The sequence below is a fragment of the Streptomyces sp. Ru72 genome, assembly GCF_002920635.1.
In the GTDB taxonomy this organism is placed as follows: domain Bacteria; phylum Actinomycetota; class Actinomycetes; order Streptomycetales; family Streptomycetaceae; genus Streptomyces.
Map to the genome: position 1 here is coordinate 1 of NZ_PQSR01000051.1, position 53219 is coordinate 53219.

Genomic DNA, 53219 nt, shown 5'->3' on the forward strand with positions numbered 1-53219 from the left:
GAGCCGTTGCTCCCGAAGCCGGCGCCGAAGCTGGTCTCGGGCCGGCCGCGTGTGCCGGATCGCCAGGCGTTGTGCGGGATCCTGTTCGTGCTGCATACCGGGATCCAGTGGGAGTACCTGCCCCAGGAACTGGGCTTCGGCTCGGGCATGACCTGCTGGCGGCGCCTGGCGGAGTGGAACGAGGCCGGTGTGTGGGACCAGTTGCATGTGGTGCTGCTGAAGAAGCTGCGGTCGGCGAAGAAGCTCGACTGGTCGAGGGCGGTGATCGACTCCTCCCACGTGCGGGCGGCCCGCCGGGGCCCAAAAGCGGTCCCAGCCCGGTCGACGGAGCGCGTCCGGGCAGCAAGCATCACGTCCTCACCGATGGACAGGGCATCCCGCTCGTGGTGTCGCTGACCGGCGGCAACCGCAACGACGTCACCCAACTGCTACCGCTACTGGACAAGGTCCCAGCTGTCGGCGGCCTCGTCGGCCGACCCAGGCGACGGCCGGACATGCTGTTCGCGGACCGCGGCTACGATCACGACAAGTACCGGCGGCTGCTCCGGCAACACGGCATCCGCCCCGTGATCGCCGAACGGGGCCAGCCTCACGGTTCTGGCCTGGGCATCTTCCGTTGGGTGGTCGAGAGGACGATCGCCTGGCTGCACGGCTTCCGTCGTCTGCGCATCCGCTGGGAACGACGCGACGACATCCACGAAGCCTTCCTCGGCCTCGCCACCTGCCTGATCACCTACCGCCACGTCCAACGCCTTTGTTAGGACCTCTAACTGGCTGCGGTACCGCACGGTCGGGTGCCCTTGTCGTCCCTTCCCGATGACCCCGCTGCGGTCAGGCGAGCTGCTGACGGTCAGTGCCTCCCGGGCTGCGCCCTGCTGGCCTTCGTTATGAACATCCAGACGCACGGCGGCCACCGTCGCGCCTCCCGAAGCGCCGCGCGTTGTCGCGTGCAGAGGTCAGATGGTGCGAGCGGCGCGGTAAATCCCTGCAGGAGTCGCGCGGGTGGCGTACGGTGGTGTCACCGACGCGGGGTGGAGCAGCTCGGTAGCTCGCTGGGCTCATAACCCAGAGGTCGCGTGGTTCAAATCCCGCCCCCGCTACGAGCGAAGGGTCCGGCAGCAGCCGGGCCCTTCTCCCGTTTTCATCGGCTGCTGGCACCCTGCGGCTGGGCGAGGGCTGCGCAGGTATACCCATTCGACGCCCAGCTCTTGCAGCGCGTCCAGCTGCTCCTGGGCGAGCTTCTCCCGCCTCGATTTAGTGTTGGAGATCCATACGCCCAGCTTGACGACCACCGGCTGCGATGTGCCGGTTTGGTGTCAGTGGGTGGGTGTCAGTGACGGCATATCAGAGCTGGGTGTTTTCGATGGTCGGGCGTTGAGGAAGGGTGTGGTCACTGTCGTGGGGCGGTTTCTGTAGCGGTGCGGCTGTCATAGGGCGGTACACCCCACTCCGCTCCACTGTCTTGATAACGGCACTTCTGATCCTTCCGAGGGCTGCGCGGCGGCACGGTGGTCGGTGACGGTGTCCGCTGTGATTCCGAAGTTCGTAGTTGGTGTGGTGTGGTGGCTTGAGCTGTGGTGTTGTGACTTCCTTGAGAAAGGAGTGGGCGCTTGCGGGATGCTCTGGCGGTATCGCCCTTGCCCACGGCGTCATCGCCGCCACGGGCACCAAGTAGAGGGGCGAGCCCATGGCGCGCCCCGAAAGCCCTCTGGACTGCCCCCCCCCGGCGTCGGCGCGCCCTTGATCTCCCGCGGCCGCTCCCGCCACACACGCGTGAGCAGACCCGAGGTGAACACACGAAGTCAGGAACGCCGACGACACTGCGACCTGGTATCGCATCGCCGCTCGCCTAATGTCGCGCCGTCGCGCACGTTCGGTGAGCTGCGGGCCCGCGGCGTGGTCAACGGGCCCGGTCGGGCGCTCCGCCGTCCCCTACGCCGGGCTCTGCCGTCCCGTCGGACGGGGCCCGGCCACCGCTGCCTCGTACCGCCGGGGGCTGCGGGCCACGGCGCCTGGCGGGACGGTCTACGGGGTTAGTTCGGAGGAAGGCTCCTGTGCCGGGGCCATGGGGCCAGCCTGCGGACCAGGCGGTTGCACCGGCGCAGGCCGGAAGTCTAGTCCGAGGGCCTACCGGCGGGCGGCCGGGAGTCGGATGGACTCGTTCAAGGCGGTCACGTGGCGCCGCAGGGGGTGTCGTTGTTGCGCAGGCTGTGAGTGGTGTCGTTGAGCTGGTAGGAACGCAGGTCGCTGATGGTACCGCCCTCGCGTCCGACGCAGACGTGCCGGCCGAAGTAGTTGTCCTTCTGGTAGACGCGTGCGGTGCGACTGCTGTTGTTGATGATGGAGCTGCCCTTGCTGCGGATGTAGTCGGGCAGGTGCCGCACCGACCCGTCGACGGCGCGTTTGACGTAGGGCTGGCCGTTGAAGTCGATGTCGGGGTAGATGTAGACGAACCCGCGCGGGCACGTGATCTGGTCCCGGGCCACGGCGGGGGGCCCGCAGTGGTTGTGGCGTGGGCGGGCGCGAGGGCGGTCAGTGATGCGGCCAGGACAGCCGGGACGGCGGCGAGCAGCGCAGTCCTGCCGGTGCGGGGCCGTCGTGTAGGCAGAAGTCTCAGGCATCCGCCTGTCCTGGCGGAACGGTTCGCCATTCCGCTTCGCGCCGATGTTCATTCAGATGAGCGAGTCGGCGCCGGCCGGCTCTCGACGGCGCCGTCCGTCCGAGCACCTCATCGTCCAGCTCGGCCTCCAGCCGCGCCGTCGCGGCCAGGGCGCCCGGGCGTTGCGGCCCGGATGCGTGCGCGGAGTCCAGCCGGAGCGCGCGGGCGGTCTGCCGGGCAGCTGACTGGCTTCGTAACTGACGGGCGACACCGCTTATCACCGAGTTTGGACAGCACTTGGTGATCGCAGGGCGAGAAAATGTCGATGAGAACTGACACCGGTCGTGGGGGCACTGCGGCGTGACGCTGCGAGGATCTCCGAAACCTCCACCGCAGCTCGGTTGATCCACCAGAGTTGTCCCAACGGAGAAGGGACGGCAAGCATGGCGAACAGCGCACTTCTGGTGATGGACGTCCAACGGGACGTCGTGGCCATCGCCGATGACGGTTCCGGATATCTGCCACGCTTGCGCAGGGCGATCGACGGTGCCCGGGCTGCAGGTATCACCGTGATCTACGTGGTGCTCGGGTTACGGCCGGGCGATCCAGAAGTCAGCCCCCGCAACAGGGTGATGACAAACGCAGTGCGGGCCGGCCTGTTCACCGAGGGGGCCCCTGGCACCGAGATCCATGACGACGTCGCGCCCCAGCAGGGCGACGTCGTGGTCACCAAGAGGCGGGGGAGCGCGTTCTCGGGCAGCGACCTCGACTTGGTACTCAGGGCTCGCGATATCGACAGCCTTGTTCTCACCGGCATCGCCACCAGCGCTGTGGTGCTGTCCACCCTGTGGCACGCCATCGACCTGGACTTCGGCCTCACCGTGCTGGCGGATGCCTGCCTTGACACCGACCCCGAGGTGCACCGGATGCTCACCGAAAAGCTGTTCCCGCAGTGGGCAGATGTGGTCGCCGTCGAGGACTGGATCAAAGCCATCGCACCGCTATAGCGGGGAGGCCGTCTGGGTCCTCACCTGCGTGCGATCTCTCGGTTTGGGGACAGTGGGTCACGCTCCTCGTCGGTGAGGAGGTGCCAGACCTTCTTCTGACCGCCGCCCGCACCAGCCTGCGCCGAATGATCCGCACCGAGAACACGGCCCGGTGAAAACGAGATCACCAGCACAGGTCGGCCTCATGCCTCGGTCTGGCCTCCAAGCGGGTGAACCGCGACGGCATGGACCGGTGAGCGGCTGGAGTCGCATCATGTGTGTCCTGTGTCATCGAAGTTTGAGCGTGTGCCATCGAAGCTTGAATGGCGTGGATCACTAGGGATCAGACGCGTCGTGCGAGGAAGACGAACTCCGTGCCTGGCCGGTCGGGCGCATCACGAACGTCTTCCACCACGTAGCCGTGGGCGACCAAGTCCGTCTCGATCTCTTCGCGCTCTCGGAAGCGCAGGGTCGAGTCCGAGGTCAGCACATTTCCATCCGCTGCGAAGATATAGGTCCAGCGGAAGGTCACCAGGGGCCAGCTCATTTCGATCAGCTGGACCCAGCTCTCGACGGAGCCGACGCCCGGGATCTCCGTCACGCGGTAGGAGTTCTCGCGGGTCCACTCTTCCCAGGCGCGTCTGGCCGGATCGCGGGTCTCGAAGACCAGGTGCCCGCCGGGCCGTAGTGCCTCATAGGCTCCCCGCAGAGTCTTCTGCCAGGTGTCCGGATCAGCGATGGCCTGGGCGACATTCGCTGTCATCGTCGCGAGATCGACCTGCAGTGGCGGGAGGGCTGTGGCGTCACCACAGATCCAGCGCACTCGGTCACTGCCCGGTTTGGCCCGGGCGACGTCGATGGATGCAGGGGCGGGGTCGATGCCGACGACCTCGATCCCGCAGTCGGCCAGGAGCAGTGCGAACACCCCTGTGCCGCAGCCGATGTCGAGAACTTGGTGCGCCCCGAACCCTTCCGCCATCCGGAGGTAGGCGTCGAGATCGCTGCGGTCGGGGTCGAGCGGATCGTAGATCGCGGCGAGTCGTCGGTGCCCGAAGCAGTCATCAGCCATGCGGTCGAACGTATGCAGAGCCAGCCCCCAAGGGCGACTGACTTTCGCCTGCTCTGATGGCCAGCACCCCGTGCCCATCAAACTTCGGTGGCACGAACTTGCTGATGATCAACCTTCCCTACCTTGCTGACGGGGACAGGGCGAGCCCTTCGTATGGTTCTCCCACCCAGGGCGTCGGGTGTGGCTTTCAACCTTCTGCCGCTTGAGGCTTGCATTGATTGGCCGCCCGGCGCCCAACGACGACTCGGCTGCCAATTAGGAATTGCGAATGATCGCTCCGTAGGGAATCGACAGCGAGGTCGTCCGTCGGGAGGAACCGCAGCACACCGCACTGAGGCACAACTTGGCCGCGATCTGGGCCGGCATCGACGCAGGCAAGTCCCACCACCACTGCGTCGCGATCGACGAGAGCGGCCGCCGGCTGCTGTCGCGACGCGTCGCCAACGACGAGACGGAACTGCTTGACCTCCTGGCCGATGTCGTGGACTTGGGCGACAAGGTGACCTGGGGCATCGACCTGGCCGACGGCGGAGCCGCCCTGCCCATCGCGATCCTCCTCAACCACGACCAGCCCGTGCACTACATCTCCGGCCGGGCCATCCACCGTTACCGCGGTGAGGGCAAGACCGATGCCAGAGACGCTGCGGTCATCGCCGACCAGGTACGCGTCAGGCGGACCTGCAGCCCATACGCTCCGAGGACGAGACCGTCACCGACCTCAAGATCCTCACCGGCCGCCGCATGGACCTGGTCGCCGACCGCACCCGCACCGTCAACCGGCTCCGCGCCCAGCTCACCGGCATCTTTCCCGGTTTGGAACGCGTGCTGGACCTCACCAACACTGGCCCGCTCACCCTCCTGACGGGCTACCAGACTCCGGCCGCCATTCGCAGGCTCGGTGCCAAGCGACTGGAGACCTGGCTGCGCAACCGCAAGGTCCGAGGCGCCGACCAGCTCGCTGAGACGGCTATCCAGGCCGCCGACCGCCAGCACACCAGCCTGCCCGGAGAGAAGCTGACTGCCCAGCTGGTCCACACTCTGGCCAGGGAGGTGATGGCCCTCAACCAGCAGGTCGCCGAAGCCGGCGGTGCGCAGCATCGCCTGCGCAGGCAGGCCGCCTTGCTGCGAAAGGTGGCCGGTGTGCTGACCGCCCTTGCTCAGTGGTCGGCTGAGGACGGTCGGCGTTCTGCGGACAGTGGCTGCCCGAGCAGGACCCGTCTGCCTGCCGTCGGCGATGACGGTGCCCGCCCGGCCGCTGCGCAAGCCCTGCCAGGCGGTCCCGCCGGCCGGGGAGGCCGGCGGGACCGCCTGGCAGGGGCGAGGCGCTGTAGGTGGTGTTCTTGCAGCTGGGCTGTGCCGCCGTTCAGGAGTGCACGGAGGCGGCGAACACCTTCAGACGGCCGTCGGTGGGCAGGGTGATGGAGGTGATGGTCTTGCTGTTCGATGCTCCGGTGTCGATGGTCAGGCCGTAGAGGCTGACGCTGTGGGGTGTGTTGTTGCCGGGCTTCTGGTTCCACACGGTGGTGGCCACCAGGCTGCCCCCAGCCGCCGGCATGTTGCTGTACCAGTCGGCCACGTCGATCGGGAACAGGTCGCTGGTGCCGTCGGTGTAGTTGACCTGGAGGAAGGCCGGGACGTCTCCGTTGTCGGCGGCAGTGATCAGAGTGATCTTGTGTCCGGTGCCGCCCACGGTGAGCGTCTGGCCTCCTGCCGCGACCGCGTCGGGCTGGCCCGGCGCCTGGGGCGGGAAGGTGAGTTGCGTGCCGTCGACGGTGACCGGGCCGCCGGGGGTGATGCCGGTGGCGGCGAGGGCCTGGGCGGAGAAGCTGTTGCCGGAGCCGTCGAAGTCGCCTGCCGCCGGGTCGGAGTCGTCGGAGACCGCGACGTTGTTCGCCGCCGAGGCGAAGGACTGGCCGGCAGGAGCGGTCGGCAGCGGGCCGGGGTTGTCGGTACTGACGGAGAACAGGTTCATGTTCCCGACGGTCGGCATGGTGATGTAGGCGAGCGTCTTGCCGGCGGGCAGGGGGTAGACCTCGCCGTAGAGGCTGACGTCGTGCTGCCAGGTGCCGCCGTTGGGCTGGTTCCACTGGCCGGTCGCCACGATGGAACTGAGGCCGGTGGGTGTGTTGTTGAACCAGTCGGAGAAGTCGATCGGTACGTCGGCCGACGTGCCGTCGGTGAAGGTGGCCTTGAGGGTGCCGCGTGCTGATCCGTTGTGGGCCGAGCCGAGGACGACCAGGGCTTTGCCGGTGCCGCTGACCTTGATGACCTGTCCGGACGCGCTGACCGCGTCCGCGGTGCCGGGGGCCTGTGAGGGGAAGACGGTCTGCGCGGTGCCCACCTTCACGGTGCCGCCGGGGAGCACGCCGTCGGCCGCGAGGCTCTGTGCGGAGTAGCTGTAGCCGCCGCCGTCGAAGTTGCCCGCCCCCGGGTTGGTGTCGTCGCTGACGCCGACCGTGTCGGCGGCGGCCGCCATCGAGGCGAATGGCACGTTCGGACGCTGGGTCTGCGTGACCGACCTGCTCTTGCCGTTCATCATCCCGCTGAGGGTGACGGAGAAGGTCGCCTGTCCGGGCTTGGCGTCAGCCGGCACGGTGACCTTGAAGGTCTGGCTGGCCGCCTGCTGCCCGGCCCGGACGGTCCCGATGCTGCGCGTCTGCGGGGTGACCGACCAGCCGGCCGGGGCGGAGACCTTGAGCGCGGCCGTGGTGAAGGTGTAGTCGGACAGGTTGCTGACCTTGGTCGTCACCGTGTAGGTGGTCCCGGGGCTGACGATGCCCGGCAGCGCCGAGACATCGGCACGGACCGGCCCGTCGGTCTTGCCGACCCGGTAGGTGGCGTGCAGCGGCAGCGACGCGGAGGAGCCGCCGACCGCGATCGTGTAGGAACCGTCCTGGACGGTGAAGGCCTGCGCGCCGCTGTCCCAGTAGGACAGCTCCCGCGGGTTCACGGTGAGCGTGACCGTCTTGGTCTGGTGCGGGGCGAGCTGCACCTTGGTGAAGGCGCCCAGTTCCCTCGGCGGCGTCGGCGCCAGGGTGTCCGGCTTGCTGACGTACAGCTGAGGCGCCTCGGCGCCCGCCCGGTCGCCGGTGTTGGTGACCTTGAACGACACGGTCACCGGGTCACCGGAGGTGCCCGAGGAGTGCTGCAGCGTCAGGTCGCTGTAGCGGAAGCCGGTGTAGGACAGGCCGTAGCCGAACGGGAACAGCGGGGTCTGGTTGTTCTTGTCGTACCACCGGTACCCGACGTAGATGCCTTCGGAGTAGTCGCCCTCGTCGTTGATGCCGGGGTACTGCGCCTGGGTGCCGGCCGGGGTCTGCTTGTTGCTCGCGGGCCAGGTCTGCGGCAGCTTGCCGGACGGGTTGGCATCACCCCACAGCAGCTGCGCGGTGGCCGCACCGCCCCGGGCGCCCGGGTACCAGGTCTGCAGCACACCGCTGACCTTGTCCAGCCAGGGCATCAGCACCGCCGAGCCAGTCTGGAGCACGACCACGGTGTGCGGGTTGGCCGCTGCCACCGCGCTGATCAGGGCGTCCTGCTTGCCCGGCAGGCGCAGGTCGGGGCGGTCGCCGCCCTCGGACTCGTCGTCCTTGACGAACACCAGGGCGACGTCGGCCGACTTCGCGGCCGCCGCGGCCTGGTCCGTGTCGGACCCGTCGGCGTAGGAGACGGTGGCCGACGAACCGGCGCGGGAGACGATGGCGTCGTAGGCGTTGTCCGTCGACAGCGGGTCGACCTGGCTGCTGCCGCCGCCTTGCGCCGAGGTCTTCGCCGGGGCTCCGATGACCGCGATCTTCTGTGTCGAGGAGCCCAGGGGCAGGACGTTGCCCTGGTTCTTCAGCAGCACCGCGCTCTGGGTCTCGATCCGCTGGGCGGCCGCGTTGTCGGCGCTCTGGTCGATGGTGCCGCGGGCGGTGCTGTCGCGGTCGAACAGCCCGAACTTGAAGAGCACGGTGAGGGTCTCGCGCACCCGGTCATCGATGTCGGCGACCGTGATCGAGCCCCTGTCCAGCGCGGCCTGCACGTTGGCCTGGGTGTTGAACACCCCGGTCGGCAGCTCGACGTTCAGTCCGTCCTTGATCGAGCTGGTGGCGTGAGTGGCGGGGTAGTCGGAGACCACGAAGCCGGTGAAGCCAAGCTGCGAGCGCAGCGACCCGAGGGTCTCGCTGTTGTCGCAGGCGTAGACGTCGTTGATCTTGTTGTACGAGCACATGACCGAGCCGGGGTTGCCGTCGGCTATGGCCACGTCGAAGTTCTTCTCGTAGATCTCGTGGAGCGTGCGGTCGTCCATGTTGGCCGACACGGTGGTGCGGTCGGTCTCCTGGTTGTTGGCCACGTAGTGCTTCACGGTGGCGATGACGCCATGGCTCTGGATTCCGCGGACGTCCGCGCCTGCCATCGTGCCGGACAGGTAGGGGTCCTCGCTGTAGTACTCGAAGTTGCGGCCGTTGGTGGGCACCCGCTGGATGTTCATTCCGGGGCCGAACACCTGGTCCTGGCCAAGCGCTCGGGCGTCACCGCCGAGCGCCGAGCCGTACGCCTGGGCCACCTTCGGGTCGAAGCTGGCCGCCTCAGCAGAGGGGGACGGCAGCGCGGTGCTCTTGTCGGAGCCGTCACGCACACCGGCCGGGCCGTCGGTCATGGTGATGCCGGGCACGTTCAGCCGCGGGATCGGCGCGATGTACCCGACGGTCGGGACCGGCGACTGCGAGGTGTCGACGCCGTGCAGCATGTTCACCTTGTCGGAGAGCGTCATCGCCGCGAGCAGTTCGTCCGCCCGCGCCGACGGGCTCTGGTCCTTGTCCATCCACGGCTGCCCGTTGGCCGAGGCCTGCACGGGAACGAGGAAGCCTCCGGTGGCGATCGCCACGCTGACCGCCGCCATCAGCAAACGGCGGGACGGGACGCGCACGTGGGTGCCAGGTGGGTGGGGATGTGATCTGAGCATGATTCGACGTACCGCCTTGCCGTTGAAATGAGGGTGGTGAGGCAGTGGGGGGCTGTCACGCAGTCGCCAGGAGTACTGGTTCTCCGATCGGGGCCAACCTCTGCCAACCGTGCGGAGCGCAAGCATGAAAGCACACTTACCGATCACTTAGTAAGTGCGTGGGTGGACATTCCTTCAGGAGTTGATCGGACAGCCATCGAGCCTGAGGCCTCGTTGCAACTGCTCCCGCCGAGCGCACGAAAGAGGTCACGGGCCGCAGGTCCGCGCCGCGACGAGTGCCAAGGGTGCAGAGGCGACGGCTTCAGATCGAGAGGTGCGGGACCGACGATTTGCCGTCGGTTCCGGTCGCGCCGCTGCGGCGCAGTGCCGGGCGGCTCACACAGCGTTCCACGCGGAAGACGGCGGGCACTTCCGCACCGCTCTCCGCGAAGACCATCGAGAGCAGATAGCTGTGGCTCAGTTCCCGGGGGGAGCGGGTCCGGAACTTCTATGTGCAGGCGGTGCGTCAGGTGGGTTTGCCGGTGAGGTCTGCCAGGAGTGCGGTGATGACGCGGTCCGTGGCAGCGGTCATGTCGACGGAGTCGGGGGCAAGCAGCCACTGGACCTGGAGGCCGTCCATGACGGCGATGATCGCGTTGGCTGCGTCCTTGAGGTTGAGGTCGGGCCGTGTCTCGCCGAGTTCGCATGCCTCGGCGAGGGCTTCGGTCACCATGGCGCGCAGGCCTTCGTAGCGTTCCCGGAAGTAGTCCTGGGCGGGGTGACCGTCGATGACGCTTTCGGCTGCGAGCACCGCGTAGAGGCGGACGATGCCTTGACGTTCGGTGTTGTGCCGGACGGTGTCCACGAGATGGCGCAGGAAGGCCAGGCCGCGGGGGCGTTCGGTGCCGAGCTGCTCGATGTCGGTCTCGTCGCGCAGGGCGAGGACGGACGTGAGCAGGTGTGCCTTGGTGCGGAAGTAGTGCAGGACGCCGGCCTGGGTGACTCCGGCGCGGTCGGCGATCTCCTGGAGTGAGGCGCCTGTGTAGCCGCGGGCCGCGAAGGTGTCCATGGCGATCTGCAGGATCTCCTGCCGTCGCTGCTGGGCCTTGAGGCTCTTCCCGGTGCGGGGCTGCCGCTCCCCGTTCGGCGTGCTCTCGCTCATCGTGCGGAGTCTACGGGGCTGTCGATCAGTGGTCACCCTCCAATCAAACATGAGAAAGAACTTACGCACAATGACTTACTAAGTACTTAGTGAGTGTGCTTTTCTGCTCTCCGTTCCGCCCGCTTCGTGCCGCACCGCGGCCTGGAAGGACGAGCATGAGCCGCCCTGCCCTCCCTGATGACACCGAGCTCCGCGACCGCATCCGCGGCCTGGACCTGGACCTGGACTCCAAGATCCGCCTGCTGACCGGCGCGGACCTGTGGAGACTCCCGGCCGAGCCCCGGCTCGGACTGTCGGCGGTGACGATGTCCGACGGCCCTCAAGGGGTGCGGGGAACCGGTGACGACCCTGCCGAGACCGGGCTGCTGGCCCCCGCGCCGAGCGCGCTGGCGGCGGCCTGGGACACCGAACTCGCCGAGCGGCTGGGGGAACTGTTCGCCACGGAGGCCCGTCGCAAGGGCGTCGACGTGGTGCTGGCGCCGGTGGTCAACCTGCAGCGCACCCCCGTCGCCGGGCGGCACTTCGAGTACTTCTCCGAGGACCCGCTGCTCACCGGCACCCTGGCCGCCGCCGTCGTACGCGGCCTGCAGAGCCGGGGCGTGGGTGCGTGCCTGAAGCACTTCGTGGCCAACGACTCGGAAACCGACCGCACCGAGTACCGGGCCCGGCTGGATGAGCGGACCCTGCGGGAGGTCTACCTGGCCCCGTTCGAGCAGGTCCTCGCCGAAGCCGAGCCGTGGAGCGTGATGGCCGCCTACTCGGGCGTCGACGACGGGACCGAGTCGGCGCGGATGACCGAGAACGCGCGGCTGCTGCGCGAGGTCCTGAAGGGGGAGTGGGGCTATGCCGGGCCCGTGGTCAGCGACTGGGCCGCCACCCGCTCCACCGTGGCCTCGGCGGTCGGTGGCCTGGATCTGGTGATGCCCGGACCGGACGGCCCGTGGGGTGACGCCCTGGCGGCGGCCGTGCGCGCGGGCGAGGTGGATGAGGAAGTCGTCGACGACAAGGTGCTGCGGCTGCTCCGTCTGGCCCGGCATGTCGGCCGGCTCGACGAGCCGGGGCCGGCCGCTGTCCCGGCGGAACCTGCCCCGCAGGAGTTCCGGTTGCTGCGTGAGGTCGCCGCGCGGGGCACGGTGCTTCTGCGCAACCAGGAAAACCTGCTGCCGCTGCCGTCGGACGGCATCCACTCCGTCGCGCTGATCGGCCCCAACGCCGTCGCGCCGTACCTCCAGGGCGGCGGCAGCGCCTACGTCCGCGCGGTACGCACGGTGTCGTACGAGGAGGGGCTGCGTGCCGCGCTCCCTGAGAACGTCCGGCTGACCGTGCACCGGGGCGGTGACGCACGCCTGCGCCTGCCGTACGCCTCCGCTGACCTGCTCACCGACCCCGACACCGGCCAGAGGGGCGTGCGTGTCGACCACCTGGACGCCGACGGCAACCGCATTGGCGGCGAGGCCCGTGCCACCGGCGACTGGACCATGTACGACGGCTTCGCACCGGCGACCCACCGGGTGCGGCTGCGCACCGCCGTGACCCTCACCGAACCGGGGACGCACCGCCTGGAGTTCGGCTGCTCAGGACGCTTCAGCGTGAATGTGGACGGCGAGGAGGTCCTTTCCGGGGCCGACGACCGGGGTGTGGAGCTGGTGCTGGAGTCCAGCCACAGCCACCCGCCCCGGCGGGGGATCGACATCGAGGTGGGAGCGGAAGGCCGCAGGCTCGAGCTCGCCTTGGAACTGACCGTCGTGGACGCCGGTGGCTACGGCCGCTTCGTCACCGCCCAGGTCCGGCACGCACCGCCCGGACCCACCCCATACGAAGAGATCGCCGAAGCCGTTGCCGCAGCACAGGTAGCGGATGTGGCGGTCGTCGTGGTGGGCACCAACGAGGAGGTCGAGTCCGAGGGCTGGGACCGCACCGGCCTCGACCTGCCCGGCCACCAGAACGACCTGGTGCGCAAGGTGATCGCGGCCAACCCGCGCACGATCGTGGTCGTCAACGCCGGCGCACCGGTGCTGCTGCCCTGGGCCGACGAGGCCCCCGCCCTGCTGTGGGCGTGGCTGCCGGGCCAGGAGGCCGGGCATGCGCTGGCCGATGTGCTGCTGGGCCGCAGGGAGCCGTCGGGTCGGCTGCCGTGGACGCTGCCCGCCCGTGCGGAGGACGTCCCCGTCCCCGATGCCCGCCCCCGCGACGGCATCGTGGACTACGCCGAGGGCGTCCACGTCGGCCACCGGGCCTGGGACCGGGCGGGGCTCGTGCCGGCGTTCCCGTTCGGCCACGGTCTGGGCTGGACCAGATGGTCGTACGAGTCCGTGTCCCTCTCCCCGACTCCCGTCTCCGCCACTGCGCCCTGCCCCGCGGGCGGAGACGGGCTCAACCTGACCGTGGCGCTGACCAACACCGGCCCGCGGGCCGGCTGTGAGGTCGTCCAGGTCTACCTGGAGCCGCCGCAGGACGCCGCCGATCGGCCGGTGCGCCTGCTCGCCGGCTTCGCCACCGTCCAGGCGGCACCCGGCGCCCGCATCACCGCTGAGGTGCACGTGCCCGCCCGCGCCTTCCAGATCTGGGACGGCGAGGCGGGCGCGTGGCGTACTCCGCCCGGCCGCTACCGCCTGCACGTCGGCCGCTCCAGCCGTGATCCGCATCTCACCGCCGAGGTGACCGTCGGCGACGGCCGCGTGCACCCCGCAGTCTGAGCCGTCCCGGCCTGCTCGTCCCTTTTGTCCCACCCCCCCGCCGCCCAGTTCAGCACGACCGCAAGGAGCCGCACCCATGAGCACCCTCCGTCCCACCACCAGAACCCTCCAGATCGCCTGCGCCACCGTCGCGGCGGCGCTGCTGGCCACCGGCTGCGGCCGCAGCGCCGACTCCGCGGCCGACAAGGCCCCGGCCAAGATCAGCAGCGGCAAGGCCAAGGGCAAGCTGGTCATGTGGTCCATGGGCGACAAGGCCGACAAGGACCTGCAGAGCCTGGCGAAGAAGTTCGAGCAGCAAAACCCGGGCGTGACGGTGCAGATCACCGCGGTGCCGTGGGACGCCGCACACGACAAGCTCACCACCGCGATCGCCGCCGGTAACACCCCGGACCTGTCACTGATCGGCTCCACCTGGATGGCTGAGATGGCCGCCATGAACGGCTTCCAGGCCACTCCGGCCTCGTTCAAGTCGTCCGACTTCTTCCCGGGCCAGTGGGACACCACCAAGTACAAGGACACCTCCTTCGGCGTCCCGTTCATTGCCGACACCTCGGTGATCTACTACCGGAGCGACATCACCGCGAGGGCCGGCATCAAGGGGGCCCCGGCCGACGACTGGGTCGGATACCTGAGGGACCTGAAGGCCATCCAGGCCACCGCGGGCAAGCAGAACCCCAAGCTGCGCCACGCCACCCAGCTGCAGACCGGCTTCAACTCCTGGCTGTTCTGGCTGCCGATGGTGTGGCAGCAGGGCGGTGACATCTACGAAGCCAAGACCAAGAAGTTCACCTTCGACTCACCCGCGGTCACCAAGGCCCTGGAGTACTACAGCGACATCTTCAAGGACGGCCTGTCGCCGAACGACAAGACCGACTCCGGGCAGAACTTCCAGAACGGGCTGATCGGCACCGTGCAGCAGGGCGCCAGCACCGGAGGCAACCTCCACCTCAACGCCCCCGCGCTGGACAGCAAGTGGCAGACCATGCCCCTGCCGCACGCCCAGCAGTCCGCCGGCCTGGCCGGCGGCAGCGACCTGGCCGTCTTCAAGAGCGCCAAGAACCCCGACGCGGCATGGAAGTTCGTCCAGTTCCTCACCGCCCCAAAGAACCTCGCCGCGTACGCTGACGCCACCGGCAACCTGCCCGCCGTCCCCCAGTCCTGGTCGGAGGGGAAGCTGGGCGCGAACCCCAAGATGGCCGCCTTCGAAACCCAGCTGAAGGTCACCAAGGCCCCGCCGGCCATCACCACCTGGCAGCAGATCGCCGACACCATCGACAGCGAGCTGGAGCAGCTCGCCTACGACAAGGCCACCCTCGCCCAGGTGCAGCAGGCGCTGCAGTCCAAGGCCACCAGCATCGGCACCGGCCGCTGAACCGCCGCTGCACCCCTCGTATGGACGGATGACAACCATGCCCACGAGCACCATCGCCGGGCAGGGCACCCAGGAACGCGACGCCGCCGGCCCGCAGCCGGCGGCCCGCAGCCGCAACCCCGTGCTGCGGCGTACCGCCCGAGGCCGCCAGACCCGCGCCGCATGGGCCCTGGCCGCCCCATTCCTCGCCCTGTTCCTCGCCTTCATGCTGCTGCCGGTCCTCTGGTCGATGCTGATGAGCCTGACCGACACCCAGAGCGCCGACCTGCGCACACCGCTGAACGTTTCGTTCATCGGCTTGGACAACTACGTCCGCCTCTTCGAGGACCCCGAGTTCTTCACCGCCCTGCGCAACACCGCCGTGTTCGTCCTGGTGGCCCTGCCCCTCACACTGGCCGCAGGGCTCGCCGCGGCGGTCGCCCTCAACAGCGGCATCCGCCGCTTCCGCGCCCTCTTCCGAGTCGGCTTCTACCTGCCGGTGATCACCAGCATCGTGGCCGTCGCCGTGGTGTGGAAAACCCTCCTCGAACCACGGGCGGGCCTGGTGAACACGGTCCTCGCCTGGTTCGGCATCGACGGCCCGGCCTGGCTCGCCGACACCCGATTCGCCCTCCCCGTCATGATCGTGATGGCCGTGTGGCGCAACCTCGGCACCGTCATGATCATCATGCTGGCCGGACTCCAGTCCGTACCCCAGTCCCTGATGGAAGCGGCCGAACTCGACGGCGCCGGGGCCTGGCAGCGATTCTGGCGGGTCACCTTCCCACTCCTGCGCCCCGCCCTGCTACTGACCGCCGTCACCACCGGCATCGGCTACCTGCAGTTCTTCGACGAACCCTTCGTCATGACCGGCGGCGGGCCACTGGACTCCACCCTGTCGGCCACGCTGTACGCCTACAAGCAGTTCGGCAACGGCAATTACGACCTCGCCTCCGCGGCCGGCTACGTCGTCTTCGTCCTGATCATCGCCCTGACCGTGCTGCAGTTCCGCATGCTGCGGGACAAGGACTGATGCCCCATGACCACGACCACCCTCGATACCACCCCCACACCAGCGGCCACGGACAAGATCCTTCGACGCCGCCGCATCCGGCAGGAGTGGGGCCAGCCGTGGCTCTACCTGCCGCTCACCGGTCTGCTCCTGCTCATGGTCACGCCGTTTTTGTGGATGCTGTCCGGGGCGTTCAAGTCCGAAGGCGACATCCGCAAGATCCCGCCCGACCTGATCCCCGTCAGGCCCACACTCGCCAACTACCGCGAGCTGTTCAGCAGCCTTGACTTCGCGAGCATGTTCGCCAACTCCGTGATCGTGGCCCTGGCCGTCACCGCCGGGAACCTGATCTTCTGCTCCATGCTGGGCTACGCCCTGGCCAAGCTGGAGTTCCGCGGACAGCGCGCGGTGTTCGCTCTGGTCATGGGCACCCTGATGGTGCCGGGCCTGGTCACCTTCGTCCCGCTGTACATCCTGGTGGCCAACATGAAGCTGACCGGCTCCCTGCTCGGGCTGGTCCTTCCGTTCCTGGCCACCCCGTTCGGGGTGTTCCTGATGCGGCAGTTCATCTCCACCCTGCCCGACGAGCTCATCGACGCAGCCCGCGTCGACGGCTGCCGGGAGCTGGCCATCTTCTGGAAGATCATCCTGCCGCTGACCAAGCCGGCCCTCGCCACCCTCGGGATCATCACCTTCCTCGGCTCCTGGAACAACTTCCTGTGGCCACTCGTCGTGGCGCAGAACGAGAGCCAGTACACCCTCCCCGTCGGCCTCGCCCTGGCCAGCAGCGGACAGGACTTCACCCGCTTCGGCGTCCTGCTCGCCGGCGCCGTCGTGGTCCTGCTCCCGGTGACGATCGTCTTCCTTCTCTTCCAGCGCCACTTCGTCGCCGGCATCGCCACCACCGGCCTGAAGTGACCCCACCCCCGGCGCCCTTACTGGGCCCCCACGCGCCGGTTCCGCACACCCTCGTCATGCACGCGCGCCGCCGTGCACGGCCGTCATGCCCGCAAGGAGCCGCACCCGTGAAAACCACCACCCGGCCATGGCGCCGGACCGCCCTGACAGCCGCCGTGACCCTGCTCGCCACGCTCCCCGTCCTTCCGGCAGCCACACCGGCTTCGGCCGACACCGCACCTGGTCAGGCGTCGGTCTGGCTCACCGATCTGTCCACCAACACCCACCTGGCCAAGCAGCCGTCGGTGACCTGGAAAGCCGGACCCGTACCGGCCGGTTCGACGATCACCGTCGACACGACCCGTAAGTACCAGCCGATGTCCGGCTTCGGAGCCTCTTTCACCGACTCCTCCGCCTGGCTGGTCGGCACCAAGCTCGACTCCAAACAGCGGAACGCGCTCATGCGCGACCTGTTCAGCCGCCGCGACGGCATCGGCCTGAGCTTCCTGCGCCAGCCGATGGCCGCCACCGACTTCACCGCGAGCGGCACCTACTCCTACGACGACATGCCCGCCGGCCAGAGCGATCCCGCGCTGGCCGACTTCACGATCGACCACGACCGGTCGTACACCATCCCCCTGCTGAAGCAGGCCCGCTCGATCAACCCGCAGCTGACCGTCATGGCCACCCCGTGGAGCCCGCCCGGATGGATGAAGACCAGTGACACGATGAACGGCGGCCGGCTCAAGCCTGACGCCTACCAGCAGCTCGCCGACTACTTCGCGAAGTTCCTCAAGGCGTACGCGGCGGCCGGCGTCCCGGTGCGCTACGTCACCCCGCAGAACGAGCCGCTGAACAACACCTCCGCCTACCCCAGCATGGGCCTGACGGCGGACGAGGCCAAGACCCTCATCAACGACTACCTCGCCCCCACGCTGCGCAAGCAGCACCTGTCCACCGGCATCCTGGGCTACGACCACAACTGGGACGTCACCAGCTACCCCGAGTCCCTGTACACCGAGGCGGCGAGCGCCAAGAACGTCACCGGCACGGCCTGGCACTGCTACGCCGGCGACGTCTCCGCCCAGAGCGTCGTCCACAACGACTACCCGGGCAAACCCGCCTTCCAGAGCGAGTGCTCCGGCGGCAGCTGGGAGGGCGACGAGCAGGGCGGCTTCGCCGGCGCGATGGACAACGTCATCAACGGCCCGCGGAACTGGGCCCAGAGCATCATCCGCTGGAACATCGCCCTGGACAGCTCAAGCGGCCCCACCAACAACGGCTGCCAGGGCTGCCGGCCCGTGGTGACCGTCTCCCCGAAGACCGACGGCACCTGGGGCTACACGCCGACGGCCGACTACTGGGGCCTCGCGCAGGCCAGCAAGTTCGTCCAGCCAGGAGCGCGCCGAGTCGCCTCCAACACCCTGGGCAAGGGCAACGTCGAGGACGTCGCCTTCACCAACCCCGACGGCTCCACCGCCCTGGTCACCTACAACTCCGGCAGCACGGCACGCACCTTCACTGTGGGCTGGGGAGGCCGCCACTTCACCTACACGCTCACCGCGGGAGCAGCCGCCACCTTCACCTGGACCGGCGCCCAGCACGGCAGCACCGACCCGGCCGCCATCGGCTCCGTCGACATCCCCTTTCGTAACACCGACGGCAGCCAGGCCCTGATCACCTACGACAGCAGCCTGCTCGCCCAGCAGCCCCAGGTACGCATCGGCGACCAGTGGCTCGGCTACACCCTGCCCACCGGCGCATCCCTCACCCCGCCCACGGGCGAGACGGCCCTGCCTCGCGACGGCTGGCAGGCCACGGCCTCTGCGAGCAGTTCGGACGACCTGCCGTCCAAGGCCATCGACGGTGACCCGGCCACCCGCTGGAGTCTGGGACACGGCATGCAACCAGGCGACTGGTTCCAGCTCGACCTCGGCTCTACGCAGACATTCGACCAGATCGTCCTGGACACCACCGCCTCTTCCGGCGACTTCGTCCGCCAGTACGAGGTGTACACCTCCGACGACGGCACCACCTGGGGCAAGCCCATCGCCACCGGCCCCGGCAGCACCGTGACCCGGATCCTGCTGCCCAGCACCACCGCCCGCTACATCCGGGTGGTCAACGAGGCCAGCTCTGGCAGCTGGTGGTCCATCCACGACCTCGCCGTCCTCGCCCCCGATGGCAAGACCACGCCGGCCACGGGTGCGAGCACCGGCCTTCAGCGCAAGAGCGCGACACTGCCCGACGGCACTCAGCTGCAGGTGACGTACAACTCCGGGACCGGCATCGCCAGGTTCGACGTGCCGTGGGGCAGCGCCACATACAGCTATCGACTGCCCGCCAGGGCAACCGCGATCTTCACGACACGGCAATCCTGAACCCGCACCTGCCCGTCGACCGAAACTGCGCCTTCTCAGAGCCCCGCGTGGCAACAAGCCACGTGGGGCTCTCCCCGCCAGGGCGTGGCACAGGCGCCGACCCAAATGCAGGCCGAGCTCGTGGACTCGGAGACCAGCGAACTATGTCGAACTTGGGCTCGCTGGCCCACCCCGGCAGCGGCACAGGATCAGGCACACGGTGGCCAGCATCGGCTCCGGCAGCGTCCACATCACGCACGATGCCTTCCACCCGGGCCATCGGCTGCCCGGGTGACCGCCATGGCCGGACCGGTCTTCGTCGGGCCCGTGGTCGGGGCGAGGGTGCCCCGACCATGCTGCCGCTGACGGCGCCCATGGGAGTGAAGGAAAAGGCACGGGCGGGATAGGCGGCGCAGCCGCGGCCGGGGAACAGGGCGCGCGCTCAGCCGGTTGCGCGTCGGGACGGCCGCCGCGCCCATGCCGCCGTCAGCGCGGCGGCGACGCCAGGCGGGGGAGGTCGGCGGGGAGAGGTCGGGGCGGGCACGGTGCAGGCGTGCGGGGTGGCGCCACCGGCCGGAGGCATCGCGGGCGACGTCGACGCCGACTTCCACCACCAGCTCCGGTTCCACCAGCGTGACGTCCAGCGTCTCCCGACTGCCCCACCCGGCGGAGAACGACCAGCCCGTCCATGGATGACCGCGCCGCGCCGGGGCGAGTAGCCCGGCGACCGTGCTGATCGCTGTCCGCCCTGGCGGGGCTCCGCACCCGGATCGCCGCCCTCGCGGACGACCTCGTCTACCTGCTCGGCGCGCTTGCGTATCTGGCGCGCCCCGACTTCGTGCTGTTCGGTACGGCGGTCCTCTGGCGACCTGTCACTGCGGGCCTACTTCCGCTGCCTCGACCGCTCGGCCCGCCCAAGGCCGGTGCGGCAGGTGGGTGGAGGCCATCGGCTCCTGCGGGGTAGTGGGCGGCTGAGACCGCCGCTGGTCACCGCCTGGCCGTGTCGTCGCCCTCTCCGCGGCCCGCGGCGGTGAGGTCGTGGTGAGGGACCACCACCGCCGCCCGTTTCGGGATGGCCTGCTACTTGATGCGGATCTCGGCGAGCTGGAGGCGGTACTTGGCGGTCTCGTCCGAGGCGGGCTTGCCGAGCTTCGAGACCTTCAGGCGTACGTAGCGGCCGGTGGCGGACGTGAGGGTGTACGTCTGAGCGGCTCCGTTGGGGTTGGGTTCGGCGGTGATGGTGCGGGCGGTGGTGTAGGTGCTCGACCCGTCGGGGCGGGTCTGGATGGTGAAGTCGACAGGGAAGCCCGGCGAGCCTCCGCCGGCTGCGCCGGTGTCGGTCCGGGGGTGGAGGGCAACGGAGCCGATGGCCCGGTTGGCGCCGAGGTCGATCTCGATCCACACGGGTGTGGCGCTGACGTCGGCGGAGGGGAAGTCGATGCTGGTGTAGCCCTTGGCGCCGGTCACGCTGGTGAGGGTGCCGTCGAGGAGCCGGGTCTTGCCCCAGTCGCCGTTCTCCAGGGTGTAGTTGGCGGTGACGGTGGTCGCGGCGGTGGGGACGGTGAGTTCGGCGAGCTGGAGGCGGTACTTGGTGGTCTCGTCGACGGGAGGGGTACCGAGCTTGGTGGCCTGCAGGCGTACGTAGCGGGCGGTCGTGGTCTTGAAGCCGTAGGTCTGCACCAGCCCGCCCGGGTTGGGCTCGGCGGTGATCGTGCGGACGGTGGTGTAGGTGCTCGATCCGTCGGGACGGGTCTGGATCGTGAAGTCGACGGGGAAGCCCGCTGTGCCGCCGCCGACCGCCGGGGTATCGGTGCGGGGGAAGAGCCGTACGGCGTCGAGGTCGGTGTCGGCGCCGAGATCGATCTCTACCCAGACGGGGTTGGCGCTGACGTCGGCGGAGGGGAAGTCGATGCTGGTGTAGCCCTTGGCGCCGGTCACGCTGGTGAGCTTGCCGTCGGTGAGCCTGGTCTTGCCCCAGTCGCTGTTCTCCAGGCTGCTGTTGCTGGTGACGGGCCGGCCGAGGGCGAGGTTGTCGAGGCGGCCGGCGCCGGTGACCGTGAACGTCCAGCTGCCCGGCTGGAGGGTGAAGTAGACGTACGAGGAGTCCTTGCTGGCGTAGCTGAGGCCCGGGACGCTGCCGGTGGAGGCGCCGCCCGTGAAGACGGTGGTTCCGTTGGCCTTGATGACCGGTGAGGAGCCGCGGTACGTCGGAACACCCACCCGCGCGGTCGTCGCGCTCGGGGAGGTGAGGGTCAGGGTGACCTGGTCGCCGTCGCGCGTGATGCCGAAGCGGATGTCGCCCTTGACGGTCGGCGTGACCGTGTTGATCTTCGTGAGGGTGCCGGTCTGCGGGATGACGTCGTACGTCTCCCAGCCGGGCTTGGTGGGGCGGAGGCCCGCGGCGTAGGCGGACAGGGTGTACAGGGGGCCGCCGTTCCAGGCGTGGTTGTCGGTTCCGCCTGACTTATCCCAGATCTCCCACAGGGTGTAGCAGGCGGGGTCGGCGACCTGGGCGGCGTAGCGGTTGCGCATCCGCTCCTCGGCGACGGCGGCCGCTCCCATGAGGTACAGCGCTTCCAGGACGTAGAACTCCATGTAGGGGCTGGCGTTGAGGTGGGTGCGCAGCACCTCGGTGATCGCCCGGTAGCGGGAGGCGGGCGCGAGGCCGGCGACGACGGCGAGGCCGTTGGCGCGGTCATCGGTGTCGCCGGTGTAGCCGGGTGAGCGGTACTCGTTCCTGGAGGTGTCCCACAGAACGCTGTCGAAGTTGGCCTTGATGCTGTCGCGCTTGGCCTGCCAGGCGGCGACGTCACCGCTGTTGCCGCTGAGACCGGCGAGGGTGATGGCCGTGCCGAGGGCCAGGTAGTACCAGCAGTTGTCCAGGACGCGGGCGTCGATGTTGCTGCCCCAGTCCTCCCAGTCCCAGTCCCCGGCGCGGTGGCTGACCAGCCCGGCCGAGTCCAGGCTCCACAGGTTCAGGTACGCCTTCACCGCCGGGTAGGTGCCGGAGACCGCGTCGGGGTTGCCGGTGTAGAGGTGGTACGTGCCGAAGGCCCACACCGAGGCGAGCATCTGGACGGGCAGTTCAGCGGTCCAGATGGTGGACGGGATCGGCGCGTACAGCACGCCGCCGGGCTTCTGCCAGGCGGTCAGCTGGGCGATGGCCTTGGCACCGAGGGCGTGGGAGCGGGTGTCGAAGGTGTAGAAGCCTTCCTTGAGCTGGTTGACCACGTCGCCCCACCACTGGGCGCGCTCGCGGGTGGGGCAGTCCATGTAGTTGTCGCGCATGTTGACGTACATCGTGCGCGCCGCTTTGCCCCACAGGGTGTCGAAGAAGGCCTCGCTGCTGCTGAACGATCCGGCGAAGTCGGTGTCGTAGCCGGACTCCCGGTACCTCAGGTCCAGGATGGTGACGCCCGCGGGGATCGTGTACCTCACCGCCGTGCCGCTCATCCAGGCCAGCGCCTCGAACTCCTGGACGCCGCCCGTGCAGACGTAGGTGGCGCGGACGTTGTTCTCCGCTCCGGGTGTGAGGCCGGTCAGGCCGTCGCCGTCGGCGTAGTGGTCGGTCTGAATGCCGATCACCGCTCCGGCCGGAGCGTCCACCTTCAGATACGGCGTGACCTGGAGGTTGGACGGCAGCGTGGCCCAGATCGCGGTGGCACCCTGTCCCGTGGACGGCAGCGACGACGCGTTGCCGTAGGACTTCAGGCCCGAGTACCGGAACTGCGGGACCGGCCGCCGGACGAGATCGTTCCAGGGCGCGGCACCGGCGGCCCCGAAGTCGGTGGGCGCACTCCACGCGCTGTCGTCGAAGCCGGCCGACTCCCAGGCGGTCATGGCGGTGGCGTTGCGGGCGTCGTAGTAGACGTTGGACTCGGGCAGGCGGAAGTTGACCTGGGTGCCGCTGGTGTTGTTGGAGTAGCCCGGGTGGACGGTGTGCTTCCAACTGGTGTCGCTGACCACCCGGGTGGTGGTCGAACCGGTGGTGATGTCGGACTGGAACAGCAGACCGCCCTTGCCGCTGCTGCTGTGCGAGAAGCCCTGCTTGCCGAAGTACCACACCAGCAACGCCACCGTGTTGCGGCCGCTAGTGAGGTACGGGGCGAGGTCGATCTCGTCGTAGTAGGTGCCGGTGCGGTTGGGGCCGCGCTTGAGCTGCCCGTCGAAGACGACGAGCGTGCCGTTGACCCACAGCCAGTACTTGGAGTCCGCCGCGATCTGCGTCACCGCCTGCGACGGCGCCGAGCTCAGAGTGAACGACTTGCGGAAGGCGACCCACTGGTTCGCTGAGCTGGACGGAGCCCAGATCCACTTCGCGGTCCAGGAGATGGCGGCCGACGCAGCGGGAGCGAGCCCCGGCATGAGCGCCGAGCCGAGGGTAGGCGCGAGCGCCACGGCTATGGCCGAGCGCAGGACGGACCGGCGCGTTACAGAGGACATGCGGGCTCCTGCTGTCGATGAGCGGTGATTTGGGGCTGGGGGGCGTTCCTGAAGACCGGGGAAGTGGGGATGCGGCGACGCCACACTTTTGAATCGTTTCATTCGTGTGTTTGCAGCGGGAATTCTTTGCCGCCGCGCGAGAAGGTGTCAAGGTCCGTGCAGGCGGAATTCGGCCGTGGCGTGCCGAGGAGGCTCGTCGAAGCGCCGTCGGTGGTGGCTGCGTAGGGCTGCTGCCTGGCGGGCTCGAGAATGGCCCCGAACGTCATCGCCTGTCACGGCATCGGAGGCGACAGTTGCCCGCGTATCGCCCGCCGCGATGACCGGCGCCGGCCTGGTCACCGCCCAGCGCGAGAAGTGGACCACAAGACCAACGAAATCACTGTCTTCCGGCCCATGCTCGTCGGGCTCGACCTGGCCGACACCGTGGTCACCTTCGATGCCCTTCACTCACAGACAGCGCACGCGCGCTTCCTCGTGCAGGACAAGAAGGCCCATTACATCGCCATGATCAAGGCGAACCAGCCGCTGCTGCACCAGCGCCTGAAGGACCTGCCCTGGCGGGATGTGCCGCTGCTGGGCAAGACCCGCGCCACCGCACACGGCCGCGACGAGATCCGCCGGGTCAAGACCGTCACCGTTACCGACCTGGACTTCCCCCACGCCGCGCAGGCCGTACAGATCGTGCGGCGCCGCCGCACACTCTCCACCGGCAAGGAAAGCGGCGGCGATCTGGGGCAGGGGTTCGTTCTTGCGCAGGTACACCAGGGCGACCAGGGCACGCTGGTGCGGGGGGAGCTTGCAGCGGCGGTCACCCTCGCGGGTGACGATGAGCATGGTGACCCACTCGACCAGCGCATGCGGGAGGTTGAGTACGGCAGGATGGCGAATCAACGAGGCACCTGCGCTGACGAGTTGAGACTTCGAATACCTCCCTCAACGGCGCGGGTGCCTCGTGCGTTGCGACCTCGACGCCGTCACCCCATCGGTGGCCACTCTGAAACAGCTCATTGGGCGATTCCGCGGCAACTTCAAACCAGACGGACTTCCAGGCACGGAAGCGAACGAGACGGATGGCCGAGCATCCGCCCTGGAGAGCGTCATTCGCCACCTATCGGAGGAAGACCCTCAAAGCAGGGCAGGGGCGAGACTCGCATATAGGGCTTGACCTGCATAAACGCCCTCTGAGAGGGACGTGACCGAAGCCCGCCCCGAACTGCCCGCCGGCATCAACCCCCTGGGCACCCGAGACCGATACCGGCCGTCGCTGGGTCGGCCCACCGCACTGCAGACTGTCAGCGCCGCCGCCCTACGGACCATCCACCAAAACCGACCAGAGCTGGCCCGGACCGTGAGGACGCCGCGTCAACGCGCGCAGTTCATCCATAGGTCATCTTGAGTACTCCTGGAATTACCTCGCAATTCTCAGCTGCTTCTCACATCCCACCGGTTTTGTGTCCTGCGTCGCCCGATCGGGCCGTACGACGAAGGAGGCGCATGGTGGCACTACCGGTGACCACGTGGCGGAAATCCGAGAGCCGGGGGGAGGAGCAGCCCCCGGCAGAGGAACAGCCGTTGCACGTGGCCAGCAGGCTGCACTCGTTCAACCGGTTCGAACTCAAGTACCTCGTACCGGTCGAGGAGGCGGCCGAGATCCGGGACGAGCTGGCCGAGCGGATGGACCACGATCTGAACAGCCCGGTCGGCGGGTACGGGGTGTGGAGCCTGTACTACGACACACCGCAGCTGCGGTTCTACTGGGAGAAGATCGAGGGCCTGAAGTTCCGGCGCAAGCTGCGCATCCGCCACTACGGGAACCTGGACGGGGTGACCGACGAGTCCCCGGTGTGCGTGGAGATCAAGCAGCGGGTCAACCGGGTCACACAGAAGCGCCGTATCACCCTCCCGTACGGCGTCGCCCGCCAGTTGTGCGACGGCCGGGAGATGGTGGAGCACTCCGCCAGGGAAAGCGCCTTCATCCAGGAGGTGCTCGAACTCGTCGTACGACTGAATCTGCAGCCGACAGCGATCACCGGCTATCAGCGCGAGGCGCTGGTCGGCCGGGCCGCGGACACCGGGCTGCGGGTGACCTTCGACCGGCGCATCCGCGGCCGGGACCGGGACTTCCACTTCGGCACGGAGAACCCGGAGAACCGCTTCACCATCCCGCCGCACCTGTCGGTGATGGAGATCAAGGTCAACGAGCGCACCCCGTACTGGATCACGGACCTGGCGGCCCGCCGCAACCTCAGCCTCATCCGGGTCTCCAAGTACGTGCAGTCCATCGAGGCGTTCGGGCTCGCGCCCCGGTCCATCTTCCACGTCCACGAGGCCGACCATCCATCGCCTCACACCCCCACCACGAACGGGCTGTCCGAGCAGCCGTCGGCGCGTCAGGCGCCCTTGAAAGCAGGAGCACAGTGAACTTCGATCTGCAGGAACTCAGCGGCACGTTCAGCGTTGCCGATGTCGTCGTGGCCATGGCGCTGTCGTTCGTCCTGAGCACGTTGATCGGTTACGTGTACCGGTACACGCACCGCAACGTCTCCTACAGCCAGTCCTACGTCCAGACGCTCGTCATCGTGGGCATGGTCGTCGCGCTGATCATGCTCGTCGTCGGGTCCAACCTGGCGCGGGCGTTCTCCCTGGTCGGTGCGTTGTCCGTGGTCCGGTTCCGGAACGCGGTCAAGGAGACACGCGACGTCGGCTTCATCTTCCTGGCCATGGCGATCGGCATGGCCTGCGGCGCCCGCTTCTACACGCTGGCTGCGGTCGGCGCCGTGGTGATCTGCGCCGTCATGCTCGTCATGTTCAAGTTCAACTGGTTCGCCCTCAACGTGCAGCGGCAGGTCGTCAAGGTCCAGGTACCGGCCGGTGAAGACTACGGCCCCGCCATCGGTGACGTACTGATCAAGTACACCAGCGAGTTCGAGCTTGTGAGCACCGAGACGATCCGCGGCGGCGCGCTGACCGAGGTGTTCTACACGGTGCGCATGAAGAAGGGCACCGAGCCCGGCGACCTGGTGGCCGCACTGCAGGAGCGGACATCGGGCCAGCGGGTGACGGTGCTGACCGGTTACGACTCGACCGACCTGTGATGGCCGACGGCAGCGAGGCGGCCCCCACGGCCGCTGTGCGCAGGCCGCGGCGGATGCGGGACCGGCTCCCCGTACGGCTGCGGCACCACTGGAAGCCGGCCGGCGCCCTTTGTGCGGGACTGGTGGTGATGGTCTATTTCTTCGGCGACGCCCGAGTCTCGCCGTACGTCACCTCCTCCTCCCGCGTGGAGGCGGACGCCATCACGCAGAACGTCGAGGGCACGGTCGACCTGTACGACACCTCGGTCTCCCACTCCATCCAACTGGAGTACGAGCAGACCGACTTCACCAAGATGATGAAGGAGTTCCGCGAGGACGGGACCAAGGACTACATCAAGGCCGACCTCACCATCGACGGGGTGTACCTCAAGGACGTCGGAATCCGTCTCAAGGGCAACTCCACACTGGCGTCCCTGCGCGGAAGCGGCCAGGGCAGGCCCGGTGGCGGCCGGACCATGCCCGAAGGCGCCGAGCAGGGCGCCCCGGAGGCGCAGCAGGACGGCGCGACCGGGGGCCGGGACCGCGGCCAGGCCAATGGCGGCGGTCCCGGCGGCATCGGGGGGATGATGCAGTACAACCTGTCCGAGAAGAAGCCCGAGGAACTGCCCTGGCTCATCAAGATCGACAAGTTCGTCGGGGGCCGCGCCTATCAGGGCGAGCGTGAGATCTCGCTGCGCCCCGGAAGCAACGGCCAGGTTCCGGTGAACGAGGCCCTCGCGCTGAGCCTGACGGACACCACCGGTCAGAAGAACGAGCGGTATGCCTTCACGTCGGTAAAGGTCAACAGCCGCCCGGTCGCCACCCGGTTGATGGTCGAGAGCCCGGACACGGAGTACGCGGAGTCCATCGCTGACGGCAACGGCGTGCTCTACAAGGCGCGGGCCGGCGGCAGCTTCGAGTACAAGGGCGACGACCCGACCGACTATAAGGAGTCGTTCGAGCAGCTCAACAAGGTGGGCAGCCAGGACCTGGAGCCGGTCATGAAGCTCATCAAGTGGGCAAACGAGGCGTCGGACGAGGAGTTCGAGAAGGAACTCGACCAGTACGTGGACGTCGAGTCCCTGGCGACGTATCTCGCCGCGCAGAACCTGCTCTTGAACTTCGACGACATGGCCGGACCCGGCAAGAACTATCTGCTGTGGTACGACCTGGACACCAAGAAGTTCTCGGTCCTGGGATGGGACTACAACCTCACCTTCAGCGGTGACGCGACCTCGGGCCCGGACGACGACACGGGCATGGGTGGTGCCTTCGGTGGTGGCGCTGGGGGTGCCACTGGGCAGAGCAGCCAGGGCGGCCAGGGCACAGGTGGCCAAGCCGCGCAGAACACGCCCTCCGGGATGCCGTCAGGAATGCCCGAAGGAATGCCTTCGGGGATGCCCGAGAATCTGCCGGAAGGCATGCCGTCCGGTCTGCCGGGCGGTCAGAACGGCCAAGGCGGTCCGGGCGGTGAGGGCGAAGGCGGTGGGTTCGCCGGCATGATGGGCCACCCGCTGAAGGAGCGCTTCCTGGACTCGGACACCTTCGATCCCGTCTACAAGAAGGCGTACAAGGAGCTGTACCAGAAGTTCTACGGCTCCGGGACCGCCCTGAAGGCGCTGAACGCCATCGCCGAACAGGCGGGGAAGGCCGGTGCCGACGGCAAGGAGCTGGACTCCGCCGTCGAGAAGCTGCGCAAGACGGTCACCGAGCGTACCGCGGCACTGGCCAAGAACAAGGAGGTGACCGGCTGATCACCGGCGCCCGGACGGCAGTCCCCCGTGGGGCGCCGTCCGGGCGTTCGGCGCACCGCGAACGCCTCACCAGCGAAGGAAGGTCCATGCCCGCGTCGTCTGCGCCCGCGCCACCCCAACACAATGTGCTCGTCGTCGAGGACGACCCCAGCATCCGCACCTTGCTCACTTCCGCCCTGCACGCCGCCGGCTACTCCGTGAGCACCGCCGACACAGGCCAGACCGCCATGTTCGAGGCCGGTCGCCGGCAACCCGACCTGATCGTGCTGGACGTCGGCCTTCCGGACATCGACGGCTTCGCGGTGACCCGTCATCTGCGGGCTGAGGGCGTCTATACGCCGGTGCTGTTCCTGACGGCACGCACGGACGTCGAGGACCGCATCATCGGCCTCAGCTCCGGCGGCGACGACTACGTCACCAAGCCGTTCCACGTGCAGGAGGTGCTGCTGCGCATCCGTGCCATCCTGCGGCGCAGTGACATGCCACCGGGCGGAGGGACCAGGAGGCCGCCGCTGCGGTACGCGGATCTGGTGCTGGACCAGCAGACCCACGAGGTGCGCCGGGCCGGTCTGCCCATCCAGCTGTCGCCCACCGAGTTCCGGCTCCTGGTCTGCCTGCTTGCGCAGCCGGAACGCGTGGTGGGCAAGAAGGAGATCCTGTCCGAGGTCTGGCACTACGACTTCGCCGGTGACGCCCGCATCGTCGACACCTACGTACGCAACCTGCGGCGCAAGATAGACCGGTTCGAGCCCCAGCTCATCCAGACGGTCCGCGGTGTCGGCTACTGTCTGCGGGCCGCGCGCCCTGGACCGGGGGCGGCGGCGCTGTGAGGCGGTGGCCGCGCCGGCTGAAACCGCGCTCGCTGCGCGCCCGCCTGGTGCTTGGCGTCACGCTGCTGGCCACCTCGGCGGTTCTGCTCTGTCAGGCGGCAGGGCTCGCCCTGCTCCACTCCTGGCTGACGGACCAGGTCGACGGGCGGCTGACCCGTTTCCAGCCGGTGCCCCAGCTGTATCAGGACGTGGCCGACGGCCGGACGGCGTCAGGGGAGGCCGGCAGGACGAGCGGCCTCCCTTCGGACTACCGGGTGTACTTCTACGACAGAGGCGGCCACCGGCTTGCCATGTCGCTGAGCGGCGACGGGGGCAGTGCCGGGCCGCGACTCCCGAAGTCGGAGGCGGAACTCGGCCTCAAGAACGGCCGACCCGCCACGGTCGCCGCGACCGACGGCGGCAGCACCTGGCGGGTGATCGCCCGGTCCGGCACCGACGGCACCCGGGTCGTGGTGGCGCTGCCTCTGAAGGAGGTGGACGAGGCGACCTCCCGGATGCTGTGGTTCAGCCTCGCTGTCGGGGTGGCCGTCGCAGCGGGGGTCGTCCTCTTCGGCACCCTCGTTGTGCGGCTGGGACTGCGGCCGCTGGTCGGAGTCGAGCGCACTGCAAGGCGCATCGCCGAAGGTGAGTTGGAACTGAGCGTTTCGGACCGGCATGCGGTCACCGAGGTCGGCCACCTCAGCCGTGCCCTGAACACGATGCTCGACCGGCTGCGTACCGCGTTGCGTCGCACCGAGGCGTCGGAGCAACGGCTGCGCCACTTCCTGGCGGACGCCGGCCATGAACTGCGAACTCCCCTCACGTCTCTGCAGGGCTTCGCCGAACTCCTGGTGCAGGAGCCGGAGATGAGCCTGGAACGACGCCAGGAGGCACAGCAGCTGATCGTGCGGAACGCCGACCGGATGAGCCGTCTCATCGAGAGCCTGTCCCAACTGGCCAAGCTCGGTGAGGTACCCGCGACGCGGTGGCAACCAGTCGACCTCCTCTCTCTCGTGGCCGACGGTATCGCTGCCGCCGCCGTGCGACACCCCGGGCGCAGCATAGGCCTTGGCACTCTCGCCGACCCCGAGGACGACGCCCGCGTGAACGAGTTGGACGTCGTCGACGCCGTCGGCGACCCGCATCAGCTGGCGCAGATCCTGTCGAATCTGCTCACCAACGCGTGCGTCCACACTCCGACCGGGACACACATCCAGGTGCGCGTCGGCACCTCCCGAGTCCGCCCACACGGGCCGGGCACGACTGGACCGGGCCGTACCAGCGCCAACGCTCCGCTCACACCCGGCACTCAGGTCTGTGTCGTGGAAGTCGCCGATGACGGGGCCGGCCTTGCCGAGTCGCACGCGCGGCGGGTGTTCGAGCGGTTCTACCGCGCCGATGCCGCCGAGCGGGCCGCGGCAGCGGGGTCCGGCCTGGGGCTTGCGATCGCCGCCGGCGCCGCGGAGGCCAACGGCGGCCGTCTGGAACTCGAGGCCAGGCCAGGCGAAGGCTGCACATTCCGCCTGCTCCTGCCGTATCAGCCCGCCGCTGCAGCCACGGCTGCCCCGGCTCCCCACACCTGCGTATAGGGCCGCATCGCTACCAAAAGGAGTGTCACCGGTGAAGCTCAGCACCATACGACTGGGAGAAGACCGTACAGCCGTCGCACGTCTGCAGAAGAAGCACTGCGTGGTGCTGCCCTACCCGGACGTCGGGGCGCTGATCGCCTCCGGCGAGGACTGGCGGGAACGAGCCGCTGAGCAAACCGGTGAACGCCACAGGCTGGACGACATCTCTTACGCGCCCCTCATCTCCCGGCCGAGCAAGATCGTTCGTGTTGGACCCCATTACGCCGCACGGGTGCGAGAGACGGGTATCTCCTTCCCCACCGTTCCGGTGTTCTCCGTGCGGCAAGGCGGCCAAGGCGTCGCCGGTGCCCGCGACGCCATCTGCCTGCGGGCCGAGGGACGGAACGTGGACTGGGGCGTGGAGTTGGGCCTGGTGATCGGGTGCCGGACCCGTGGGGTCACGGCCCGGACGGCGCTGCGCCATGTCGCGGGCTACACCGTCGTCAACGGCGTCGCCGAGCGGAGCGACTCGGGAAGCGCCCCCGCCTCGGGCCTGTCCACCGACGTCACCCTGGTGGGCCCAGCCATGGTCACCACCGATGACGTGCCGACGGGCGGCCGCGGTCTGACGATGAGCTGTGTCATCGACGGGCGGGTCCGCCAGAAGGCGAACACCTCGCAGCTGATCTTCGACGTCGCCACCGTCATCGCCCATGTCAGCACCGTGATCACGCTGCTGCCCGGAGACCTGATCACGATGGGCAGACCGGCCGGACCCGGCACCGGACGCGAACCCGAGGTCCTTCTGTACCCGGGTGTGGACATGGTCACCGAGATCAAGGGTGTCGGGGAACTCAGGAACTCCGTGGTGCGGTCGGGTTCGCAGTGAACCGTGGGAGCGTTTTCGGCCATTGATCTGACTCCCCGTCAGTTCCCAGCGTTCTCTCCCCGCCTGCACAGGCAGGGCGGCAACAGTGAGGCCGAGGCCGGACCTGGGCCTCAGAGCCGCAGTCTGCCGTCCCCTCACGCCTGAGGAAGCCATGACTCCCACCCCCCACCTCACCGAGACCACCGCCCGCCCGGAGCGCTTGGCCCCGTTCCAGCAGGTCGAGCGGTCCCTTCATGCACAAGCCGGTACCGCGACGGTCGACATCGTCGTGCCGGTCTACAACGAAGAACGCGCCCTGCCCGGCTGCCTGCGCACACTCCACGCCCGACTGGCGGCGGACTTCCCCTTTCCGTGGCGGATCACTGTCGCCGACAACGCCAGCACCGACGAGACCCTCGCCACCGCCCGTCGCCTCGCCGACGAACTGCCGGGCGTCGGCGTGGTCCACCTCGACCGCAAGGGCCGCGGGCTCGCCCTGCGCACCGTCTGGGGCGCCAGCGACGCGGACATCGTCGCGTACATGGACGTGGACCTGTCCACCGGCCTCGACGGGCTGCTGCCGCTGGTCGCGCCCCTGGCCAGCGGTCACTCGGACCTCGCCATCGGTTCCCGGCTGGCACCTGGGTCGCGCACGGTGCGCGGCCCGCGCCGCGAGTTCATCTCCCGCTGCTACAACGGCATCATCCGGCTCACGCACGGCGTCCGGTTCACCGACGCCCAGTGCGGATTCAAGGCGGCCCGCACCGAGGTGCTGCGGCCGTTGCTGCAGGTGATCCGCGACGACGCGTGGTTCTTCGACACGGAGCTGCTGCTGCTCGCCGAGCACAACGGACTGCGGGTCCACGAGGTCCCCGTCGACTGGGTCGAGGACGTCGATACCCGGGTGGACATCGTGGGCACCGCCACGGACGACCTGCGAGGGCTGTGGCGGATGGCGCGGTTCAAGGCATCCGGCGGCGCCCGGGTCGACGTACCGTCTCGCCCCGCACCGGCCGCCGAGCACCCCGACGCGGTCCTCGCACCCGCTACCCGACGTGGCGCGTTGTCCTGGGAGGTCGGCTGTTTCCTGGCGATCGGTGTCGTCTCCACGGTCGGGCAGGCGCTGCTGTACTGGCTGCTGCGCGGTTGGTGGAGCCCGGCTGTCGCCAACCTGGTCTCGCTGTTCGTCCTCACCGTCCTCAACACGGAGGCGAACCGACGCCTCACCTTCCGGTACTCCACTGCTCCGCCAGCGCGGGCCCATCTGGGCGCCGGGGGCCTGTTCGTCCTGGGGTACCTGGTCACCTCCGCCGCGGTGCTGGGGTTCAAGTCGATCGACCCCGGGGCCTCGACAGCCGCGGAGACCGCGATCCTCGCCACAGCATCCGTCGCGGTCACCTGCGTGCGCTTCGCCGTGCTGCGGCTGGCCGTCTTCACCAGCGCCCCCCGCCGTACCCGTTGACGAGAGCGACTTCCGACATGAGCAATCCCACACACCTCAAGCCCGTACCGGCCGCCTCAACACCCGACGATTCGCCTGCGTTCGTCCGCTCGCTGCCCGCCTGGGCGGCACCGGCCGCACTCGGAGCGATCCTCGTGCTCGCGGCCGTCCTGTACGGCTGGGCACTGGGCTCTCTGGGATGGGCCAACAGCTACTACTCTGCGGCCGTGAAATCGATGGGGAAGAGCTGGACCAACTTCCTCTTCGGCTCCTTCGATCCGGCCGGGGTGATCACGGTCGACAAGCCGCCGGCCGCGCTGTGGCCGCAGGTGATCAGCAGCAAGATCTTCGGGCTGCACGGCTGGGCGCTGGTCCTGCCGCAGATGATCGAGGGCGTGGCCGCGGTCCTCGTCCTGCACCGCACCGTGCGGCGCTGGGCGGGGGAGGGGGCGGCGCTGGTCGCCGCACTGGTGCTCACTCTCACGCCCATCACCGTGGCCATCAACCGGGACAACAACCCCGACACGCTGCTCGTCCTGCTGCTGGTGTCCGCGGCGTACGCGCTCACCCGCGCGGTGCAGGCCGAGGGCAGGACCGCGACATGGTGGCTGTGTGCGAGCGGCTTCCTGATCGGGTGCGGATTCCTCACCAAAATGCTCGCCGCCTGGATGGTCATTCCCGCGTTCACTCTCGCCTGGCTCGTGGGAGGAAGCGGCCCCTGGATACCGCGAGTGCGGCGTCTGCTGGGCGCGGGGGCCATCCTGGCGGCGTCCTCCTTGTGGTGGGTCGCCATGGTCGCCCTGTGGCCGGGCGACCGCCCCTACATCGGAGGCAGCAAGGACGGTTCGGCCTGGGATCTCGTGGTCGGCTACAACGGGCTGGGCCGGGTCTTCGGCTCGAGCGACGGGATGTCCCAGAACATGGGCGGGCTCGGCGGCGGGTTCGGTGGTGCGTCCGGCCTGGGGCGGTTGTTCAACGCGCAGGTGGGCGGCCAGATCAGCTGGCTGCTGCCGGTCAGCGCACTGGCCTTGGCCGTCGCCCTGGTCAGCGTGGCGATGCGCCGACGCGGCATGCTGTCCGCCGACGCCCTGCTGCCGGCCTCCGGCTGGCTGCTGTGGGGGACCTGGCTGGTGGTCTGCGCAGCCGTGTACTCGACACAGAAGGGCATCTTCCACCCCTACTACACCACTCAGCTCGCTCCGGCGATCGCCGCCCTGTGCGGCGGACTGACCGCCGCCCTGGTCCGTGCCCACCGTGCCGGCGTGCGCTGGGCGCCCCTGGTGGGCGTGGCCGCGGTCGTGGTCAGCGCGGTCTGGGCCGTGGCACTGGTCCGCCGCGACTCCGACTGGAACGGCTGGCTGGTGTGGCCGGTCCTGCTGTTCGGCTGCGCCGCGGTCGTCCTGCTGCTCCTCGCGCGGCGGCGCGGCCGGCTGCTGACGGTCGCCGTGGGTGCCGCCGTCGCGTCGGTCCTGGTGGCCCCGGGCGCGTGGGCGGTCAGCGTACCGGGCTCGACATCCGCCATGGGCGGGTCCAACCCGACGGCCGGTCCGACGACGTTCGGTTTCGGCGGGGGCGGCCGCATGCCCCGGCAGAGCGGGAACGACGGCGACCGTTTGTCGGGGATGCCGTCGGGGATGCCGTCTGGCTTCCCGGGTGGTGACGCACCTTCGGGACAGTCCGGTCAGCCCTCCTCCGGCGATGTTCCTTCGGGCATGCCGTCAGGTATGCCGTCCGGTATGCCCACAGGGGGAGCGAACGGCATGCCCGGCATGTCCGGAGGAGCGACCTCGGGAGACAGCGACATGCCGTCGTTCCCCGGCGGCGGTTCCGGGAAGGCCCCGAGCGGACGCGGCGGCTTCGGCGGCGGCGCGGCACTCACCAGCGAGCAGCGTAAGATTCTCGACTACGCGGTGGAGCACGCACCCCGGGCCCGCATCAAGCTCGCTGTCGAAGGCGGTGCCATGGCCGCCAGTTCCTTCATCCTGGGCTCGGACGAGACCGTCATCGGCATGGGCGGTTTCACGAGCATGGACAACGCGCCGTCGGTGGACCAGTTGAAGGAGTGGACGAAGAGCGGGGAACTACGCTACGTCCTGGGCTCCGACAGGAACAGCGGCGGCAGGCCGGGCATGCCCGGGTCCGGCAACTACACCAAGCAGCGTTCCGACTGGATCGCTGACAACTGCACCAAGGTTCCGGCATCGGCGTACGGCGGCACGTCGTCGAAGGAGAGCAGCGGTAGTGCGATGGGCTTCGGAGCAGGAGCCGACGTGCTGTACGACTGCGCCGCCAAGTAGGCGACGCCGGAGCAACGGGGACCACACGGGAGAACGGACCAGCATCACGTCATGACCGAGCAGTCCGCAACGACTCGTCCGCGACATCGGCTTCTCGTGGTTGAGGACGAGCCCAGCATCCGCACCCTGCTGGAGGCGACGCTCCGCCTGACCGGATACGAGGTGAGCAGCACCGACACCGGACAGTCCGCCCTCGTCGAGGTCGAACGCCTGCGACCGCACCTGGTGCTGCTCGACGTGATGCTGCCCGACCTGGACGGCTTCGAGGTGACCCGCAGGCTGCGGGCGGCGGGTGACGAATGTCCGATCCTGTTCCTGACCGCCCGCACCGGCACCGACGAGCGCATCCAGGGCCTGAGCGTCGGCGGGGACGACTACGTCTCCAAACCGTTCAGCATCGAGGAGGTGCTGCTGCGTATCGAGGCCATCCTGCGCCGCACGGCACCGGTGGACGCGGCACTCCCACCACCGAGCGTCCTGCGCTACGCCGACCTCGAACTCGACGAGGGCGCTCACGAGGTGCGTCGCGCGGGACAGTACATCGCCCTGTCCCCGACCGAGTTCAAGCTCCTGGCCTACCTCCTGTCCAACGCCGGCCAGGTGGTGAGCAAGGTCCAGATCCTCGACCAGGTCTGGAGCTACGACTTCGCCGGTGACGCCAGGATCATCGAGACGTACGTCCGCTACCTGCGCAGGAAGATCGACTGCTTCGAGCCGCCGCTCATCCAGACCGTGCGCGGCGTCGGCTACTGCCTGCGGCTGCCCCGCGACCACGAGGGGACGCCGGAGCAGTGATTCCTCGGCTGCCCCGGCCGCCCGGCTCACTGCGACAACGACTGATCCTCGGCGTCACTGTCCTTGCCACGGCGGCGGTCCTGATCTCCCAGGCCATCGGCTACGTGGTGCTCCGCTCCTGGCTGCTCGATCGCGTCGACGAGCAGCTGGTGGAGTTCCACCCCCCGACCCCGGCCTTCTACGACGCCCTCCGTGGCGCCTTCCCCGCGCCGGCCGAGCGCCCGGACGTACTGCCGTCGGATTTCCACGTCTACTTCTACGACTCCTCCGGGCATCGCCTGAACAACTCCCTCGGCTCCGAGGCGAAGCCGGGGCCTCGGCTGGCCGATCAGGCGCAGGACCTCGGCCTGAGGGACGGGTACCCGGAAACCGTGTCCGCCACCAGCGGTGACGGCCACTGGCGGGTGTTGCTCAATCCCGGCCCGGACGGCATGAGTGCGGTGGTCACCCTGCCGCTCGACACCGTCGACGGCGCCACCTCGAAGCTCCTGTGGCTGAACGCCGTGCTGCTCGCCGTCACGATCGCCGGCCTGCTCGCCCTGGGCCGGTGGGTGGTCAGGCTGGGACTGCTGCCACTGACCAGGACGGAGCGAACTGCCCAGGACATCACCGCGGGCCGGCTCGACCTGCGGCTGCCGGACACCGACCCGCGCACCGAGATCGGACGGCTCGGCCGGGTGTTGAACTCCATGCTCGACAGACTGCAGACCGCCCTGCTGGCCCGCGAGGCCTCCGAGGCACGGCTGCGCCGGTTTGTCGCGGACGCCGGGCACGAACTGCGCACTCCGCTCACCGCCATCCAGGGGTACGCCCAGCTCGCGCTGCGTCCGGAACGGCGCCCGGAGCGTGAGCTGCGGGAGGCCAACCGGTTCATCGCGCAGAACGCGGAACGCATGAGCCTGCTCGTCGACGACCTCCAACTGCTCGCCACCTTGGACCGCGAACCCTCCTACCGGAGGGAACGGGTCGACCTGCTCTCGCTCGCGGCGGACGCGGTGAGCGCGGCCTCTGTCCACAGCCACTCCCATCCCGTCGACCTCGGCCCGCTGCCCACTCCGGCAGATCCGGGCGGTACCGAGGAACTCGACGTGGCCGAGACCGTCGGCGACCCGCGCCGACTGGGCCAGATCCTGGAGAACCTGCTGTCCAACGCCCGCATCCACACCCCGCCGGGCACCCGTGTCCACGTACGGGTGGGCACGACAGAGACCGGACCCGGAACCGGCGGCACCGACCGGCCGGGACGCACCTCGGCCTCGCCGCCGCTCCCGGAGCGCCTCCCGGTCGGCGTGATCGAGGTGGCGGACGAAGGACCGGGCCTCGCCCCCATCGACGCCGAGCACGTCTTCGAGCGCTTCTACCGGGCCGACCCCGCCCGTTCCCGCAGCCACGGCGGGAGCGGCCTCGGCCTCGCCATCGCCGCGGCCATCGCCCAGGGCCACGGCGGCCGTCTCGAACTCGATACCGTCCCGGGCGAGGGCTGCACCTTCCGGCTGGTCCTCCCCGCAGCCGACTTACAACGGCTAACACAATGAGGTGGTCGAGCCGTGGTGTGCGTGTCTGGACGGCGAGTTGAGCGTTGTCCGATGCGTGGGGGCATCACCGTGGATCGTGTCGGATGAGCTGTGGGAGCGGATCGAGCCGCTGTTGCCGAGGCGGGAGCGCAGGTTCCGGTATCCGGGCCGTAAGCCGTTGCCGGATCGGCAGGTGCTGTGCGGGATCCTGTACGTGCTGCACACGGACATCCAGTGGGAGTACCTGCCCAAGGAGCTGGGGTTCGGTTCGGGGATGACGTGCTGGCGGCGGCTGCGGGACTGGAACGAGGCCGGGGTCTGGCAGCGGTTGCACGAGGTCCTGCTCGCGGAACTGAACGCGGAACGGAAGCTGGACTGGTCCCGCTGCGTGGTCGATTCCTCGCACGTCAGGGCGTTAAAAGGGGGAGCCGCACGGGCCCGTCGCCGGTCGACCGGGGCCGGGCCGGCTCCAAGCACCATTTGATCACTGACGGCCATGGAACCCCGCTGGCGGTCATCCTGACCGGTGGGAACCGCAACGACGTCACCCAGCTCCTGCCTCTGCTGGATGCCGTCCCGCCCGTCCGTGGCCGCGTCGGCCGGCCACGCCGCAGAGCGGTCACCCTCTACGCGGACCGCGGCTACGACCACGACCGTTACCGCAAGGAGGTCCGCGCCCGGGGCGTGGTGCCCGCCATCGCACGGCGCGGCACGGAGCACGGCTCCGGCCTGGGCGTCTACCGGTGGGTGGTCGAGCGGACCTTTGCCTGGCTGCACGGCTTCCGCCGGTTACGTGTGCGCTGGGAGCGACGAGCAGACATCCACGAAGCGTTCCTCAAACTCGCCTGCTGCCTGATCACCCACCGGCAACTCAAGTCATTGTGTTAGCCGTTGTCAGCTTGGGCCGGGACACGGGCCCGGCAGACCGCAGCCCCTCGGTGCCAGCCTCGTGCCAGGCCCGGCGCCAGCGCTGCACCGAGCGCACACTCACCCGTAAGTCCTTGGCGACCTCGGCGTTGGAGGCACCTGCAGCGAATCGCTCCGCGGCATCCAGCCGGATCCGCTCGCGAAACGCCTGCCGTTCAGGCGTCAGCCCACCACCCTGCGGATATCTCACACAACAGGCATACCGCGACGATCACACATCGTCAGCCCTCAACGACATCACGCCAACAAGGTCAGTAGCGGTGCAGCCTTCGGTGCCGTCACCGGCGGACTTACCGAGGGGGCCGGGCAATTTCTGGCCTCTCGCTTCGATGAGGGAACCCTGGCCAACTCCCTCGGCAAGCTGTTGAGCAACTCCGGCGGATGTAATTCCTTCACGGCCACGACGGTCGTTGAGATGGCCAACGGCACCAAGAAGGCGATCAGCGCCGTCACCACTGGTCAGACCGTTCTCGCCACCGACCCACTCACCGGTGAGACCAAGCCGGAAAAAGTCACCGCCACCATCGTCACCAAGGGCGACACTGGCTTCACCGACCTGACCGTTCATGCGGCCCGCGGTGACAGCAAGATCACCTCGACTCAGCACCACCCGTACTGGGATATAACACGCCATCGCTGGGCGAACGCGAGCGACCTCCATATCGGCGACCACCTACGTGGCACGCACGGCGGCACCGTGACGGTGGCCACGGTCCGCAACTACACCACCCACCTCCCGACGTACAACCTCACGGTCAACGAACTCCACACGTACTATGTACTCGCAGGTGCTACGCCGGTCCTGGTGCACAACTGTCCGGCGGCAGCTGTTCAGCCTGGCTCGTCAGCGCGGATCAACTTGGCCAGCGCGGAGCGTACCGAGCACATCCTTGTCGGCGAGCAGAGGGTCGACGGGTCATGGAGCGGCGGCCACATGTGGCCGGGCAATCGCGGCAAAACGGTGTTCCCGGAGTCCTGGTCAGCCGACGACATAATGGAGCATATCTCTGATGTGGCGACCGATCCGAATGCCCGCTGGGAAGGCGGCGGTCCGCGCGGATCCTTGTACACGAGGAGGGGCGATCCTGCACGGTTCAGGGTCTTCGGTGAACGTGACGGTGTGTGCATTCGCGCCGTTGTTGAACCAGCTGGTGAGGGTATCATCACCGGCTTCCCTGACCCTGGAGCTTGCTGATGGTGAATGAAGAACTCCGCCGATTGGCCGCCATGTTGTCTCAACATGCTCCGGCCAACTTGGTCGAGGAACTCCTGGTCTACATCGATGCCGACGAGGCCAAGGTGGGCTTGGAGCAGCTATGCGACACCCTGTCGGACGAGGAGGAGCCGTTGTCGGCGGAGGAGGCTGCTGTCATCCGCCGAGTCGGGAATGCCTTGGGGGTGACGCGTGCCTCGCTCCGGGACATCGACGAACTCGTTGTAGATGGCTGAGCATCAGTCGCCTGGCTTTATCGGTGAGTCCTGACACCGGTTGTCGATCGGAGGCGACACCGCCCGGTATTGGCGGAAAGTGATATCGCCGATTTTTGATACCGGGTCTGCTGCACGATCGGGTGACATCTGAACTCGCTTGCCCTGTGGGGCGGGTGGAACTCCCACGCCGGTGACATGGACTGTGAACAACGGCAGGCGCGGCTCGAGGGCCTCGGACGGGTCGAACTCAGCGGCGAGGAGATCATCGCCTTCGAGACGAAGGTGGCCATGGCCAAGGCGATGGTCCGCAAGGCCATCGCTGACCGGATCCCGTTCGCCGGGGTGACGGCGGACGCGGCGTTCGATCCCCGCACGTGCGTCACCTACTGGTCGGTGCCGCTGCAGTCTCCCGGGCAGCTGTGCGCGCCGCTGAGCGTGGCGCGGCTCGTCGCGGCTGGACAGCATGCGTTGGCCGAACTCGGCGATGAGGAGGCGCCAGATGAGACGTGAGGACCGTCTGGCGACTGTGTACCTCGTGCTCCTGGCCACGCTCGCATCTGCACTCGCGTGGGGGATCGCCCGCTGAACCCGCCCCGAGCGCAGGGGACCCCATGGCGACCGGAGGACAGGGTCGCCTCCACGAACTGCCGCCTCGCGAGTCTCCGCACGAACCGGTGAGGCGGGGCTGCCCGTCCCGTCGTAGGACCGTCAGCCTGCGGCGGGGACGGGTCTCCCGCCCCCGCCCCGCATCCGGACGACGGGACGCTCGGATGTGAGGGATCGACGGCGCGTCGGCTGACGCGCTAGGAGGCGCGTGCCGGGGAGGCAAAGGCGGGCAGTGCGCAGCAGCGCGAGGCAGTCGCGTCGTGCTTAGCAGGCCAGTGGCGGTGCGTCACAAGCGCCGTGCCCAGTGACTACATCCAAGAAGGGACTTCTTTTCGTGGATCGGTATTTATCCCGTCGGGAACGGCTGCTGACATCGTCCAGGCCCTTGCCGGACTTCGATGTCGTGGCTGCGAGTGGGCCCTGGCTCCACTGCGCTGACGGCCGCCGGATTTTCGACGGTTCGAGCGGACTCTTCTGCGTGAATGTTGGCCAAGGCAGCCGCAAGGTCTTCTCCCGCATAGAGCAGCAGTTCCCCCGTTCGTCGTTCGGCGGCGCCGCCGTCGTGCGCCCCCCACACCCAGCTGGAGCTGATGGACCGTCTCTGCCGCGCCGTGGGACGTCCGGATGACTCCGTCGCGCTGGTCACGTGCGGGACGCTCGGCGTGGAGGTCGCCGTCGGGTTGGCCCGCAACATCGCGCGCGTCCGCAGCGGAAAACGGCGCGGGGACATCCTGACGTCCACCTTGAGCTATCACGGGATGAGCGCGCTTACCCTCGCACTCGCCGGCAACCACGCCCGGCGCCCGCGCCCGGAGGATGCGCTCGGCCTCGGCCCGGCGTTCCCGGCGCCCTACCCGCCAGTCCACGACCACGCCGAGCGAGCGTGCGATGCCTCCTGTGCCGAGGAGATGGCGAAGGCGATCGACAGCAGGGGAGCGGACAACGTCGCCGCCGTCCTGCTGGAACCCGTCAACGGCACCACCGGCGGCGCCTACGTGCCGCCCGACGGATACCTCACGCGATAATGCTCGAGGCGGGCGTCCCTGCGAGTGAAGCGGGTGGCGGCGCGGTGCCAGCTCTGGATCTGCGCGGCGGAGATCGTCATCGCGCTCTGCCGGAGCTTTGAGGTGCACCGCGAACCGGTGGGCAAGCGCATCAAGGCAACAGTCGATCTCGCCGATGACCCCGTCGGAGACGTGGCCGACCGCGCGCTGTGACCAGGTGGTGCAGCTGAGGGCGTCGTCGGATAGGGGATCTGGGACGGCCGGCTGACTCGAACGCCGCAGATCGATACGTTTCGCCAGTGGACCATGACGCAGGCATGCCGTACGACGACATGACGGACACTGAGTTCGACGAGTTCTGCTTCGATGACACGTGAGCTGGGGTTCGTGAACGTCGACTGGCGCAAGGGGACCGGGCTGAACGCGAGTCCGGCCGACGGCGGGCGAGACACCGTCGCGGACCGCCAGGTCGAGGAGTTCGACGGATCCGTCCACCTCAAGCGGTGGTTCGTCGACTGCAAGCACTACGTGCTGACCGTGCATCCGGCCGACACACTGCATTGCCCCCCGTCGCTTCGGCGGCGGGGGCTTTTGTGCTGTCTAGGGCGGCCGCCGAGCGCCCGGTGGGCTCCGCCCGGAGGCGGGTTCCTGCTGCGGCGGCCGCATTGTCACGGTACGCGGAAGGCGACCGCCTTTCGGCCTCAGGCCACACTCGCCGCAGAGGTGCCCCGCGTCCCCGCCGAGGCGGGCGCTTGTGCTGTCACCTCGTGGTGCGCCGCCAGAACGAGACTGCGATGACGCCGAGGAACACGCTCATGCCGAGGTCGATCCAGTCGCGGTCTTCCGTGAAGCTCATGAATCCGCCGAGGGCGAGGCAGGTGAACAGCAGAGCCAGCAGCAACCAGACGGCCTTCATGGTTCCCCCCAGGGTGTGCACAGTAAGGGCGCCACGGTAGAGCCACGGTGCACCTCCCGTCATCCCGGGCACTCCCCTACTCCCGGAGTCCGGTCTCGGGACGGCAGATCTGGCACATCTCGATCGTCATGGTGTCGTCGTCGAGCGCGAGGAGGACCTCGTCTCGGGAGAGGTATCCCATCTCGCTGCGCCCAGCTCGGTCACCGCGTACTCGATGCGGACGTCGTCGGCCAGTTTCAGCGCGCCCAGGAACGTGCTGTACGGCTTGATGCCCCAGGTGGACTGGGTGACGGTCGCCCAGCCGCACACCATGCCGTCCCCATCGCTGCCGCCGTGCACGGTCACGGGGTGGCTCTGGCCCTTGATGGTGAGGTCCCCCGTGATCTCGAAGGACTCGGGCGTTCCCGTGATGCTTGTGGAGCGGAAGGCGATGGCCGGGTGCTGTGCGGTGTGTAGCAGGCCCTCGCCCTCCAGCGTCCGCTTGATCTCCGCTTTGTCGGTGTCGGTGAGGGGTTTGAGTCCTCCCGTCCCCTCCCGGACGGTCAGCGATCCCGTCTCGACCGTGACAGTCACCGACGACTTGCCCGGATCGTCCGTGACGACCACCGCGTTCCCGGCCCATCGGGTGGCCTCGATCGTGAGGTCGTGCCCCGCCCTCCGGCCAAGCCCGGCGCGGCTGGTCTTGATCAGCAGGCGGCCCGTCGGCGGTCCGAAACCGTATGTACCATCACTCAACGCCACAAAATTGACTGTACGTGATGAGAGTGGTCCGCGTCCTAAGGTGTGCGTGCAGGAGGGGCCGCCCGAGTGGAACTCGAGCTGGACCGGTGCGGCTCAGTGGCCGCTGCCGCGCCCTTCGGCCAGGGGGCGTACACCGGTAGGGGCAGGTCTACCCGCCTGGTCGGCCAGGTGGAAAGGAAGTTGGCTACCGGGTGGTGTCGGTTGGTCGGTCCACTGGGCGTAGCTGGGCTGTTCGGGCAGAGCGATGAGGGACAGGTCCAGTCCGTCGCGTTCTTCGCCCGGGCACAGCAGTGACTCGATCACATCATGCGCCACTGACACTTCGGCCCTGTCACTGCGCAGGGACACCGGGCTTCCCGGAGCAGGCAGCGCGCCGCTGCGGCGGCGTCCGGAGTGGGTCAGGCCACCGGCTGGGAGGCGCCCTTTCCCGCCTGTCCGGGGCCAGATGCAAGAATGCGGCCCTCGGGCCGCAGAACACACGCGGCCCACCATAGGGCGCGGATACCGATGGAACGGGGTGCCATGGGATTGGCCATGTGCCCGCTGTGCAGCGACGACGAGGACATCGAGTTCGTCCGCGCCGTGGATGACGGACGTCGGGTAGTGAAGCACCGGTGCGGCTACGAATGGGAGCACGGAGAACCATCTCCCTCGAAGAAACGGTCCTACTCCTTCAACGACCTCAAGGCCCGTTTCCCGAAACCCGAAGACGTCGAGCCTGAGTGGCTGGAACGAGCGACCCGGCTCAAGACGCAGTACCTCGCCACCAAGCCGGGCTTCGACCCCGAGGTGGCGGCCTACTGGGAGAAGTACGAGAAGATCTTCTCTCCCGAGGGTTTGCGGACATGCGCTCCTAGGCTCCTCAAGGACTTCGCCAACTCCGATGTCGGAGCCCATCCCGGCAACCAGGCCACCTTCAACTCCGCCTGGAACGCCATGGGCGATACCGCGGCCGCGGAGGCGACCCGCCAGACCACCGAATACCTCCTGTACGGGCCTGACGACGTGCCACTCGAAGACCGGCTGCAGCAGCTGCTGGCCGACGCCAAGCCGTTCGCCATGACCGGTTTCAAGGAGGCACTCCTGACGAGGGCTCTCTGCGTGGTGCAGCCCGAACGGTTCCTGACGATCCTCAAGTACACGACACAGGCCTGTGGGAAGCGCGAGATGGCGCGGATGGTCTACGAACTGGAACTGCCGGCACCCGAGTCGGTCAACTGGACCCTCGGTCGGCTCATCCTGTGGAGCAACGACCTTCTGCACGCCCTCGTCGGCGAAGGCTTCGCCAACCAGCAGCACTCCGCCGCGTTCCTGTGGTGGGCCAAGGACCAGCTCGGACGGTTGCCGTAGGCGCCCACTGACGTCACTGAGCCGCTGTCTGATGTAGCCTCCGCCGATCCCGGAGCGGTTCGCGTCACCGCAAGGATCTCTTGTGCAACGAGATCGGCGCGTTCAGGATCGGCCCTTGTCGACGGCAAGGCTGTCCTTCGAACACCGGTGACACGATGGCCGGCAGACCCGCCCCAGGCGCTGTCGAGCCGGGCACCGAGGTCAGCGCGCGTGATCGGCCCGTGAGAGAAGCAGGTGCGCTGACGCGGGGCGGAGGTAGTCGGAGTGCGTGCCCTCGATTCGTAAGGGTGAGCTGCGGTGGCACGCGCTAGCATCTCCGTTGATGAGCCGGGTGGCGCGGAAGGCGTAACTGCCGGTGATGCAAGGGCACGGTGTGCAGGCGCTCCCAGTTCAGTGCGCTTCGCTGTGCTGGAGAAGACGTTCGCGTCAGGTGCGGGTGACCGTGCCGCACACGTCGGGACGGTTCGGGTCGAGGTTCTTGCTGCGGTCGTAAGGGTCTGTTGCCGGGCCGGTCGCCGGCGCTCCGCTCGCAGCGTCCGTGGTGAACTGCGGATGGAAGAAGCCGTCGTAGATCTCGCAGGCGCTGTTCGCGATGTCCTCGTCGTAGCTGATCACACCCAACTTGCCGGGTGTGACCTGGTATTTCGTCGGATCGAGCAGCTGCGTGTCCAGCACGCGACGCACGATGGTCCGTTGCACCTCCGTGGAACCACGCCCGGCCTGGGCGACGGGATAGACGAAGGTGTAGTCGGCGTGCACCATGACGGAGGCGCGCTCGCCCCGTTTGAAGGTCATACGGCCGCGGACCTTGACCACATCGCCGACGAGCCGGAGTTCGTGCGGGTCGAACCGGCTGAACATCGTCAGGGGTCGTGGCGCTTGTCCGGCTTGCGCAGCGCGGTGTCCAGCAGGTCGAGCAGATCGGTCTGGTGCGGGTCGATCACGTCCAGCGCCGCCTGCGGACGCTCGCCGCGCAGGGTGCGGGGATCCACGTTCGCCGCCACGAGGAGTTGCTTGGTCTCCTTCAGCGCGAAAGCGACCTGTGCCCTGCTCAGGGTGCCCACCGGGGTTGCATTCGGCAGCACGATGGCGTCGGCTCCGTCCGCCCACCCCTCGGCGGGCGAGCCCGCGAAGGGCCGCTTCAGCGTCGGCACGCCGGGCTCCCTGGCGGACGGGGCCGTGGTGGGCCGGGTCGTCTCCGGCGGCAGGGGGGTGGGCACTGAATCCGCGTCGCCGGAAGACGCGAACCGGTCTCCCAGCCCGTCGGGCAGATGGGACAGCGCCCAACCCGGATGGACCGCGATGACGGCCACGGCCACCGCGACGACTACACCGACCGCGCTGAGCATCCGGCGTCGCCGCCCAGCCCGCCCGTCCAGCTCACGCCATGCCGAACCGGTCCGCCAGCCTTCCGGCTGCCATGGCTGACCGGCCGCGCCGGCCCCACCCTTCTTCCGGAACCGCCTCTTGCGCCCGCCCTGCTGAGCCGTGGCCCGCGCGTCCTGTTCCCGCAGCCGTGCGGTGACCATGCGTGCGCGGGCCGAGGGCTCCTTCGGCGCGGTGGACCGTATCTCACTCTCGTGGTCCCGGAGGAACTTCTCCCACATCTCGTCGGGTACCGACGATTCCTCCCCGTCCTTCGCCGGTCTGCCGTCGTCCGGCCCCTTGGTGCCCATGGGCCCCCTCCTTGTCGTTCACCGTTCCTCGCCTGCGCGCGTGCCTGACCAGGGCGTAACGCCTGCAGGCTGTGGCGATCAGCGGTAGCAGGCGCACATCCAAGCAGAGGCCACCGACACCGGGGGACAGGGGGTGCCGTTCTGCGGGCGTCGGTCAGGGCGTATGGACACTGCTCGTCGCTTCCAGCTCACGGCCCGGAAGCACCAGAAGTGACGCCCATGGTGTCGACGATCACGCAATTCCCCGGCTGTAGTGGGTCGAGGGTCACGTAATTCCCCACCCTCACGGTCACGAGTCCCCACGGGCACGGCGGTCGCAGGGAGTTGAGAGACTCCAGCTATGGGATCTTGGGGAACCTCGGGGCCGGCGCTGTTGTCTCTGGCCGGTGTCGCACTCGGCGCCGGCGGGTCGCTCTTTGGTCAGTACCTCGTATCGCGAGCGAGTACCCGGCAGCTCGAAGTGCAGGAAGCAGCCGCGCACCGCGCGGAGCTCAAGAACGCGGTCCTGAAGTTCCTCAGGCTTGCATCGCAGGTGGAGAAGGCAGCGTTCGTGCGCTCGAGCAGTGCCGACAACTCAGCCGATCCCGTGCTCGATCAGCTTGTCGATGACTTGTGGCTCGCGCATGCGGAGATCGATCTGGCGGCCAGAAGCGAGCCCCTGCGGGGCGCCGCCTATCGCTACGCGTTCATTCTTGCGCTGGCGGTCCGGGGCGAGATAACCGACGCGTTCGCGCTGCGCACGCCGCAAGCGCAGTTCTTCGACGCCGCATATGACGACATGTGGCCCGGACAGCGGCGGACGGCCGGGGAGTCCGCATCACCTCGGTGAGGTGGAAGGTTTCCCCATCTTGGGCGGTTTGAGCGTCATGTGATTCTTCAATCCGATTCCTCCCGTTTGGACATGGGTAGCGCGGAGTCCGGGATCGAGGGACCTGGTCGTCGCGGAGCTGCTCATGTTCCTCGCCCCGTGGTTCGGAAGGCCGATGGGCAGCCCGGATGGCGAGGAGAGCATTCGTCGTGGTCGACATCACCGAGATCTATATCCACTGGTACGCGGGCCGCTCGAAGAGTGCGCTGGCCGCGTCGCTGGGGCTGGACCGCAAGACGATCAGGAAGTACCTGGCCCCGGCGGAGGCGTCTGGGATCACCCCGGGCGGCCCGCCGATGACCGAGGCCGACTGGTCGAAACTGATCAAGGAATGGTTCCCGGGGCTGGCCGACAGACGGCTGCGGCAGATGACCTGGCCGGAGATCGACAAGCACCGCGACTACATCAAGAGCCTGCTGGGGACGGTGACCGTCTCGACCATCCACCAGCGGCTGCGCGACGAGCACAAGCTCCAGGTATCGATCTCCTCCTTCCGCCGCTGGGGCCATGCCACGTTGCCGGACGAGGCGGCAAGGTCGCAGGTCACGGTGTTGCGTGACGAGGTCGAGCCCGGTTCGGAGGCTCAGATCGACTACGGCTTCCTGGGGCAGTGGATCAACCCGCGCACGGGCCGGCGGCACCGGGTCTGGGCGTTCGTGATGGTGCTGCCCTGCTCGCGGCACATGTTCGTGCGTCCGGTGCTGCATTTGGACCAGCAGGCGTGGACGGAAGCGCACGTTGCGGCCTTCCGCTATTTCGGCGGTGTCCCGAACGAAGCCGGAGGCGTCCTTCGGAAGGCTGACCGGCTTGATAGTCAGGTTGAGGTGCTGCTTCGCCCACTCGACGAGCTTCCCGGCGTAAGCGGAGTCGGCCCACACGACCGTGATCTTGGGGTGCATCAGGCGCAGGCGGAAGAGGACTTCCTTCGCGGCCGCAGCGTCGTGCAGGTCAGCGGGGTCACCATGACCATCAGGGGCAGTCCGCGGATGTCAACAACAGGTGGCGCTTGCGGCCGTTGATCTTCTCGCCCGCGTCGTAGCCGCGGTTGGCCTTGGAGGCGGTCTCAGCGGCTTTCACGCTCTGAGAGTCGATCACGGTGGCCACCGCGCGGGGGCCTTTGCCCATGTCGCGACGGATCCGCCCGGCGAGCTGGTCACGGACCCGGCGAGGGCCTCCGCGAGATCATTTTCCGTGCCCGACCCACTGCCCGCGCGGTGCGCTACGAGCTGTTCACCGCGCTCGACCTGGCCGGTGAACCACCGCACCACCCCAGCGCATTCGACCGCCTGCTGAAGACCGTCCTCGCCGAACGCCCCCGCACCTTCCTCGTCGACGCGGCCCAGTGGCCCAACGCCACCCCGACGCAGGTCGAGTTCGCGCGCCACTGGAGGGACATGTCGAAGCCGGTGTTCTCCTCGACGATCGACAAGGTCGGCTGGAACATCCGCCTGGTCACCGGCGACGCGGTCGCCGAGATCCCCCGGCTCAAGGCCGAGGACCGTGGCCCGATGGGCATCGGCGGCGCGACGCTCGCCAGGGCGGCCATGCGGTCTGCGCTGATCGACGAGTACGTGCTGGCCACCGCGCCGGTCCTGATGGGCGGCGGCACGCCGTTCTTCACCGCGTTGGACAGCTGGGTGAACCTGAAAGTGGTGGAGACGCGGACGCTTCCCTGCGGCGTGATCCTGACCAGGTACGAGACGAGGCGCTGAGCGCCCGTCCCGCGACTCGACCGCCCGCCGGGTCCACGCGAACGTGAACGCCACCACTGTGGTGGACAGCCAGCAGTGCGCTCAGCGCCGCTTCCCGGTCTGTCTCGCCCCTTGCCGAGTTCGGGAGGCCGCCAGACAGCAGCGGCGCTCATCCGGTCGTCGGGTAGCCGATCTGGGCTGTCCTTGACCAGATCACCGAGTGTCACTTCCGGGTTCAACGCCGAGACGATCTCCTGAGTCAGCGGCGTGAGATCAAAAACCGCTTGCACCGCGGCCAGGTCAAGCGTGACCTCGTAGACCTCCTCGGCGAACTCCTGGTAGGCCTCGGCACTGCCCGCGATGAGCACATCGAACCGCCACTCAGCACCGTCGGCGTCGTCCGTGTCCTCGTCCGGCACGTGTACTTCGCCGCACCTCCACTGGCTGTGTCCATACTCTCGCGCCAGAAGCAGGCGGTCGCTCGGGGCAGTCCGTTGTGGTCGGCGAAGGCGGGCCCGTCCAGATAGGGACGGAAGACGCCCGGTACCGAGTCGAAGAGCCCAGGCCAGGGCGCCGGAGGCGGTGGAGACGGTCTGGCCTCGCACCATCGTGCAGACCTGCGTGGTCCACCTGCTGCGGAATTCCTTCAGTTATGCGGCCCGCCAGGACTGGGACAAGATCGCCAGGCTCCTCAAGCGCGTCTACACCGCTCCGACCGAGGAGGCAGCCCTGAACCGGTTCGCGGAGTTCGCCGATGCCTGGGGCAGGAAGGAACGCGGGGGAGGAGTTCACTCCGTTCCTGCGGTTCGACACCGAGATCCGCCGGATCATCTGCACCACCAACGCGATCGAGTCGGTCAACGCGCGGGTCCGGCGAGCGGTCAAGGCCCGCGGGCACTTCCCGAACGAGCAGGCCGCCCTGAAGTGCGTCTTCATGGCGATCACGTCCCTCGATCCCACCGGCAAGGGCCAGGCCCGCTGGACCATGCGCTGGAAGACCGCGTTGAACGCCTTCGACGTCACCTTCGACGGCCGACTTTCAGCGGCCCGTCAGTAACCATCAACTACCCCAGTTACACCGCTCGTTTGACAGACCCGGACTGGCTCCACTCTGTACGCCACTTCCTCGGCCATCCTCTGGTCCAAATGAGCTACTCGATGTTCCCGCTCTGTGTCAGAGGTCTTCGTCGTCGACGGGTTCAGGTTCACGGACGTAGGCCAGGTCGAGGACGTAGCGTTCGGTGACGGGGCAGTTGTTCCAGGCTTCGGTGAGCCGGCCGTCGGGGGAGTCGTCGGGGAGTCGGGCGAGGGTGGTGTCGTAGTAGTCGGCGGCGGCTTGGCAGTTGGTCCACCACGCGTGGCCTTCGTAGACGCCGGGGCGGGGCAGGGTGATCTCGTCGGCGGGGCCGCGGTCGAGTTGGCCGATGATGAGGATGCCGGTCTCGGATTCGAGACCGATGGTCGTGTGGCCTTCGGCGCCGGCGGGCGGGGTGGGCGGGGTGTCCCAGATGCGGATGGTGATCTGGACGGAGATGTCGGGTTGGAGGCTGAGGAGGTACAGGTGGTAGCCGTTGCCGGCGACCATCTGTTACCTCTGCGGCGTCCAGGGCGGCTTCGTCGCCAAGGTAGGCGTCCGCACCGTAGACCTCCAGCACGCGGCGTCCGGGAGTGGCAGTGACGTTGTGCTCGGCGGTGTTGTTGAAGGCTGCCTGCAGGCTGGCGTAGGTCTTGCCGGGATGGCCCAGCGCGGTGAACTCGTACTGCTGCTGGGAGGAGACGTTGCCGGCCGAGTCGACGGCATACAACGGCTAACACAATGACTTGAGTTGTCGGTGGGTGATCAGGCAGCAGGCGAGTTTGAGGAACGCTTCGTGGATGTCTGCTCGTCGTTCCCAGCGCACGCGCAGCCGGCGGAAGCCGTGCAGCCAGGCAAAGGTCCGCTCGACCACCCACCGGTAGACGCCCAGGCCGGAGCCGTGCTCGGTGCCGCGCCGTGCGATGGCGGGCACCACGCCCCGGGCGCGGACCTCCTTGCGGTAACGGTCGTGGTCGTAGCCGCGGTCCGCGTAGAGGGTGACCGCTCTGCGGCGGGGCCGGCCGACGCGGCCGCGGACGGGCGGGACGGCGTCGAGCAGGGGCAGGAGCTGGGTGACGTCGTTGCGGTTGCCGCCGGTGAGGATGACGGCGAGTGGAGTGCCGTGTCCGTCGGTGATCAGGTGGTGCTTGGAGCCGGCCCGGCCCCGGTCGACCGGCGACGGGCCCGTGTGGCTCCCCCTTTTAGCGCCCTGACGTGGGAGGAGTCGACCACGCAGCGGGACCAGTCCAGCTTCCGTTCCGCGTTCAGTTCGGCGAGCAGGACCTCGTGCAACCGCTGCCAGACCCCGGCCTCGTTCCAGTCCCTCAGTCGGCGCCAGCACGTCATCCCCGAACCGAACCCCAGCTCCTTCGGTAGGTACTCCCACTGGATGTCCGTGTGCAGCACGTACAGGATCCCGCACAGCACCTGCCGATCCGGCAACGGCTTCCGGCCCGGATACCGGAACCTGCGCTCCCGCCTCGGCAGCAGCGGCTCGATCCGAGCCCACAGCTCATCCGACACGATCCACGGTGATGCCCCCACGCATCCGACAACGCTCAACTCGCCATCCAGACACGGACACCACTGCTCGACCACCTCATTGTGTTAGCCGCAGTAAGGAGCCGATCACGATCCGGCCGGTGACAGCCCGCTTCTGCGCGACGGCAGCTTGGTGCAACCGGTCTGCTGCCTCCACTACGCCCCGGGCCTCAGGCAGCAGTGCTTGTCCTGCCCTGGTGAGGCCTGCCGTGCGTGTACTGCGATCGACCAGTGTCAGGCCCAGACGGCGCTCCAGGGCACGGATCTGCTGCGAGAACGCCGGCTGCGTCATGAACGCCCGCTGGGCCGCCCGTCCGAAGTGCAGCTCTTCGGCGAGCAGTAGGAAGAGTCGCAGCTGATGCGTGCTCGGATCTCCCCGTAAGTGTGCCTCTCGGCCATCCCCCGACTGTGTCATACAGGAAACCGTATCAATGGCCACAGGAGACGTATCAAGACGCCCTTTACCTGGCTATTCCCTTGCGGGCAGTCTGACTGCTGGGAACGCGGAGCCGTCTTTCCACGGCTCCGGAGAGAGACGGGGACGTACATGAACAGGGGGACACATGGCATTACGAAAGATGAACGCAGCCTTACTTGCTGCCTTGACGCTCGCGGCAGGGGAGCTCAGCGCTTCCAATAGCCCGGCGGCCGCTAGTGATTCAGCACTGTCCATTTCGCCGCCCAGTGGCCGGTACCGCATCCACTCGTATTACAACGGCAAGTGTCTGGATGCTGATCTCAACACGATCGGCAGCAACGGGACCAAGGTCCAGCTCTGGGACTGCCTGAGCATCGACTACGGGAACCAGGCATGGTATGTGGACACGATCGGCAACGGCTTCTACAAGATCTACAGTGCGTACAAACCTAGCTGCCTAGATGCTGATCTCAACACGATCGGCACCAACGGGACCAAGGTCCAGCTCTGGGACTGGATCGCTGGAGCCGAGAACCAGGAGTGGTACCTAGAGCCGTACTGAGCCAAGTTTGTTCCGGTCTGGTCAGCCCCGCCGACCTGCACGACGCGCCGCGGCGAAGGTAGTCCTCAACCGGCCCGCTCCACTGCATCGACCGCACCCGATGCGCACCACTACCGCGCCGCCGGCCGCACCGGTGCGCACCACCGCACCGAGTGGATGCGCACCGGCGGGCGGTGGTGCGCATCGGGCTGCGCACCGGATGCACGATGCGCACCGGGTGGGTGCGCACCACCGCACCAGGTGCGCACCCACCCGGTGCGGTGGTGCGGCAGGCGCTCCCGGGCACGGCACGAGGGAAGGCCAGCGCTCGCGGAACATAAGCGTGTGCCACCGAACATTGAGTGAGCTGTCAGGCCAGACCAATGAAGTGTTCGCAGTCCGGACAGCGCCTCTTTGCGCTCAGTGCGGTGTTACCTGCCGTGGCCTGTGCAGGCTCATGCTCACTGATCCTTGCCCACCGTCCTGGGGCTGGGTTGGGGATCCATCCCCATGCCGCGTCTTCGGGCGACTCCACATAGTGGACGCACGCACCGGGGATATGTGCGTAACCCCGAGGCGAGACCAGGATCCTGTCGAGGACGAAGCCCTTTGGGGCGCGCGGGGCGGCAGTCGCCCCGTCTGCCTCTCGAGGACTGCTTCCGTCTGCAGGGCAGTTGCAGCCTTCCCCAATGATCAGTTCGCACCTGTCGCATCGTTGTGAGCCCATGGCTCCAATGGTCGCGCAGCATTCGATGGCACACGCTTAAGGGTCCGTGTCATAGGACACCGGCCATGGCGGCACATGCCCTGG

At 68.4% G+C, this 53219-nt stretch carries 41 protein-coding genes, 1 tRNA gene and 5 pseudogenes; 31 read left to right on the top strand and 16 right to left on the bottom strand.

The genetic code is table 11. The annotated features are described in order from the left end of the window. Positions 1 to 761 (top strand): IS5 family transposase gene (locus tag C3488_RS22660; protein ID WP_374955449.1). Its coding sequence is split into 2 segments (ribosomal slippage), with 762 coding nucleotides annotated over them: positions 1 to 289 and positions 289 to 761; the frame shifts between segments, so codons are not numbered across the junction. This gene is flagged as partial in the annotation. Between the two features lie 264 nt (positions 762 to 1025). After that, positions 1026 to 1100, top strand: a tRNA-Met gene (locus C3488_RS22665). A 90-nt stretch (positions 1101 to 1190) separates the two neighbouring features. Here C3488_RS22665 and C3488_RS42670 read toward each other — a convergent pair. Then, a pseudogene (locus C3488_RS42670) lies at positions 1191 to 1307 on the bottom strand (helicase); the annotation flags it as partial. Positions 1308 to 2171: 864 nt separating this feature from the next. Continuing rightward, a complete protein-coding gene (locus C3488_RS22675) occupies positions 2172 to 2621 on the bottom strand; it encodes a peptidase inhibitor family I36 protein (protein ID WP_258053587.1) in 450 nt (149 codons plus the stop codon). Between the two features lie 55 nt (positions 2622 to 2676). Between C3488_RS22675 and C3488_RS40690 the strand changes: the two genes are divergently transcribed. Continuing rightward, positions 2677 to 2844 (top strand): hypothetical protein, encoded by a 168-nt coding sequence (locus C3488_RS40690; protein WP_181139145.1) that lies wholly within the window; start codon positions 2677 to 2679, stop codon positions 2842 to 2844. A gap of 198 nt (positions 2845 to 3042) precedes the next feature. Continuing rightward, entirely contained in the window at positions 3043 to 3606 is a 564-nt protein-coding gene (locus C3488_RS22680) for a cysteine hydrolase family protein (RefSeq protein WP_103842196.1), read from the top strand. Positions 3607 to 3928: 322 nt separating this feature from the next. Here C3488_RS22680 and C3488_RS22685 read toward each other — a convergent pair whose 3' ends face one another. Next, entirely contained in the window at positions 3929 to 4654 is a 726-nt protein-coding gene (locus C3488_RS22685) for a bifunctional 2-polyprenyl-6-hydroxyphenol methylase/3-demethylubiquinol 3-O-methyltransferase UbiG (RefSeq protein ID WP_103842198.1), read from the bottom strand. Between the two features lie 343 nt (positions 4655 to 4997). Between C3488_RS22685 and C3488_RS22690 the strand changes: the two are divergent. Continuing rightward, positions 4998 to 5740 (top strand): annotated as a pseudogene (locus tag C3488_RS22690) (IS110 family transposase); the annotation flags it as partial. A 277-nt stretch (positions 5741 to 6017) separates the two neighbouring features. Here the strand turns inward: C3488_RS22690 and C3488_RS22695 are convergent. Further along, positions 6018 to 9539: a glycoside hydrolase family 3 C-terminal domain-containing protein gene (locus C3488_RS22695; protein ID WP_181139146.1), complete on the bottom strand. Its 3522-nt coding sequence runs from the start codon at positions 9537 to 9539 to the stop codon at positions 6018 to 6020. A 568-nt stretch (positions 9540 to 10107) separates the two neighbouring features. Then, positions 10108 to 10743, bottom strand: a complete 636-nt coding sequence (locus C3488_RS22700; RefSeq protein WP_258053588.1) for a TetR/AcrR family transcriptional regulator — start codon at positions 10741 to 10743, stop codon at positions 10108 to 10110. A gap of 155 nt (positions 10744 to 10898) precedes the next feature. On the opposite strand from C3488_RS22700, the gene C3488_RS22705 reads away from it, so the two are divergent. From C3488_RS22705 to C3488_RS22725, 5 genes are all read left to right on the top strand, one after another. After that, positions 10899 to 13439 carry a glycoside hydrolase family 3 protein gene (locus C3488_RS22705; RefSeq protein WP_103842202.1) on the top strand — a complete coding sequence of 847 codons (2541 nt, stop codon included), beginning with the start codon at positions 10899 to 10901 and terminating at the stop codon, positions 13437 to 13439. Between the two features lie 76 nt (positions 13440 to 13515). After that, positions 13516 to 14811 (top strand): extracellular solute-binding protein, encoded by a 1296-nt coding sequence (locus tag C3488_RS22710; protein WP_103842204.1) that lies wholly within the window; start codon positions 13516 to 13518, stop codon positions 14809 to 14811. A 28-nt stretch (positions 14812 to 14839) separates the two neighbouring features. Beyond that, positions 14840 to 15823 carry a carbohydrate ABC transporter permease gene (locus C3488_RS22715; protein ID WP_103842206.1) on the top strand — a complete coding sequence of 328 codons (984 nt, stop codon included), beginning with the start codon at positions 14840 to 14842 and terminating at the stop codon, positions 15821 to 15823. A gap of 6 nt (positions 15824 to 15829) precedes the next feature. Continuing rightward, positions 15830 to 16720 (top strand): carbohydrate ABC transporter permease, encoded by an 891-nt coding sequence (locus tag C3488_RS22720; RefSeq protein WP_103842208.1) that lies wholly within the window; start codon positions 15830 to 15832, stop codon positions 16718 to 16720. 107 nt (positions 16721 to 16827) lie between these two features. Further along, a complete protein-coding gene (locus C3488_RS22725) occupies positions 16828 to 19080 on the top strand; it encodes a discoidin domain-containing protein (RefSeq protein ID WP_181139147.1) in 2253 nt (750 codons plus the stop codon). A gap of 1059 nt (positions 19081 to 20139) precedes the next feature. Here C3488_RS22725 and C3488_RS22735 read toward each other — a convergent pair. Next, entirely contained in the window at positions 20140 to 23502 is a 3363-nt protein-coding gene (locus C3488_RS22735) for a discoidin domain-containing protein (RefSeq protein WP_258053590.1), read from the bottom strand. 714 nt (positions 23503 to 24216) lie between these two features. Then, positions 24217 to 24393: pseudogene (locus C3488_RS22740) on the bottom strand (transposase family protein); the annotation flags it as partial. A 687-nt stretch (positions 24394 to 25080) separates the two neighbouring features. On the opposite strand from C3488_RS22740, the gene C3488_RS22745 reads away from it, so the two are divergent. The 11 genes from C3488_RS22745 (at position 25081) to C3488_RS22795 (ending at position 38510) form a co-directional block, all read left to right on the top strand. Beyond that, complete coding sequence (locus C3488_RS22745) at positions 25081 to 25923, top strand: polyphosphate polymerase domain-containing protein (RefSeq protein WP_103842212.1); 843 nt, start codon at positions 25081 to 25083, stop codon at positions 25921 to 25923. Then, the gene (locus tag C3488_RS22750) at positions 25920 to 26597 is read left to right on the top strand and encodes a DUF4956 domain-containing protein (protein WP_037724132.1); all 678 of its coding nucleotides are present in this window, start codon (positions 25920 to 25922) and stop codon (positions 26595 to 26597) included. The genes C3488_RS22745 and C3488_RS22750 overlap by 4 nt, the downstream gene beginning before the upstream one ends. Beyond that, positions 26597 to 28330 carry a CotH kinase family protein gene (locus C3488_RS22755; RefSeq protein ID WP_103842214.1) on the top strand — a complete coding sequence of 578 codons (1734 nt, stop codon included), beginning with the start codon at positions 26597 to 26599 and terminating at the stop codon, positions 28328 to 28330. Before C3488_RS22750 ends, C3488_RS22755 begins: the two co-directional genes overlap by 1 nt. Positions 28331 to 28416: 86 nt before the next feature. Then, positions 28417 to 29160, top strand: coding sequence for a response regulator transcription factor (locus C3488_RS22760; RefSeq protein ID WP_103842216.1), 744 nt, complete (start codon positions 28417 to 28419; stop codon positions 29158 to 29160). Further along, positions 29157 to 30728, top strand: coding sequence for a cell wall metabolism sensor histidine kinase WalK (locus tag C3488_RS22765; protein ID WP_103842218.1), 1572 nt, complete (start codon positions 29157 to 29159; stop codon positions 30726 to 30728). Before C3488_RS22760 ends, C3488_RS22765 begins: the two co-directional genes overlap by 4 nt. 31 nt (positions 30729 to 30759) lie before the next feature. Continuing rightward, complete coding sequence (locus C3488_RS22770) at positions 30760 to 31596, top strand: fumarylacetoacetate hydrolase family protein (RefSeq protein WP_181139148.1); 837 nt, start codon at positions 30760 to 30762, stop codon at positions 31594 to 31596. Positions 31597 to 31747: 151 nt separating this feature from the next. Beyond that, positions 31748 to 33037 carry a bifunctional glycosyltransferase family 2/GtrA family protein gene (locus tag C3488_RS22775; RefSeq protein WP_103842222.1) on the top strand — a complete coding sequence of 430 codons (1290 nt, stop codon included), beginning with the start codon at positions 31748 to 31750 and terminating at the stop codon, positions 33035 to 33037. Positions 33038 to 33054: 17 nt separating this feature from the next. After that, on the top strand, positions 33055 to 35313 hold the full coding sequence (locus C3488_RS22780) for a glycosyltransferase family 39 protein (protein ID WP_103842224.1): 2259 nt from the start codon (positions 33055 to 33057) through the stop codon (positions 35311 to 35313). A gap of 51 nt (positions 35314 to 35364) precedes the next feature. Continuing rightward, positions 35365 to 36108, top strand: a complete 744-nt coding sequence (locus C3488_RS22785) for a response regulator transcription factor (protein ID WP_103842226.1) — start codon at positions 35365 to 35367, stop codon at positions 36106 to 36108. After that, entirely contained in the window at positions 36105 to 37643 is a 1539-nt protein-coding gene (locus tag C3488_RS22790) for a cell wall metabolism sensor histidine kinase WalK (protein WP_103842228.1), read from the top strand. Before C3488_RS22785 ends, C3488_RS22790 begins: the two co-directional genes overlap by 4 nt. Before the next feature lie 55 nt (positions 37644 to 37698). Continuing rightward, positions 37699 to 38510, top strand: a protein-coding gene (locus C3488_RS22795; RefSeq protein WP_258053597.1) for an IS5 family transposase whose coding sequence is annotated in 2 segments (ribosomal slippage) — positions 37699 to 38022 and positions 38025 to 38510 — 810 coding nt in all. Because the reading frame shifts where the segments join, the coding sequence is not laid out codon by codon here. Here the strand turns inward: C3488_RS22795 and C3488_RS22800 are convergent. After that, entirely contained in the window at positions 38494 to 38739 is a 246-nt protein-coding gene (locus tag C3488_RS22800) for a helix-turn-helix domain-containing protein (protein WP_258053592.1), read from the bottom strand. The two genes, C3488_RS22795 and C3488_RS22800, sit on opposite strands and share 17 nt — an antisense overlap. Positions 38740 to 38964: 225 nt before the next feature. On the opposite strand from C3488_RS22800, the gene C3488_RS40695 reads away from it, so the two are divergent. The 5 genes from C3488_RS40695 to C3488_RS22825 all read left to right on the top strand — a co-directional run bounded on the left by C3488_RS40695 (position 38965) and on the right by C3488_RS22825 (position 41803). After that, on the top strand, positions 38965 to 39744 hold the full coding sequence (locus C3488_RS40695) for a polymorphic toxin-type HINT domain-containing protein (RefSeq protein ID WP_181139149.1): 780 nt from the start codon (positions 38965 to 38967) through the stop codon (positions 39742 to 39744). Continuing rightward, a complete protein-coding gene (locus C3488_RS22810; protein WP_103842230.1) occupies positions 39744 to 39998 on the top strand; it encodes a MafI family immunity protein in 255 nt (84 codons plus the stop codon). The genes C3488_RS40695 and C3488_RS22810 overlap by 1 nt, the downstream gene beginning before the upstream one ends. A 177-nt stretch (positions 39999 to 40175) precedes the next feature. Then, a complete protein-coding gene (locus C3488_RS40700) occupies positions 40176 to 40490 on the top strand; it encodes a hypothetical protein (RefSeq protein ID WP_103842232.1) in 315 nt (104 codons plus the stop codon). Between the two features lie 677 nt (positions 40491 to 41167). Next, on the top strand, positions 41168 to 41611 hold the full coding sequence (locus C3488_RS22820) for an aminotransferase class III-fold pyridoxal phosphate-dependent enzyme (RefSeq protein WP_258053598.1): 444 nt from the start codon (positions 41168 to 41170) through the stop codon (positions 41609 to 41611). Positions 41612 to 41635: 24 nt separating this feature from the next. Next, complete coding sequence (locus C3488_RS22825) at positions 41636 to 41803, top strand: hypothetical protein (protein ID WP_374955450.1); 168 nt, start codon at positions 41636 to 41638, stop codon at positions 41801 to 41803. A 547-nt stretch (positions 41804 to 42350) separates the two neighbouring features. Here C3488_RS22825 and C3488_RS40185 read toward each other — a convergent pair. Together C3488_RS40185 and C3488_RS22835 are read right to left on the bottom strand one after the other, a co-directional pair. Continuing rightward, positions 42351 to 42506, bottom strand: a complete 156-nt coding sequence (locus C3488_RS40185; RefSeq protein ID WP_181139150.1) for a hypothetical protein — start codon at positions 42504 to 42506, stop codon at positions 42351 to 42353. A gap of 126 nt (positions 42507 to 42632) precedes the next feature. Beyond that, the gene (locus tag C3488_RS22835; RefSeq protein WP_103842234.1) at positions 42633 to 43247 is read right to left on the bottom strand and encodes a YceI family protein; all 615 of its coding nucleotides are present in this window, start codon (positions 43245 to 43247) and stop codon (positions 42633 to 42635) included. A gap of 522 nt (positions 43248 to 43769) precedes the next feature. Here C3488_RS22835 and C3488_RS22845 point away from each other — a divergent pair. Further along, entirely contained in the window at positions 43770 to 44597 is an 828-nt protein-coding gene (locus tag C3488_RS22845; RefSeq protein ID WP_103842238.1) for a hypothetical protein, read from the top strand. 426 nt (positions 44598 to 45023) lie between these two features. Here the strand turns inward: C3488_RS22845 and C3488_RS42395 are convergent, their stop codons facing one another. Both C3488_RS42395 and C3488_RS22850 read right to left on the bottom strand, forming a co-directional pair. After that, positions 45024 to 45458 carry a hypothetical protein gene (locus C3488_RS42395; RefSeq protein ID WP_308460684.1) on the bottom strand — a complete coding sequence of 145 codons (435 nt, stop codon included), beginning with the start codon at positions 45456 to 45458 and terminating at the stop codon, positions 45024 to 45026. Between the two features lie 2 nt (positions 45459 to 45460). Then, entirely contained in the window at positions 45461 to 46273 is an 813-nt protein-coding gene (locus tag C3488_RS22850; protein WP_308460685.1) for a hypothetical protein, read from the bottom strand. A gap of 340 nt (positions 46274 to 46613) precedes the next feature. Here C3488_RS22850 and C3488_RS22855 point away from each other — a divergent pair, with 340 nt between their 5' ends. Then, on the top strand, positions 46614 to 47102 hold the full coding sequence (locus tag C3488_RS22855) for a hypothetical protein (protein ID WP_258053594.1): 489 nt from the start codon (positions 46614 to 46616) through the stop codon (positions 47100 to 47102). Between the two features lie 122 nt (positions 47103 to 47224). On the opposite strand, the pseudogene C3488_RS42675 reads toward C3488_RS22855, so the two are convergent. Then, positions 47225 to 48305, bottom strand: a pseudogene (locus C3488_RS42675) (transposase); the annotation flags it as partial. 17 nt (positions 48306 to 48322) lie between these two features. Here C3488_RS42675 and C3488_RS22870 point away from each other — a divergent pair. Together C3488_RS22870 and C3488_RS22875 are read left to right on the top strand one after the other, a co-directional pair. Then, positions 48323 to 48853 (top strand): dihydrofolate reductase family protein, encoded by a 531-nt coding sequence (locus C3488_RS22870; protein ID WP_258053599.1) that lies wholly within the window; start codon positions 48323 to 48325, stop codon positions 48851 to 48853. 552 nt (positions 48854 to 49405) lie between these two features. After that, positions 49406 to 49889 (top strand): annotated as a pseudogene (locus tag C3488_RS22875) (transposase); the annotation flags it as partial. 117 nt (positions 49890 to 50006) lie between these two features. On the opposite strand, the gene C3488_RS22880 reads toward C3488_RS22875, so the two are convergent. The 3 genes from C3488_RS22880 to C3488_RS22890 all read right to left on the bottom strand — a co-directional run bounded on the left by C3488_RS22880 (position 50007) and on the right by C3488_RS22890 (position 51864). Next, positions 50007 to 50417, bottom strand: coding sequence for a hypothetical protein (locus tag C3488_RS22880; protein WP_258053595.1), 411 nt, complete (start codon positions 50415 to 50417; stop codon positions 50007 to 50009). 223 nt (positions 50418 to 50640) lie between these two features. Then, positions 50641 to 51452 (bottom strand): IS5 family transposase gene (locus C3488_RS22885; RefSeq protein ID WP_258053596.1). Its coding sequence is split into 2 segments (ribosomal slippage): positions 50641 to 51126 and positions 51129 to 51452, totalling 810 coding nucleotides; the frame shifts between segments, so codons are not numbered across the junction. A gap of 55 nt (positions 51453 to 51507) precedes the next feature. Then, positions 51508 to 51864 (bottom strand): LysR family transcriptional regulator, encoded by a 357-nt coding sequence (locus tag C3488_RS22890; RefSeq protein ID WP_103842240.1) that lies wholly within the window; start codon positions 51862 to 51864, stop codon positions 51508 to 51510. 148 nt (positions 51865 to 52012) lie between these two features. Between C3488_RS22890 and C3488_RS22895 the strand changes: the two genes are divergently transcribed. Continuing rightward, positions 52013 to 52429, top strand: a complete 417-nt coding sequence (locus C3488_RS22895) for an RICIN domain-containing protein (RefSeq protein ID WP_103842242.1) — start codon at positions 52013 to 52015, stop codon at positions 52427 to 52429. The last annotated feature ends 790 nt before the right edge of the window (positions 52430 to 53219 follow it).

Excerpts from the sequence above, each read along its gene's own strand:
- C3488_RS22675 (WP_258053587.1), bottom strand. The coding sequence starts at position 2,621 with ATGCCTGAGACTTCTGCCTACACGACGGCCCCGCACCGGCAGGACTGC.
- C3488_RS40690 (WP_181139145.1), top strand. The coding sequence starts at position 2,677 with ATGAGCGAGTCGGCGCCGGCCGGCTCTCGACGGCGCCGTCCGTCCGAG.
- C3488_RS22680 (WP_103842196.1), top strand. The coding sequence starts at position 3,043 with ATGGCGAACAGCGCACTTCTGGTGATGGACGTCCAACGGGACGTCGTG.
- C3488_RS22685 (WP_103842198.1), bottom strand. The coding sequence starts at position 4,654 with ATGGCTGATGACTGCTTCGGGCACCGACGACTCGCCGCGATCTACGAT.
- C3488_RS22695 (WP_181139146.1), bottom strand. The coding sequence starts at position 9,539 with ATGGCGGCGGTCAGCGTGGCGATCGCCACCGGAGGCTTCCTCGTTCCC.
- C3488_RS22700 (WP_258053588.1), bottom strand. The coding sequence starts at position 10,743 with ATGAGCGAGAGCACGCCGAACGGGGAGCGGCAGCCCCGCACCGGGAAG.
- C3488_RS22705 (WP_103842202.1), top strand. The coding sequence starts at position 10,899 with ATGAGCCGCCCTGCCCTCCCTGATGACACCGAGCTCCGCGACCGCATC.
- C3488_RS22710 (WP_103842204.1), top strand. The coding sequence starts at position 13,516 with ATGAGCACCCTCCGTCCCACCACCAGAACCCTCCAGATCGCCTGCGCC.
- C3488_RS22715 (WP_103842206.1), top strand. The coding sequence starts at position 14,840 with ATGACAACCATGCCCACGAGCACCATCGCCGGGCAGGGCACCCAGGAA.
- C3488_RS22720 (WP_103842208.1), top strand. The coding sequence starts at position 15,830 with ATGACCACGACCACCCTCGATACCACCCCCACACCAGCGGCCACGGAC.
- C3488_RS22735 (WP_258053590.1), bottom strand. The coding sequence starts at position 23,502 with ATGTCCTCTGTAACGCGCCGGTCCGTCCTGCGCTCGGCCATAGCCGTG.
- C3488_RS22755 (WP_103842214.1), top strand. The coding sequence starts at position 26,597 with ATGGCCGACGGCAGCGAGGCGGCCCCCACGGCCGCTGTGCGCAGGCCG.
- C3488_RS22760 (WP_103842216.1), top strand. The coding sequence starts at position 28,417 with ATGCCCGCGTCGTCTGCGCCCGCGCCACCCCAACACAATGTGCTCGTC.
- C3488_RS22775 (WP_103842222.1), top strand. The coding sequence starts at position 31,748 with ATGACTCCCACCCCCCACCTCACCGAGACCACCGCCCGCCCGGAGCGC.
- C3488_RS22780 (WP_103842224.1), top strand. The coding sequence starts at position 33,055 with ATGAGCAATCCCACACACCTCAAGCCCGTACCGGCCGCCTCAACACCC.
- C3488_RS22785 (WP_103842226.1), top strand. The coding sequence starts at position 35,365 with ATGACCGAGCAGTCCGCAACGACTCGTCCGCGACATCGGCTTCTCGTG.
- C3488_RS40695 (WP_181139149.1), top strand. The coding sequence starts at position 38,965 with ATGGCCAACGGCACCAAGAAGGCGATCAGCGCCGTCACCACTGGTCAG.
- C3488_RS22810 (WP_103842230.1), top strand. The coding sequence starts at position 39,744 with ATGGTGAATGAAGAACTCCGCCGATTGGCCGCCATGTTGTCTCAACAT.
- C3488_RS40700 (WP_103842232.1), top strand. The coding sequence starts at position 40,176 with ATGGACTGTGAACAACGGCAGGCGCGGCTCGAGGGCCTCGGACGGGTC.
- C3488_RS40185 (WP_181139150.1), bottom strand. The coding sequence starts at position 42,506 with ATGAAGGCCGTCTGGTTGCTGCTGGCTCTGCTGTTCACCTGCCTCGCC.
- C3488_RS22845 (WP_103842238.1), top strand. The coding sequence starts at position 43,770 with ATGGGATTGGCCATGTGCCCGCTGTGCAGCGACGACGAGGACATCGAG.
- C3488_RS42395 (WP_308460684.1), bottom strand. The coding sequence starts at position 45,458 with ATGTTCAGCCGGTTCGACCCGCACGAACTCCGGCTCGTCGGCGATGTG.
- C3488_RS22850 (WP_308460685.1), bottom strand. The coding sequence starts at position 46,273 with ATGGGCACCAAGGGGCCGGACGACGGCAGACCGGCGAAGGACGGGGAG.
- C3488_RS22855 (WP_258053594.1), top strand. The coding sequence starts at position 46,614 with ATGGGATCTTGGGGAACCTCGGGGCCGGCGCTGTTGTCTCTGGCCGGT.
- C3488_RS22880 (WP_258053595.1), bottom strand. The coding sequence starts at position 50,417 with ATGGTCGCCGGCAACGGCTACCACCTGTACCTCCTCAGCCTCCAACCC.
- C3488_RS22890 (WP_103842240.1), bottom strand. The coding sequence starts at position 51,864 with ATGACACAGTCGGGGGATGGCCGAGAGGCACACTTACGGGGAGATCCG.
- C3488_RS22895 (WP_103842242.1), top strand. The coding sequence starts at position 52,013 with ATGGCATTACGAAAGATGAACGCAGCCTTACTTGCTGCCTTGACGCTC.